The organism is Holtiella tumoricola, from assembly GCF_027857615.1.
Lineage (GTDB): Bacteria > Bacillota > Clostridia > Lachnospirales > Cellulosilyticaceae > Holtiella > Holtiella tumoricola.
This window is the reverse complement of sequence record NZ_JAQIFT010000068.1, coordinates 230,687-288,357: the sequence shown is the minus strand read 5'-3', so window position 1 is coordinate 288,357 and position 57,671 is coordinate 230,687. Positions and strand designations below refer to the sequence as shown.

The 57,671-nt window shown below is 34.5% G+C and carries 54 protein-coding genes and 1 riboswitch (2 of these 55 running past the window's edge); of the genes, 47 read left to right on the top strand and 7 right to left on the bottom strand.

The window, feature by feature from the left end; translation table 11 throughout:
• The 11 genes from PBV87_RS20700 to PBV87_RS20650 form a co-directional block, all read left to right on the top strand.
• A protein-coding gene (locus PBV87_RS20700; RefSeq protein WP_053985538.1) for a V-type ATP synthase subunit D crosses the window boundary here: on the top strand, positions 1 to 461 show its 3' portion. 145 nt of this gene lie to the left of the window's left edge; 461 of the gene's 606 nt are visible here — the last part of the coding sequence; its start codon lies off the left edge, out of view; the stop codon is at positions 459 to 461.
• Positions 462 to 887: 426 nt separating this feature from the next.
• Positions 888 to 1,274 (top strand): hypothetical protein, encoded by a 387-nt coding sequence (locus PBV87_RS20695; protein WP_271013573.1) that lies wholly within the window; start codon positions 888 to 890, stop codon positions 1,272 to 1,274.
• Positions 1,275 to 1,308: 34 nt separating this feature from the next.
• Positions 1,309 to 3,483 carry a protein translocase subunit SecD gene (gene secD, locus PBV87_RS20690; RefSeq protein ID WP_271013572.1) on the top strand — a complete coding sequence of 725 codons (2,175 nt, stop codon included), beginning with the start codon at positions 1,309 to 1,311 and terminating at the stop codon, positions 3,481 to 3,483.
• Positions 3,484 to 3,612: 129 nt separating this feature from the next.
• Positions 3,613 to 6,138, top strand: coding sequence for a SpoIID/LytB domain-containing protein (locus PBV87_RS20685; protein ID WP_271013571.1), 2,526 nt, complete (start codon positions 3,613 to 3,615; stop codon positions 6,136 to 6,138).
• A gap of 866 nt (positions 6,139 to 7,004) precedes the next feature.
• Positions 7,005 to 7,328 carry a hypothetical protein gene (locus tag PBV87_RS20680; RefSeq protein ID WP_271013570.1) on the top strand — a complete coding sequence of 108 codons (324 nt, stop codon included), beginning with the start codon at positions 7,005 to 7,007 and terminating at the stop codon, positions 7,326 to 7,328.
• A 74-nt stretch (positions 7,329 to 7,402) separates the two neighbouring features.
• Entirely contained in the window at positions 7,403 to 8,818 is a 1,416-nt protein-coding gene (locus PBV87_RS20675) for a vWA domain-containing protein (RefSeq protein ID WP_271013569.1), read from the top strand.
• A gap of 474 nt (positions 8,819 to 9,292) precedes the next feature.
• Positions 9,293 to 9,619, top strand: a complete 327-nt coding sequence (locus PBV87_RS20670) for a hypothetical protein (protein ID WP_271013568.1) — start codon at positions 9,293 to 9,295, stop codon at positions 9,617 to 9,619.
• Positions 9,620 to 9,751: 132 nt separating this feature from the next.
• Entirely contained in the window at positions 9,752 to 11,068 is a 1,317-nt protein-coding gene (locus PBV87_RS20665; RefSeq protein ID WP_271013567.1) for a sensor histidine kinase, read from the top strand.
• 83 nt (positions 11,069 to 11,151) lie between these two features.
• A complete protein-coding gene (locus tag PBV87_RS20660; protein WP_271013566.1) occupies positions 11,152 to 12,435 on the top strand; it encodes an urease accessory protein UreH domain-containing protein in 1,284 nt (427 codons plus the stop codon).
• Between the two features lie 12 nt (positions 12,436 to 12,447).
• Complete coding sequence (locus tag PBV87_RS20655) at positions 12,448 to 13,107, top strand: response regulator transcription factor (RefSeq protein WP_271013565.1); 660 nt, start codon at positions 12,448 to 12,450, stop codon at positions 13,105 to 13,107.
• A 128-nt stretch (positions 13,108 to 13,235) separates the two neighbouring features.
• Positions 13,236 to 13,433: a DUF4177 domain-containing protein gene (locus PBV87_RS20650; protein WP_053985530.1), complete on the top strand. Its 198-nt coding sequence runs from the start codon at positions 13,236 to 13,238 to the stop codon at positions 13,431 to 13,433.
• A gap of 80 nt (positions 13,434 to 13,513) precedes the next feature.
• Here the strand turns inward: PBV87_RS20650 and PBV87_RS20645 are convergent, their stop codons facing one another.
• Positions 13,514 to 13,960 (bottom strand): GNAT family N-acetyltransferase, encoded by a 447-nt coding sequence (locus tag PBV87_RS20645; RefSeq protein WP_271013564.1) that lies wholly within the window; start codon positions 13,958 to 13,960, stop codon positions 13,514 to 13,516.
• Between the two features lie 172 nt (positions 13,961 to 14,132).
• On the opposite strand from PBV87_RS20645, the gene PBV87_RS20640 reads away from it, so the two are divergent.
• Both PBV87_RS20640 and PBV87_RS20635 read left to right on the top strand, forming a co-directional pair.
• On the top strand, positions 14,133 to 15,032 hold the full coding sequence (locus PBV87_RS20640; RefSeq protein WP_271013563.1) for a PHP domain-containing protein: 900 nt from the start codon (positions 14,133 to 14,135) through the stop codon (positions 15,030 to 15,032).
• 70 nt (positions 15,033 to 15,102) lie between these two features.
• Positions 15,103 to 15,675: a hypothetical protein gene (locus PBV87_RS20635; RefSeq protein WP_271013562.1), complete on the top strand. Its 573-nt coding sequence runs from the start codon at positions 15,103 to 15,105 to the stop codon at positions 15,673 to 15,675.
• Positions 15,676 to 15,682: 7 nt separating this feature from the next.
• On the opposite strand, the gene PBV87_RS20630 is transcribed toward PBV87_RS20635, so the two are convergent.
• From PBV87_RS20630 to hflK, 3 genes are all read right to left on the bottom strand, one after another.
• Positions 15,683 to 16,861: a glycosyl hydrolase family 8 gene (locus PBV87_RS20630; RefSeq protein WP_271013561.1), complete on the bottom strand. Its 1,179-nt coding sequence runs from the start codon at positions 16,859 to 16,861 to the stop codon at positions 15,683 to 15,685.
• Between the two features lie 139 nt (positions 16,862 to 17,000).
• Complete coding sequence (locus PBV87_RS20625; RefSeq protein WP_271013560.1) at positions 17,001 to 17,936, bottom strand: SPFH domain-containing protein; 936 nt, start codon at positions 17,934 to 17,936, stop codon at positions 17,001 to 17,003.
• Complete coding sequence (gene hflK, locus PBV87_RS20620) at positions 17,933 to 18,946, bottom strand: FtsH protease activity modulator HflK (protein WP_271013559.1); 1,014 nt, start codon at positions 18,944 to 18,946, stop codon at positions 17,933 to 17,935. Before hflK ends, PBV87_RS20625 begins: the two co-directional genes overlap by 4 nt.
• A 175-nt stretch (positions 18,947 to 19,121) precedes the next feature.
• On the opposite strand from hflK, the gene PBV87_RS20615 reads away from it, so the two are divergent.
• The 13 genes from PBV87_RS20615 to PBV87_RS20560 all read left to right on the top strand — a co-directional run bounded on the left by PBV87_RS20615 (position 19,122) and on the right by PBV87_RS20560 (position 33,312).
• Complete coding sequence (locus PBV87_RS20615) at positions 19,122 to 19,781, top strand: transglycosylase domain-containing protein (protein ID WP_271013558.1); 660 nt, start codon at positions 19,122 to 19,124, stop codon at positions 19,779 to 19,781.
• Between the two features lie 15 nt (positions 19,782 to 19,796).
• Positions 19,797 to 20,108: a hypothetical protein gene (locus PBV87_RS20610; RefSeq protein WP_271013557.1), complete on the top strand. Its 312-nt coding sequence runs from the start codon at positions 19,797 to 19,799 to the stop codon at positions 20,106 to 20,108.
• A gap of 48 nt (positions 20,109 to 20,156) precedes the next feature.
• Complete coding sequence (locus PBV87_RS20605; RefSeq protein WP_053985522.1) at positions 20,157 to 20,363, top strand: hypothetical protein; 207 nt, start codon at positions 20,157 to 20,159, stop codon at positions 20,361 to 20,363.
• Positions 20,364 to 20,592: 229 nt separating this feature from the next.
• A complete protein-coding gene (locus PBV87_RS20600; RefSeq protein ID WP_271013556.1) occupies positions 20,593 to 21,267 on the top strand; it encodes a response regulator transcription factor in 675 nt (224 codons plus the stop codon).
• On the top strand, positions 21,257 to 22,729 hold the full coding sequence (locus PBV87_RS20595) for a sensor histidine kinase (protein WP_271013555.1): 1,473 nt from the start codon (positions 21,257 to 21,259) through the stop codon (positions 22,727 to 22,729). Before PBV87_RS20600 ends, PBV87_RS20595 begins: the two co-directional genes overlap by 11 nt.
• Positions 22,730 to 22,903: 174 nt before the next feature.
• Complete coding sequence (locus tag PBV87_RS20590; RefSeq protein ID WP_053985519.1) at positions 22,904 to 23,596, top strand: polyphosphate polymerase domain-containing protein; 693 nt, start codon at positions 22,904 to 22,906, stop codon at positions 23,594 to 23,596.
• 66 nt (positions 23,597 to 23,662) lie between these two features.
• Positions 23,663 to 23,959 carry a hypothetical protein gene (locus tag PBV87_RS22970; RefSeq protein WP_330680497.1) on the top strand — a complete coding sequence of 99 codons (297 nt, stop codon included), beginning with the start codon at positions 23,663 to 23,665 and terminating at the stop codon, positions 23,957 to 23,959.
• The gene (locus PBV87_RS22965; RefSeq protein ID WP_330680496.1) at positions 23,926 to 24,333 is read left to right on the top strand and encodes a hypothetical protein; all 408 of its coding nucleotides are present in this window, start codon (positions 23,926 to 23,928) and stop codon (positions 24,331 to 24,333) included. The genes PBV87_RS22970 and PBV87_RS22965 overlap by 34 nt, the downstream gene beginning before the upstream one ends.
• A 15-nt stretch (positions 24,334 to 24,348) precedes the next feature.
• Positions 24,349 to 26,226 (top strand): CotH kinase family protein, encoded by a 1,878-nt coding sequence (locus PBV87_RS20580; RefSeq protein ID WP_271013554.1) that lies wholly within the window; start codon positions 24,349 to 24,351, stop codon positions 26,224 to 26,226.
• Positions 26,227 to 26,431: 205 nt separating this feature from the next.
• Entirely contained in the window at positions 26,432 to 26,722 is a 291-nt protein-coding gene (locus tag PBV87_RS20575; RefSeq protein ID WP_053985516.1) for a hypothetical protein, read from the top strand.
• Between the two features lie 157 nt (positions 26,723 to 26,879).
• Positions 26,880 to 29,831 carry an acyl-CoA dehydratase activase-related protein gene (locus PBV87_RS20570; RefSeq protein WP_271013553.1) on the top strand — a complete coding sequence of 984 codons (2,952 nt, stop codon included), beginning with the start codon at positions 26,880 to 26,882 and terminating at the stop codon, positions 29,829 to 29,831.
• Entirely contained in the window at positions 29,824 to 31,065 is a 1,242-nt protein-coding gene (locus tag PBV87_RS20565; protein ID WP_271013552.1) for a 2-hydroxyacyl-CoA dehydratase, read from the top strand. Before PBV87_RS20570 ends, PBV87_RS20565 begins: the two co-directional genes overlap by 8 nt.
• A gap of 489 nt (positions 31,066 to 31,554) precedes the next feature.
• Positions 31,555 to 33,312 carry an ATP-dependent metallopeptidase FtsH/Yme1/Tma family protein gene (locus tag PBV87_RS20560; RefSeq protein WP_271013551.1) on the top strand — a complete coding sequence of 586 codons (1,758 nt, stop codon included), beginning with the start codon at positions 31,555 to 31,557 and terminating at the stop codon, positions 33,310 to 33,312.
• Positions 33,313 to 33,374: 62 nt separating this feature from the next.
• Here the strand turns inward: PBV87_RS20560 and PBV87_RS20555 are convergent, their stop codons facing one another.
• A complete protein-coding gene (locus tag PBV87_RS20555) occupies positions 33,375 to 33,587 on the bottom strand; it encodes a helix-turn-helix transcriptional regulator (RefSeq protein WP_053985512.1) in 213 nt (70 codons plus the stop codon).
• A gap of 208 nt (positions 33,588 to 33,795) precedes the next feature.
• Between PBV87_RS20555 and PBV87_RS20550 the strand changes: the two genes are divergently transcribed.
• Together PBV87_RS20550 and PBV87_RS20545 are read left to right on the top strand one after the other, a co-directional pair.
• Positions 33,796 to 34,482 (top strand): response regulator transcription factor, encoded by a 687-nt coding sequence (locus PBV87_RS20550; protein WP_053985511.1) that lies wholly within the window; start codon positions 33,796 to 33,798, stop codon positions 34,480 to 34,482.
• On the top strand, positions 34,479 to 35,912 hold the full coding sequence (locus tag PBV87_RS20545) for a sensor histidine kinase (protein WP_271013550.1): 1,434 nt from the start codon (positions 34,479 to 34,481) through the stop codon (positions 35,910 to 35,912). Before PBV87_RS20550 ends, PBV87_RS20545 begins: the two co-directional genes overlap by 4 nt.
• A 108-nt stretch (positions 35,913 to 36,020) precedes the next feature.
• Here the strand turns inward: PBV87_RS20545 and PBV87_RS20540 are convergent, their stop codons facing one another.
• Positions 36,021 to 36,539: a folate family ECF transporter S component gene (locus PBV87_RS20540; protein WP_053985509.1), complete on the bottom strand. Its 519-nt coding sequence runs from the start codon at positions 36,537 to 36,539 to the stop codon at positions 36,021 to 36,023.
• A 39-nt stretch (positions 36,540 to 36,578) separates the two neighbouring features.
• Positions 36,579 to 36,676, bottom strand: a riboswitch (THF riboswitch).
• 161 nt (positions 36,677 to 36,837) lie between these two features.
• Between PBV87_RS20540 and PBV87_RS20535 the strand changes: the two genes are divergently transcribed.
• From PBV87_RS20535 to PBV87_RS20500, 8 genes are all read left to right on the top strand, one after another.
• Positions 36,838 to 37,023: a DUF4250 domain-containing protein gene (locus PBV87_RS20535; protein WP_053985508.1), complete on the top strand. Its 186-nt coding sequence runs from the start codon at positions 36,838 to 36,840 to the stop codon at positions 37,021 to 37,023.
• Positions 37,024 to 37,041: 18 nt separating this feature from the next.
• Positions 37,042 to 38,277, top strand: a complete 1,236-nt coding sequence (locus PBV87_RS20530; RefSeq protein ID WP_271013549.1) for an aminopeptidase — start codon at positions 37,042 to 37,044, stop codon at positions 38,275 to 38,277.
• A 144-nt stretch (positions 38,278 to 38,421) separates the two neighbouring features.
• Entirely contained in the window at positions 38,422 to 39,546 is a 1,125-nt protein-coding gene (locus PBV87_RS20525; protein WP_053985506.1) for an SPFH domain-containing protein, read from the top strand.
• 18 nt (positions 39,547 to 39,564) lie between these two features.
• Entirely contained in the window at positions 39,565 to 40,491 is a 927-nt protein-coding gene (locus PBV87_RS20520; RefSeq protein WP_271013548.1) for a Tim44 domain-containing protein, read from the top strand.
• A gap of 1,008 nt (positions 40,492 to 41,499) precedes the next feature.
• Positions 41,500 to 42,453 carry a D-2-hydroxyacid dehydrogenase gene (locus PBV87_RS20515; protein WP_271013547.1) on the top strand — a complete coding sequence of 318 codons (954 nt, stop codon included), beginning with the start codon at positions 41,500 to 41,502 and terminating at the stop codon, positions 42,451 to 42,453.
• 81 nt (positions 42,454 to 42,534) lie between these two features.
• Positions 42,535 to 42,852, top strand: coding sequence for a hypothetical protein (locus PBV87_RS20510; RefSeq protein WP_271013546.1), 318 nt, complete (start codon positions 42,535 to 42,537; stop codon positions 42,850 to 42,852).
• A 67-nt stretch (positions 42,853 to 42,919) separates the two neighbouring features.
• Positions 42,920 to 43,837, top strand: a complete 918-nt coding sequence (locus tag PBV87_RS20505; RefSeq protein ID WP_271013545.1) for an ATP-grasp domain-containing protein — start codon at positions 42,920 to 42,922, stop codon at positions 43,835 to 43,837.
• 43 nt (positions 43,838 to 43,880) lie between these two features.
• Positions 43,881 to 44,678 (top strand): ATP-grasp domain-containing protein, encoded by a 798-nt coding sequence (locus PBV87_RS20500; protein ID WP_271013544.1) that lies wholly within the window; start codon positions 43,881 to 43,883, stop codon positions 44,676 to 44,678.
• Between the two features lie 27 nt (positions 44,679 to 44,705).
• On the opposite strand, the gene PBV87_RS20495 is transcribed toward PBV87_RS20500, so the two are convergent.
• A complete protein-coding gene (locus tag PBV87_RS20495; protein ID WP_271013543.1) occupies positions 44,706 to 45,062 on the bottom strand; it encodes an ArsR/SmtB family transcription factor in 357 nt (118 codons plus the stop codon).
• 267 nt (positions 45,063 to 45,329) lie between these two features.
• On the opposite strand from PBV87_RS20495, the gene PBV87_RS20490 reads away from it, so the two are divergent.
• From PBV87_RS20490 to purF, 11 genes are all read left to right on the top strand, one after another.
• Positions 45,330 to 46,616: a hypothetical protein gene (locus PBV87_RS20490; RefSeq protein ID WP_271013542.1), complete on the top strand. Its 1,287-nt coding sequence runs from the start codon at positions 45,330 to 45,332 to the stop codon at positions 46,614 to 46,616.
• 115 nt (positions 46,617 to 46,731) lie between these two features.
• On the top strand, positions 46,732 to 48,009 hold the full coding sequence (locus tag PBV87_RS20485; RefSeq protein WP_271013541.1) for a hypothetical protein: 1,278 nt from the start codon (positions 46,732 to 46,734) through the stop codon (positions 48,007 to 48,009).
• 248 nt (positions 48,010 to 48,257) lie between these two features.
• Positions 48,258 to 48,401 (top strand): hypothetical protein, encoded by a 144-nt coding sequence (locus PBV87_RS20480; protein WP_271013540.1) that lies wholly within the window; start codon positions 48,258 to 48,260, stop codon positions 48,399 to 48,401.
• Positions 48,402 to 48,404: 3 nt separating this feature from the next.
• Positions 48,405 to 49,799: a tetratricopeptide repeat protein gene (locus PBV87_RS20475; RefSeq protein WP_271013539.1), complete on the top strand. Its 1,395-nt coding sequence runs from the start codon at positions 48,405 to 48,407 to the stop codon at positions 49,797 to 49,799.
• 111 nt (positions 49,800 to 49,910) lie between these two features.
• A complete protein-coding gene (locus PBV87_RS20470; RefSeq protein ID WP_242847689.1) occupies positions 49,911 to 50,249 on the top strand; it encodes an STAS domain-containing protein in 339 nt (112 codons plus the stop codon).
• Positions 50,250 to 50,270: 21 nt separating this feature from the next.
• Complete coding sequence (gene spoIIAB / locus PBV87_RS20465; RefSeq protein WP_053985498.1) at positions 50,271 to 50,696, top strand: anti-sigma F factor; 426 nt, start codon at positions 50,271 to 50,273, stop codon at positions 50,694 to 50,696.
• 33 nt (positions 50,697 to 50,729) lie between these two features.
• Positions 50,730 to 51,452 carry an RNA polymerase sporulation sigma factor SigF gene (gene sigF, locus PBV87_RS20460; RefSeq protein ID WP_053985497.1) on the top strand — a complete coding sequence of 241 codons (723 nt, stop codon included), beginning with the start codon at positions 50,730 to 50,732 and terminating at the stop codon, positions 51,450 to 51,452.
• Positions 51,453 to 51,751: 299 nt separating this feature from the next.
• Positions 51,752 to 55,477: a phosphoribosylformylglycinamidine synthase gene (locus tag PBV87_RS20455; RefSeq protein WP_271013538.1), complete on the top strand. Its 3,726-nt coding sequence runs from the start codon at positions 51,752 to 51,754 to the stop codon at positions 55,475 to 55,477.
• A 14-nt stretch (positions 55,478 to 55,491) separates the two neighbouring features.
• Positions 55,492 to 55,980 (top strand): 5-(carboxyamino)imidazole ribonucleotide mutase, encoded by a 489-nt coding sequence (purE, locus tag PBV87_RS20450; protein WP_053985495.1) that lies wholly within the window; start codon positions 55,492 to 55,494, stop codon positions 55,978 to 55,980.
• A 13-nt stretch (positions 55,981 to 55,993) separates the two neighbouring features.
• Positions 55,994 to 56,698 (top strand): phosphoribosylaminoimidazolesuccinocarboxamide synthase, encoded by a 705-nt coding sequence (gene purC / locus PBV87_RS20445; protein ID WP_053985494.1) that lies wholly within the window; start codon positions 55,994 to 55,996, stop codon positions 56,696 to 56,698.
• A 23-nt stretch (positions 56,699 to 56,721) separates the two neighbouring features.
• On the top strand, positions 56,722 to 57,671 hold the 5' portion of the coding sequence (gene purF, locus PBV87_RS20440) for an amidophosphoribosyltransferase (RefSeq protein WP_271013537.1). 451 nt of this gene lie beyond the right edge of the window; the window shows 950 of its 1,401 coding nt (coding positions 1-950); its start codon is at positions 56,722 to 56,724; its stop codon lies beyond the right edge, outside the window.

Sequence of the window (57,671 nt, the reverse complement as noted above, 5' to 3'; positions counted from 1 at the left end):
ATATTCAAAATAAGATTTATGATATATTAGATGAAGCTTATGCAGCACTCCAAACAGTGAATATTACAATGGGGATTGCTCAAGTAGAAGATATCGCAAGAAGTATTCCAAAGGACGAAAACTTTGAGATCCTTTTAAAAAGCGTTATGGGTGTAGATATTCCTACTGTTAAATATGATAAAGCACCTATATTTCCTACTTATGGGTTTCATAACACTAATCCAGCATTAGATAGAGCATGTGAACAGTTTAGAGAAGTGAAATATTTAATGTATGAAGTAGCAGAAATTGAAAACTCCATTTTTAAGCTTGCTAAAGAAATTGAGAAAACTCAAAAACGTACCAATGCACTTCAACATATTCAGATTCCTAAATACAAAGAACAAGTGAAATATATTCAAGAAGTTCTTGAAGAAAAGGAACGTGAAGATTTCTTTAGACTTAAAAAAATTAAGAAATAATAAGAAAAATATTACTTTAATTTTTCCCTTGCAAAAGAGGAGAGAAGTGATATAATAAAGATAACTTAAATGACTCCTGTAATGTTCGAGACCCTGTTATTTTGAACCTACAATTTACGTTCGGGAGACGATATCGCGCTATGAAGCAAATGTTAGGCCGCAAGCTAATTCCCTTTGGGCAGCGGACAACAGGACTTCAATAGCTAGTTTCCCACCTAGCTAAGCTAGGGCGTCAAAATACCAGGAACGGCATTTTGGGACAAAGTTGAAAATCAAGCACTAACCAAACGGTTAGTGCTTTTTTGCGTACCTCGAATAAGTATTTAATTTTAGTGTTTATAATATACTAAAATATTTGAAATAAATATTGACGTAACCTCTTAAACTGACTATGATGAAACTAGATAAGAAGGGGGAGAAATAGCAGTGAATCACCAAAAGTATTATTTCAAAAAAACTATAAGTTTGTGCATGATTTTATGTATGCTATTCTCCTTAGGACTTGGCATAAAGCAGTTACAAAGCTTAAAAATAGAAAATCAAGATTTCAGGCATCAAGTCTCAAATGTAGTAGAGTGGGAGTCTATGAGTGTACCTGTTATAAGTAGTATGAGACTTACAATGATGAGACAAGAGGTGAAAATAGACCGTATTGAGATCTTACGGATACTATTACAAAGTATTCAAGTGCAACTGTGCTATTTATTATATATGAGAGTAATATTGATAGGATTTGTAATCAGTAGTTTTATTAGAATTATTTCTTACATACATCATAAGGATGGACCAAAAGGGTTTATTTCTCCAATTTAAATTAATATATTTTAAAAATTTGGAGGAATGAAACGTGGAGAGACATGTTAAAAAGAGTGCATTTTTTATTTTCTTAATAGGAATTATTCTATTAAGTTATGTAGCGTTTTTTGGAATAGGTAGTATAAAAGGTGCCAATCAAATGCGCTATGGTATAGATATTCGTGGGGGTGTAGAGGCAATTTATGAGCCTGTAGACTTAGAGCGTCAGCCAACTGTAGAGGAAATGAATGCAGCAAGGTCTATTATAGAAGCAAGGCTAGATGCAAAGAAAATTCTAGACCGAGAAGTGACGATAGATGCACAAAATGGCAGGGTACTTGTCAGATTTCCCTGGAAATCTGATGAAAAGGATTTTAACCCAGAGAAGGCTATAGCAGAACTTGGTCAAACAGCAAAACTTACCTTTAGAGATGCAAATAATAATATCTTAGTGGAAGGTAAACATGTTAAACAAAGCGCACCTCAAGCTGATCTAGAACATGGTCAATATGTTGTACAATTAAGCTTTGATACAGAAGGCACAAAGCTCTTTGGAGAGGTGACACAAAGGTTGATTGGTCAGCCTATTTATATTTTTATGGATGAGAATTTGATTTCAGCAGCAAATGTCCATGAAGCCATAACAGATGGCAATGCCATGATTTCAGGCAATTTTACGGATCAAGAAGCCAGTGCATTGGCAGATCAAATCAATGCAGGGGCATTACCTTTCTCAATGGCAACAAAAAATCATAGTACAATCAGTCCTACACTTGGCAATGGTGCACTGGATGTGATGGTTGTAGCAGGTGCTGTAGCATTTGTTCTTATTTGTCTCTTTATGATTATCAGATATAGACTTGTAGGGGTTATTAGTTCCATTGTATTAGCCATGCAGTTAGCAGCAGAACTCTTAGCCTTGTCTATTCCACAAATCACCTTAACTTTACCGGGGATAGCAGGGATTATTTTATCATTAGGTATGAGTGTAGATGCAAATGTTATTATTGGTGAGCGTATAGGAGAAGAGTTAAGGAAAGACATGCGTTTAGAAAAGGCTATTCGTAATGGATATCACAGAGCTTTTTCAGCAGTATTTGATGGGAATGTAACCAGTGCAATAGTAGCTGTGATTTTAATGATTTTCGGCTCAGGAACCATGCTTTCCTTTGGGTATACGTTACTAGTAGGGATGGTTCTAAACTTTGTAGCAGGAATTTTCTCTTCTAAAATTATGCTTTTATCTCTTGTTAGATTTAAAAAGATACAAGCACCTTGTCTTTTTAGTAGAGGAAAATCTTATAAGATGGTACCTTTCTATGAGAAAAGATGGATTGCGTTTGCATTATCTATTATCCTCTTAGCTGGAGGAATGATCACTTGCTTGACTAAAGGGGTGCAACTAGATATCCAATTTAAAGGTGGAGCAGTATTAAAGTATACCTACATAGGAGAAATTAATGCAGAAGAAGTAGAAAAGATACTGGCACCTGTTCTAGAGAGACCTGTAACAGTTCAGATAACAAGTGACTTAGGAAGTAAAGAGAAAAAATTAAATGTGACCTTAGCAGGTAATCAGGGGTTACTTCCAGAAGAACAAGAGCAGCTCGGCAATACCTTACAGACACATTTTAAAGAGGCAAATATTCAACTTGCAGAGTCTTATATGGTAGAACCATACATTGGTCAAAAGGCTATGATCAATTCAGCTATAGCCATTGCACTTTCATTTTTGATGATCGTTGTCTATGTATGGATAAGATTTAAACATATTGGAGGCCTATCAGCAGGGATGATGGCTATGGTTGCCTTAATACATGATGTGTGTATTGTCTTTTTTGCCTTTGTCGTACTAGGGAATCCTCTCAATGATACATTTGTGGCCATTACATTAACCATTATTGGTTATTCCATTAACGATACCATTGTTATCTATGACCGTATTAGAGAAGAGATTAAAGATAAAGCTAAATGGCCACTACAAGATGTAGTGAATTTAAGTATTACTCAGTCTCTTACAAGATCAATTAATACAAGTTTAACCACATTTATTAGTGTCCTTATTATGTATGTCTTTGCAATGTACTACGGCATTCATGCTATAGAAATTTTTGCATTACCTATGATGGTTGGTGTAATCAGTGGATGTTATTCAACTATATTTATTGCAGGTCAACTTTGGGTAAGTTGGGAAAATAGAAAAAGTAAGAAGAAAAGTCTTGAGTAATCTCAAGGCTTTTTTATTTTTAAATCAAATATTACTTACTTTTGGTATTTTTAGGAACAAGGGAGAATATATATAGTACAAGCTAAAGTAGTGCCATACAAAAGGTAAGAATAAATAAGGAGGAGGACTATGAGTAGATACGATAGAGGGTACAGGAGTAGTAGAGATTACAGAAGCAGCAGAAATACAAGACATAGTAGAAGAGGAAGATATGAAGAAAGTGGAGGTCAAGGTGTGACAATATTAGTTCTCCTCTTTGTAATTGCTATTGGAATGTACTTGGTAAGTGGACAATCAGGGAAAGAATTTCTAGAAAAAGGCAAGGGGTATTTAGGAGAGTGGATGAATAAAGCACAGCAAGCTATTAGTAAGGGTGTTGTGCCAAGTGAAGAAGAAACAACATTACCTTCAAATATGACACCTTGTACCAAAGCAAATATTGCTAAAATTGTTGCTTATACCTTAATGGATGATGCAGATTTAAAACAAGGAGCTAATGGTGAGGTGTGGTACAGTAAATACTACACACGTTTAAAGGAAGATGCTAAATTTAGTTTTTTTAATGAAGAAGAAGCCATGGAAGTTATGACTTATCAAGAAGCAAGTCAGTTCTTTGCAGATATATTAGGTGATGGATATTCAGTGAATGTTAATGGTACACAAGATGTATCAGAGAAAGACTTGACCCTTAAACAGTTTTTAAAAGGCTTTGAACAAGCCTTAGAACATGCAGGGAAAAAGGAAATTTTACAATACGAAGAGTTAAGTATTTTGGCAACTTCCCTTACAGATAGTAAGCTTGGTGCATGGCAAGTACTTACTGATAAAGGGGTTTATGGATTTGAAGGTTTAATCTTAGACCCATGCGTAGGCTATACGTTGCAAGCCATTGTAAAAAACAATGAAATACTAGGTATTGTAGATACAATGAGTGCAACAAGTAGTATTAATGAATGCTATGTTGTATCTGTAGAAGATGGAAAGGCAACGCTTCGTGTAGGAGAATATGAACTTACCTATAACAATCAAATCATCCCAGCAGAAGAAGTAGGTAAGATTTGTTCTGTAAATATACAAAATAATACGATTACTAATTATCAACAAGTTAAAGAAGATGTAGGCGATACGGTGGTGAGAATGACAGATGAATATGTTGAGCTTGCAAAAGCGGGGAGGCTACCTTTTCAAAAGTTAACCATTTATGATGGCACAGGTAATGAGGTCTATAAGCAACCAGGTCAACTTTTTTCAGGTATTAAGGTAACCTATACAATGGAAAATGATTGCATACAAACCCTTAAGGTTATTGATGACACCTTGTCACAAGATGTACGTATCTTGCTATCAACAGATGGTACATCGGGTTATAATCAAGAAAATGTACAGATAAGCTGTGAAACAGGTTTTACAGTGACCTATGGGGATAAGCAGACTCATTTTGAAGCAGACAAGACTTGGGATGCTAAGGAGATGACTTGGGAAATTGGAAAAAATAAAGTAACTTTAACACCCAAAGGAGAGGGGATTTTGAAGGTTGTATCTATGAAGAGAAAAGATACTAATCCCTCTTATAAAGGTGCTTTAGAAGTCTATAAGGAAGAAGAAGGCTATACACTTGTTAATGAAGTCAACATAGAAGACTATATTGCAGGGGTAATTCCAAGTGAAATGCCAACAAGCTATGATAAAGAAGCACTAAAGGCACAAGCTATTGCCGCAAGAAGCTTTACAAGATCACAACAAAAAAGTAATAAATACCTAAAATATGGTGCCCAATTAGATGACACAGTAGCAAGTCAAGTGTATAACCAAGTGCCAGCAGATGAAGCTGCTTATAACGCAGTGAATGAAACTAAAGGTGAGGTCATGATGTATAACGACCGCATTGTAAATGGTAACTTCTTCTCAACGTCAGCAGGATATACTGCAAACTACGGTGAGACGTGGGCTATTGGTGAGATCTTCCCTAGTAATACACCAAGCTACCTTGTAGCAAGACAACAATATATAGGTGAAAGAGCTGTTGAAGACTTATCCAGTGAAAAGAATGCTTATAGCTTCTTTACTAAATCAGCTAAAGAATTAGATGCCTTTGACCAAGATGCACCTTGGTTTAGATGGCAAGTACATATGGATGCCAAGCAGTTAGAACATATAGTTAATAGCAATATTTATAACCTTTCCACCAATTATCCAAACATGGTCAAGGTGAAAAAAGGCAATGATTGGGTCGTTGGCGAGCTTAATAATATTGGTGCAATCAAGCAAATTCAAGTAACAAAACGCGGAGAAGGCGGCAATATTATGGAGATGGTTATAGAAGGTGAAGAAGCAACCATACGTGTAGGAACCGAATATCTTGTACGCTCACTCTTTGCACCGGCACAAAAGGATGCGACTAAAGAAGCTATTGTGGTTACCCGTGCAGATGGCAGCGAAATCAAAAATATGTCTTTATTACCAAGTGCTTTCTTCAGCATGGATATCCACTATGATGACTCAGAGTTGATTAGTGAAATAGATCTATATGGTGGTGGATATGGACATGGTGTCGGTATGAGTCAAAACGGTGCACAAGGTATGGCAGAGAGAGGTTATACTTATAAGGAAATTTTAAGACATTATTATAGTGGGATTAGCATAGAAAAAATATAAAAATAGGGTATAGAATAATGGGTTTATTATTCTATACCCTATTTTTATAAAAGTATACAAATTCTAGTACGAATAAAGAGAGGTTATTTTACAAACCCTTAGAAAAGATAAAAATAGAAAAATAATATTTTGTTAATTCTGTCAATTGAAAGAAAAGTTTCAAAGGAGTATACTAAATATATCAAAAGACATGCAGTACCAAGTATAAAGTAACACTTAATATAAAAGTATAGGCGATTGATATTCTAGATACTCAGGATCCTATACCACTAAGAAAGAAGGACGTTAACTTTTGCCTCCCCTCCCAAAAGAACACTTTTTTCTTAGGCATTCCTACTTTAGCGGTGACACTAGGGTGGAGGATGAAAGCATAAATGAGGATTCAAACTTTATAATAGAGTCAATAATACATACTGTGTAAAACGTTAAGTGTAACCGGATAGTACCTCTTATGTGTTACAAGTGGCCAGACGATTAATGGTGTAAAGTCACTGCGACCTCTTTCACCGGCAGGGTTACCAGGCGCTTTGGTAAGGACGAGAATCGGCTAGGAAGGGACCTAACAACGACTTACACAAAACCCTATTGATGAAATTAGACTAAGAATCCGAATAAATATGTCACCTATAAAGCCAGCTTAAGTCTGCCCGTGATTTTGGAGGGGAGGGCAACTTAGGCTGGCTTTTGTTGCGTTCAGGAAAGAAAGTATCTAAAGTTATTATATCGTAAAGATATAATAGAAGCATCTTTATTGAAATAGTACATCTAGAATATGAATTAATAATTATGTCGAAAGATGAACGTTTTAAAAAGTCCAAGCATAAATTATAGAGAAAGGAGTCCAAGATAAGTAGGGGGGAGCCAATGTGGAATGTATTGTAGACATAGACTTTAAAGCATGTGAAGACACTAAATATATTAATATAGCTACTCAAGCTTCTGATGAGGGTCACTTACTAACAGTTCCTGTTTATCTCTATAATGTATGTCCTTGTAGAAAAATTGTAGTAGGTGTACAAATTTTTGTAAATGGTAGGTTATATGCTTTAAAAACATGCAAAGTTTTTACTGGATATTCCCCATGCTGCAGAAAAATTTGTAAGTTTTATGTAGATGAATTTGACTTCTTGTTTACTGATGAATGTAAGGAAGATATTAAGGTGGAAGTAATGGCTCATTATATTTATTAATCTATACAGCTATTGGATATTTAAACATAACTGTCATAAGAGGCACAATAAAAAATATAAAGGAGTGATTTTAAATGGGAATTTCAGTAGCTACTAAAACAATTACACCTACAAGTATTACATGTAAGGAAAAGGCTCAGATAACTTTAGCACTTAATGCTGCACCAGATATTACAACAAATCCAGTAGATATTATGCTTGTGCTTGACCGATCAGGTAGTATGGGAGGAACTCCAATTGCTCAACTTAAGCTTGCTGCACATCAATTTGTAACAATTATTCAAGAAGCAACAAATCCAGGAGATCCTAGTCAAATAGGAGCACCTAGTAGAATAGGGATTGTTTCTTTCGCAGATAATGCAACATTGGATACTGCATTTACAAGAAATGTGAATACGTTAAATACCGCAATTGAAGCTCTTGTAGCTGGTGGTAATACGAATCACAAGGAGGCATTTGAACTTGCAACTGCTCAGTATACACCTCCTCTTACTCCTCCAAATAAAAAGATTATGATTATGTTTACAGATGGAGAAACCACTACAGGTGGTAATGCGGATCCAGCTGCAGCTGCAGCACGTGCACAAGGTATTGAGATATATGCTATAGGTTTAGGCAGTGTTAACCCTACAAATCTAAATAATTGGGCAAGCGATCCAGATAGTACACATGTACTCATTGCACCTACACCAGCGGATTTAAAACAAGCATTTGAAGATTTAGCAGCCAATATTACGAAGCCAGGCGCAACAAATATCACTGTAGTAGATACAGTAGAAGATGAATTTGAAATTCTTCCTCCAATCACTCATATAGAACCAAGTACAACTACAGCTAGTTATACTATATCTGGTAAATCTATTACTTGGAAATTAGATGTATTAGGTAAATCCACAACAGAGGCTGCAACTTTAAGTTTCTATGTAGGCTATTTAGGTTCTACCAGTGCCACGTTACCAGTAAACAGAACGGTAACCTATACAGATACTGAAGGGAATCAAGTTAATTTCACACCTAATGTGACAGAAATTACAATTACTTGTAATCCTACTTGCTGCGAAGGCTGTGATGTAGATACTTTTGAATCTATTTATTTGGATCCTTGTGAAGAAGAAGTGCATACACCACCTGTTGAAGCTGTAGTTAAACCAAATGGTAGGAGACTTTTTGTACACCTCCATGCTACTGCTTGTCAGGAAAAGGATCTTAATGTAGCTGTTTTATTAAGTGAGGTAACAAGGGATGCATCAGGTAATCTTATCGCAGAAACACCTTATGCAACTAAAGTAGTAAGAATTCCAGCAACAGGAACAACCACAGATAATATGTGTCATGATAGAGAATGTAATTGTGTAGAATTTGCAATTAATGATGATAGCACGACACAATGTGGTCAAAGAGAGTTTAGAGTAAGGACAAAAGCACATCATGTATATGCACAAACACCAACAACACCATGTCCTTGTACGTGTCCTATAACTACACCATAAGTTTAGAACTAAAATGAACGATTAGTAATTTAAACAGATTTTTATTTGTTATTAGAGATGAAGTCTTGATTTAGTGTACTTATGAAAAATTTATTTAATAACAATAAAAGCCGGCTTAAGTTGCCTTCTACTTCAAAATCATACGCAAACTTAAGCTGGCTTTTTATTGGTGACATGCTTTGATTAGATACAATTGGCAAGGCCTATAAAAAATTCTTATACTTTGTACAATAAAAAGGTTGTATTTTTAGAAGTCTTCTTCGAAATCAAGAAAGTAAATTTCTAGATTTGACATAAAAATAGAATACGTATAAAAATTCCACAAAGATGTTACTTAAACTTATGTAACATGTCAGTTTTGAGATAAAAAGCAAAACACATAATTTTTCCGTAATTATTCCATCATTCTCAGATAGTCCTCTTATATAATCCCATTATGCACTAGCAAATTCAGTGAATAGATGGAGGAACAATATGAAAGCAAAATATTTAGGTGTATTAGTTGTTGGGATAATGGCAGTAGGAAGTTTTTCATTATTTGCAAAAGGGCCAACCCCTATGAATAACACAGGTACAGTACCGGTAGAACTTACAGCTACAGTAAATAATCAAGCAGTAACGCTATCAGCAGGTGAGGATACTTATAGCAACATCTATGATGAAATGAGAGATATGATGGAGCAACAAATTGAGTTAGGTAACCTTACAGAAGAACAAGCAAAAGAGATGTTCAACTACTGTATAGAGCGTATGAGTAACAAGGGTTCTAATAGAGGTAGAAATGGCTTCGGTTGCCATTAAAAAGTAAGTAGAATCAGTTAATGTCATCTAGAGGCATTAACTGATTTTTTGTATGTGTTAAAAGGTGTTATAATAGCCATGATTGGCATACTAAGTCATATCCAAAATAATAAGTAAAAGGAAGCTAAATGAATGAAGAAGATCACAAGGTTAAACTATCAGTTGTTTTTGACGGTTTGTGTAATCATTATAGGAAGTATTGTTGTCTTTTGTACCATCTTGCCAAGCACAATGCGATACTTTTTTGATAATAGAATATTTAATCATATAGTAGAAGTCCAAAGTCAACTAGGTCAAGAAGGACTTGAAAAGTATAATGGATATGATGGCATCTACCATATCTTATATAGTCAATTAGAGACAAATATTGATGAAGATATAACAGAAGATTTATTGCATCAAAGATTAATGTATAAAGAATTCTTTTTGCAGATGGATGACAAAGCAGTTGCCGAGCAGAAACCACTTGGAATGTATAAGTATGTACAAGGGCATGAAGTGATTTATTATGTGATTAATACCCAATATGAAGGAGATATCCTTATTTCATATAAAATAGAGACCAATTATTCCATGCTATCTAATCAGCTCTTTATGAATGTACTTATGATTATTGGTATCACTATAGGTATTATCTTGATTATCTTTTACAAATGGAATGCTAGACTGATTAATAATCTTAAAGATATTCAATTTAAGCTAGATGAAATAGGTGAGGGAAATTTAAATAATCCTATAAAAACAGATCATTATACTGCTGAGTTTCAAGAAGTGATGACCTCACTAGAAACGATGCGTCAAAAACTTTATGAGAATGACCAAGTAAAGCAAGATATGATTCACAATATATCTCATGATTTAAAGACGCCATTATCGGTGATCAAAAACTATGCAGAAGGGATTATTGATGCAGTTTATCCTTATGGTACAGTAGAAGAAACAGCTCATGTTATCTATGATCAAGCAGACCGCTTGCAAAGAAGAGTACAAAGTCTTCTCTATTTAAATCGCTTAGAATATATTAAAAGTCAAAAGGAGATTCCTGATACTTTTAAAATGAAAGACTTGGTCCTTGAAGTTGTAGGGTATATGCAAGACCGAGAGGAGCCTTTATATATTGAAAGTGATTTAGATGAGTCCTATTTCCTTGGAGATACAGAAAAGTGGCGCATTGTCATAGAAAATTTGTTAGATAATGCCAAACGCTATGCGAAGAGCCAAATTAGGATTATAGTTAAAGATGGTGTCTTTTCTATGTACAATGATGGTCCACCTATTGAAGCGAGTATGAATGGAAGTTTATTTAATCCCTTTGAGGTAGGCAAAGGTGGCGTAACAGGTCTTGGGCTTTCCATTGTGAAAAAGACTGTAGAACTCTATCAATATGAGATTACCTTTGTCAATGAACGAGGTGGGGTAACATTTAAGATTACTAAGCAAATCACATAATTATTCCATATTTACTTAGTAATTACACCAAACTATTTTGTTAGAATAGCTCTATTCAATCCAATAATAGTTGAGGTGAAACAATGAATAAGGTATATAAAGTATGTGGCATAACGTGTAGCCAGTGCAAAGAAAAGATAGAAAAAAATTTAAGTAATAAAAAAGGGATTCAAAAGGCACAAGTGCAGTTGAAAACTAAAAGTTTAGAGATAGATTATGATCCGCGTCAAATTAGGTTACAAGAAATCAAAAAGATTTTAGAAGTACTTGGCTATGAACTTATGGAAGAGCTGGAAAGTCAGGAGGAAAAGCCTAAAAAGGTATGGATGTTAGCGGGAATAGCAATACTCCTGTTCTTAATCATAAGTAGCATTGTTCCTGATTTTTCTACACTTTTAACAGGAGGTAATAGCCTAAGTCTGATCATGTTATTTATTATAGGTATGACAACCTCTTTCCACTGTATATCCATGTGTGGGGGGATTGCATTATCTCAAGTAACAAGCGAAAAGGACAACTTTAAAAGAAATATCTTATATAATATAGGAAGAATTATTTCTTATACACTTCTAGGAGGTATAGTAGGAGCCGTTGGGGCAGGGATAACTTTAGGGAATACTTTTTTTGCAGTCGTACCCATTGTACTTGGTTGCCTTATGGTTATAATAGGGTTAAATAATGCAGGCGTTGTAGCGTTAACAAATCTTAAGTTCATGCAACACTTGAACTTAAAATTGTCAAAGATAAGGTATCAGCTCAGTCATGATAGAGGGCCATTTATATTAGGGCTTGTAAACGGACTTATGCCTTGTGGGCCTCTTCAGATGATGCAGATTTATGCCCTTGGTACAGGAAGTTTTATACAAGGTGCATTAGCAATGTTAGCTTTTAGTTTAGGTACAGTGCCACTTATGTTAGGATTGGGTGTATTTATTAACAAGCTATCTGTTGGATCAAAAACATTGGTCTTTAAAATGGGAGGCTACTTAGTTATAGTCTTAGGTATAAGTATGATGTTAAATGGATTAACAACAGCAGGTATTAATACAGCACTAGCTAGTGGAAATAGTTTAGATAATCGTAATGTTATCATGGAAGATGGTTATCAGGTTGTAAATATTGATGTAGGTCCTAGAAGGTATGAGGATATTGTGGTACAAAAGGATATCCCTGTAAGACTTAAAATGAATGTAAAACCTGGAAATTTAACGGGCTGTAACTATGCAGTTAATATTCCAGAGTACGAAATATTTGCTTCACTTCAAGAAGGAGAAAATGTATTTGAGTTTATGCCAACAGAAGAAGGGAACTTTATGTATTCATGTTGGATGGGAATGATCAGAAATACCATTACAGTTGTGGAGTAGGAGGAAGTTCTGATGGAAATTCGTATTGGATTAGTGGAAGATGAAAAAAATCTAAATGATATTATCAAGAGTTATTTAGAAAAAGAAAATTATAAAGTTTTTGCTTTTAATAGCGCAGAATCAGTTAGTGAAGTAATAGAAGAGGACATGCATATATGGATCTTAGATATTATGTTACCAGGTAAAAGTGGTTTTGAATTGATGGATGAACTCAAGCAAATAGATCCTAAATTACCCATTATACTGATTTCAGCGAGAGACCAAGATTTTGACAAAATACTAGGGTTAGAAAAAGGTGCAGAAGACTATATTGCCAAACCTTTTTCGCCTAAAGAGCTTGTACTACGTGTCAAAAAAATTATCGATCGATGCTATAAGTCAGAAGATACAGGAATTATTGCCGGATACAAAATAGACTTTAATACCCATAAAGTATATGACCAAGAGGCACTCTTAGATTTATCTAGTAGAGAGTATAAGTTACTCGTGTTGATGTACAATAATATAGGAAGACCTTTTACGCGCGACGAAATTTTGAATAACATTTGGGAAAGAGACTACTTTGGAAGTGACCGCGTAGTTGATGATTTGATGAGAAGGTTAAGAAAGAAAATGCCAAGGCTTCAGGTAGAGACAATCTATAGATATGGCTATAGAATGGAAGATAAATAAATTAAAGTTGTATACAATATATAAGATAGATTAAGGTATAAATAGATTCTAGATTGCTGACACTAAAATATGAAGTATGAGAGATTAAGTAGTATAGTGTCCCTAAATAAAAGGAAGGAGCAATCAAAATGGAATGGGAATACAAAACAATAGCCTTTGATCAATTTGTGAACGAGAAGAATGAGTTAAGTATTGAAGAGCATTTAAATGCATACGGAAAAGAAGAATGGGAACTTGTCAATATGCATGAACCTAAAATGCAAGCTTATGGGCAACCTAACAAATTGGATGAAAGTTTTATGGTATTTAAAAGACCTAGAAAGTAACAAATACTTATAAATAGATTAAAAGGTATGAATAAGACTGAAGCAGCTAAGGAGAGCTGCGACAGTCTTATTTTTTGTATTTAGAGGTTTAAAACATAAATACAGTAGTCTTCAATATTTTCACGGTAGAAAAAGCAGTCAGTAGGGATTTTAGAGATTTCTTTAAAGGTTGCTTGAGTCATTTCTATAATTTTTCTAGAGGCTTTATTAGAAACCTTACAAGTAATATTAAGTGTATGCATATGATGTGCTCGAGCAACAGTAAGAACAAGTAGAATGGCATAATATGAATAGTGATGGCCTCGGTAGGCTTTGTCAATTTCATAACCAATGTGCCCGTTATAATAGGCATGGTAGTTATTACCGATGCGTATACTTATTTTACCTATCAAATCTCCAGTAGAATTTTCATAGATATCATAATAATAAAAAGGTAAGAATACATCATTACCTTGGACTTTTTCGGTGATTTTTAGAGTTACTTGTGCATTTGAAAGTGTATCGAACTGATTGAAAAAAGTAAACATTTATATCTCCCCCTAAATGTAAAAAATTAAATAATATATAACGGCTATATAATGTACAACTGTTATAGTCTATAAATATTTATATTTATTTGAATAAACCTAGGTTATTATTATAGCATGAAGTAGATAAGATAGAGTATGATGTGCAAACGAAAAGTAAGGAGGTTGGAAGATGAATAAATTTATTGATTTACATATGCATAGCCTTTATAGTGATGATGGTGAATTTTCACCCAGTGAATTAGTGAGAAAATGTAAGGATAAGGGCATACGTATTATGGCTATTGCAGACCATAATAGCGTAAGGGGTGTACATGAGGCAAAAGAGGTGGCAAAGACTCATGGGATTCAATATATTACAGGAATAGAGATAGATTGTACTTACAAAGCAATCAATCTACATATTTTAGGATATGGTATAGGTACAACTGGTGAGGACTTTACTAAAATAGAAGAAAATATAATGCAGCAAGAATTAAAAAGTTCTAGGAAGAAGCTTGAATTAACCAATCAGTTAGGGTTTAATATTTATCAAGAAGACTTAGATAAGTTAAGTAGCAACGGTATTTATACAGGAGAAATGTTTGCAGAAGTTTTACTCAATGATGTGAGATATAGAGAAAATGAGTTATTAAAGCCTTATCGTAGAGAAGGTATAAGAAGCGATAACCCTTATGTGAATTTTTACTGGGATTATTATGCTAAAGACAAACCTTGCTATACAGAAATTATTTATCCTACATTAGAAGAAACTTTGGGACTTATTAAAAAGAATGGTGGTGTTGCTGTACTTGCTCATCCTGGACAAAACTTAAAAGGACACTATGAAGTGTTTGATGAGCTAGTTACAAAGGGGATACAAGGCGTAGAAGTATTTAGTAACTATCATGATGAAGAGACTATTAGATTTTTCTTAGATAAAGGGAAATCATCTCATTTGTTGATAACATGTGGCAGTGATTATCATGGTAAGACAAAGCCAGCTATTGAGTTAGGTGAAACACGTTGCACAATCAATGAATATGAAATAGAGCAACAATTGAAGCAAATAGGATTGATAGAGAAATGCTAAAAGTAACAGCATATTAAGTAATTTTGTGGTACTTAGTATGATAAGATACATGAAAGTTAGGAGAGAGCATATGAGATTTTACCATGGGTCTAAGGTTCCAGACATTGAGGTACTCAAACCAAGTATTTCAAATCATGGCAAGCCATGGGTGTACTTGACTAGTAGAAGAGCCAATACACTTGTCTATTTGAGCAATGCAGTTGAAAAGTTCCATAGAGAGCAGAAAATAGAGCATAAAGGGAAATTTTATACATGGGCAAGTTATGGATTTAATAAAGAAGGTATTTTAGTTATAGAAGAATACTACCCACAGGCTACTGAAGAAACCTATAAAGGTGAAGGAGGATTTATTTATTGCGTAGATTCAGTTCAAAATTATAGTAAACAAGAAGATATTCCTTTTGCCTTTATAAGTGAGCAGCCGGTAGCTGTTACAAGTTTTGAATACATATCTGATGTCTATGAAGAAATGCTAAGGCTAGAACAATTGGGTGAGATAATCATCAAAAGGTATGAAGCCCATTCTAAAGAAAAGTTAGAGTGGATAGAAAAGGTGATACAGGAGGATTTTATGCAGCATCAAGATAGACAAGACTACATCACCTTTTTAAAAGGAAAATTTAAGTTTTTGAATAAGGGATAAAAGATATTTATATAGGAGATAACCAATTCCCTGTTGCAATAATCATGGCAATAAGTTTAAGGGTATTTTCATAAAAAGTACATTCATCTATAGGTTTAGCTAGAAGCGTATTCCAGAGAGACAAAATCCACGCATCATTACCTTTTTCAGCGATAGCACTGACTAAAAAAGGTGCAATAAAGGCAAGGTTATTTGGTTCACCAAAGCCGTCACCTGGTATACCATTTGCAATGTAATAACCTGATACAATTTGTGAAGGCATGCCTTTTGTTTTCTTTTTTATCCATTGATTAAGTAGATGAACTTCGTAAGAGGTAGGCGAGTGGAAGAGGATAGAGTTCATAGCATACCGCCAAGGCGTACGACAACTATTATAGAAGTAATCCCCGTCATGAAGAGATTCGAGGACTTGTGATGTAGGAGCCATATAACTTTTTCCTTCCTTTTTAAAGAAGTCAGGCATAAGACCATTTGTTTTACTTTGTCTTGTAAGTTGACCGTCGATAATATGGTTTATGCGAGAAAGGACCTGTAGCCAGCGACGTTTATTTTTGAGGTCTACTTGAGCAAAAATTTTAATAAGGTAACCCATAAAGTCAGAACTTCTTGTAACATATTTAAAGTCATTTTCTTGGAGACCAGAGACCCAATCACCAAGGTAGAGAATAGAATCCTTTGGACTGACACAACTTGTCATCAAGGCCTGGATATGAAGACGTGCTTCCTGGAGGTAATCTATGTCCTTATCTTGTTCCCAGAGTCTATGTGCTAAGAGGAGTCCGTAACTGATATCCATATCTCCATCAGTGGCGGATGAAGTATCTGAAGTTGCATTGATAATATGGCCATCAGGTGTCATAATCTGTTGCCAGGCCATAAGATGAGGATTGTAGAAGCTAGGATAGTGTTGAATATAACGATATAGGGCATGAAAATGATGTTTTGCATTAGGATCAAAGATACTCATCATAGGGAAAATGAACATGCCATATCCCATAGCTTCTGAACAAGTGACAGCAGGTAGAAGATTAGGTTGATCCAAGGTGTAAAAGAGATATTGTTGAGTTGGATAAGTATTAGACACTGTACGAAGGTAACGTTCTTTCCACTCAGAATAAAAAGAGATAAGAGAGGCATTTAGCCCCTCAGGAGAGTATGTTTGTAATAGAATGTTGTTATAAAGCATATGTAAACTCCTTTAAATCAATATATTTAAATATATGCAAGCTGTTCACTAAGATAACTTTAAAGAAGATATACTATATAAAAAGAATGCTCCAATGAGTACATGAGACTCATTGGAGCATTCTTTTTATATTTAACATTTAGCGATAGCCGTTGATATAATCTAAGAATTCATTCTCTTGACCAATGAAGATTGTTTGATTTTTTAAATCTTTATATGCATTCATACGTTGGATAAAGCGATAGAAGTCTAGATCTTTTGTTAAAGAAGCTTGGTAGATTTCAAGGGCTTGCTTTTCAGCTTCAGCACGGATAACCGCACTTTCTTCTACAGCTTTTGCAATGATTTCTTTTTCAATACGATTGGTTTCAGAAGTGGATTTAGTATAGTAGGCATCCCCTTCAGCACGTAGGCGTTCGCTTTCTTTTTGAATTTCTTTACTCATTTTGTCTTCTATACTTGCAATATTGGATTGAGGGAAGTTTTTGCGGTAGATTCCGATATCAGCAACTTCTATACCATATTGAACAACGAGTGTTTTATTTAATTCCTGACGGCGTTCTTCCATCATCTTAGACATAATCTCGTCATCAAAGAATTGGTCAAAAGTGAGTTTATTAGCAGATTGAATAACAACAGGATAGACATTATCGTCCATAAGCTGATTAAGCTTATTCAAAGAGCCAACTTTCATTTTGTATACAGCAGGGTTTTCAATACGGTATTGAGCATACATTTGAATGTCTAATTTTCTACTATCGCTTGTATTGATGGTTTCAGGCGTAGAAGTATAAGTGAGGTATTTGGCAATATATTTTTCTACTTCATCAATAAAAGGTAATTTGAAAAGTAGGCCACGTTCGGTAATCATTTTTACATCTTTTAAGGATTCATAGGTATTAAGTCCTTTTGAAACAACATCTTGCTTTTCTGTACGAATAACAGTTGCTTTAAGGGCGCCAAAGCGTTCAATAGTTGCAACTTCATCAGGTTCTATGATATAGATGCTATTAGCGAGTCCAATGAGTAAAACAGCGCCAATTATACCAAGTGTTACTTTGAATTTAGTTTTCATTGTCCCTCACCTCCCTCTGTTGGGATATTGTAGAATTTGAGTAGATTATTATCTTGTGTTTGGTCAATAACAAGTTTATTATTTTTTAGAATTTCTTGCATGGCATCCAGATAGTATTTTTCTTTAACGACCTCTGGATTTTTTACATATTGGCTATAAAGGGCTTCAAATTCTGCTACATCTGCATTGGCATTAGCAATCACTTCAGCACTATACCCTTTAGCATCTTCATATAATTTAGTAGCTTCGGCTTTGGCTGTCGGAAGGACTGTGTTTGCATATTTTTGCGCCTCTTCTTCACGACCTTGTTTGTACTGATTAGATTCTTCGACTTTTTGACGTGTTTCTTCTACAGCCGGAAGAAGAGAAACGTTTTGAGTGGTTACTTGAACAATCTTGATCCCAGTGTTGTATTTATCCAATTTCCTTTGGAATTTAGGTAGAATGGCTTCATCAATCAATTCTTTGTTTTGAAGTGCTTCATTAATAGAGAAGCTTGGAAGGGTATTACGAATGACATCCTCTAAAGCAAGACGCATGGTTCCTTCAATATCATCTACTTCGTAGAGATAGTTGATGGGATCATTTACTTGGTAACGTACAATCAGATTAAGTAAAATAATAGAAGCATTGTTGCTTTTAGCTTCTATAATAACTTGTTCCTCAGCGTTTTCATCTGCATAAGTAGGATCTTGCAGGGGTGTGCCAGGTTGAGCTGTACGATAGCCATATTCCATTTTATGTATGCTCTGTACATCGACTTTTTGGACTTTATCAATGAAAGGTACCTTAAAGTGAATACCAGCTTGTTCATTTACACCAGTAATGGCACCAAAGCGTGTAATAACGGCTACTGTACCTGTTGAAAGTCGATAAACAGAACCAAGAATAAGAATAGCACCTATAAATACAGTGGCTAAAATCATTGCAATGTGAGTAATAGGCTTCATAAAATCTTTAGGCGGTTTAGGATTTGGAATATCAATGATGATATTATCTTCCTCTTGCATAGAATCATCTCCTTTAATTGTTTAATAATATAAATTATAGGGTAAGATTATAAAGTATTTATTAATTTCAGTAAACTAATCTTAAGAAAATGTAAGGTTTTTGTTAGATAAATAAGGCTGATTTTTAAGAATTAATTGATATAATGAATTTATCCTAAAAATGAGGAGGGGTTACGTGAGAAAAATAATAGGACGTTTATTTAAAATGAGCATGATTTTAGGACTTAGTCTTATCTTTTTATTAATGAGTGCAGGCTATGTAGGCTATACAGATAAAATAGAAGAAATACCCTTAGAAGAAAAAGTTAAAACGATCCAACAAGACCCAGACTATGTAACACTTGACCAGATAGATGAGCAATTTTTGAATGCCATAGTGGCAACTGAAGATAGACGTTTTTATAACCATGGTGCAATGGATGTCATTTCACTGACGCGTGCAGTACTGACCAATTTAGTAGAAGGTAAATTTGTACAAGGTGGCAGTACGATTACGCAACAACTTGCAAAGAATATGTATTTTTCAAGTGATAAGACAGTGATGCGTAAAATAGAAGAACTTTTTATGGCTTTTAATTTAGAAAGAGACTATAGTAAAAAAGAAATACTTGAAATGTATGTCAATATTATTTACTATGGGGATGGTTATACAGGTATCAAAGAAGCTTGTGAAGGGTATTTTCAGAAAATGCCAAAAGAGTTAAGCTTTGATGAAGCTACTTTACTTGCAGGGCTTCCACAAGCACCTAGCCGTTATGCTTTAAGTACCAATTATACAGAAGCTAAAAAGAGACAAAGTCAAGTAATTGCGTGTTTAAGCGATTATGGATTATAAAGGAGAATAAAATAGATGAAAGTATTTGAAACGAATCTAGAAGCAAGACCGATTAAAAGAGGTGAGGATACAGATTATTTTATAGAAACCTTTTCTTATCCATTAAATCTTGAAATGGATCATGCACTCACTTCTAGAATTCAGTTTCCCATGTCACGTGCTGTCTTGGTACGTACATCACCTTATAGTAGTAAAGTAACGGTGCATATTATGAGAGACGTAGATTTGCGTTCAAGCTTTGCAAATTTTGAGTTAGAATTAAAAGACCATCAATTATCTTTGCAAAAAGAAGAAGGTTATATTCAAATGAGTATAAAAAAGCGATAGAATGTGTATAATAGTGTCATCTAAAACTCTACTCAAAGGATGATTGCTATGACATTTGATGATATGAAAAAAACCGCAAAAAAAGGCTTAAAAGATGCTGTAGATGCAACTAAACTTACAGCTGAAAACTTAAGCTATGAAGTAAAACATGAGCTTAACAAAGAACGTATTCAAAATAAAATGGATAATGTTCAAGAAGCTTATCATGAACTTAAAGAAGAAGTGAAACAAGAATTTAAAGACCGTTTTCAATAATATATAGCAAAGGGACGTTACCTTCTGGTAGCGTCCCTTTGCTATATATTAAGAAGATAGAAAATGATGTGTTGTATAGATGCTTTTATAGAATGCTTAGCTTGATAAGTGGGTTGGAGAAATAAGCAAACTTCTAGAAGCGTTCGACAAAGCTTCACACAATCATCACATAAACTTTTTTTCTTATTGTATAATAAAGAAAAGAGATTTGAAGAAAGAGGAAAGTGTGATGTATAAGTTATTAGTAGTAGATGATGAGATGAAAATTCGTGAGATTATAAAAAAATATGCTATTTTTGAAGGTTATGATGTTATAGAAGCAAGTGATGGGATGGAAGCTGTTGAAAAATGTAAGCAAGAAACCTTTGATCTTATTGTTATGGATATTATGATGCCTGAATTAGATGGTTTTTCTGCATGTAAGGCGATTCGTAAGTTTTCAAATACACCAGTTCTGATGCTTTCTGCACGTGGCGAAGAATATGATAAAATTCATGGTTTCGAAATAGGGATAGATGACTATGTAGTGAAACCTTTTTCCCCAAAAGAATTAATGATGCGTGTGCAAGCCATTATTAAACGTAGTCAGGCTGCACAAGTAGATACACAAAAAGAAATCATTAAGTTTGAAGGTTTAACCGTAGACTTTACTGGGCGTCTAGTCTATATAGATGGAGAGAAAATAGAAATGTCTCCTAAAGAGTATGAGTTATTTTTTTACTTAGTAAGAAATAGAGGAATTGCCTTAAAAAGAGAGCAACTCATCAATCAAGTATGGGGGTATGACTTCTATGGAGATGATAGAACATTAGATACACATATTAAACTTTTGCGCAAAAGCTTGGGTACATATAGTCATTATATAGTAACCCTTAGAGGAGTGGGATATCGTTTTGAAGCATAAACAACACAGTATTAAATGGGAACTTTATGGCTATTTAGTAGGATTTGTAGCTGTTATGATTGGCATCTTATGGATGTTCCAAGTGGTTTCTCTAGAACGCTTTTATAAAATGATAAAAATACAAAGCATTAAGAAATCAGCAGACACTATCTCAAAAAATATTGAACATGAAGATTTAGAAACCTTAATTAGGCAATTAGCAAGGCAAAATGATATAGTCATCAAAATTGTTGATAAAAGTGGTAATGTACTCTACGGAGCAGATGGAAGCCCAGATTCTATACTGACTCATATGTCAAGAGCGGAGTTATATGAGTATTACCAAGCGCTCGAAAATGATGGGGGAAGTAATCTTAAATATTTTACAAAAGAAGACTTTATGAAAAATCATGGGATATTTATAGATGAAAAGAAAGGAACTATACAAAATTTTCCTCCTCCTAAAAAGCAGCAAATGTTTGAGAGCATCTTATATTCACAATTGATTACAAGAAAGGATGGAAGCCAAGTTGTCGCCTTGCTTAATACCAATATTACACCTATCGATGCAACAGTAGATACATTACGCATTCAACTTATTTATATTACGATAATCTTACTCTTTATAGCTGTTGGGTTAGCACTATGGATTTCAAAGAAAATTTCTAAACCTATTATACAGATTAATGAATCAGCTCATGATTTAGCAGCAGGGAAATATGAAACCCGTTTTGAAGGTAACGGCTATTTAGAGATACAAGAGCTTAGCAATACGCTAAACTATGCAGCGACGGAGTTATCAAAAGTAGAAGGATTAAGAAGAGAACTCATTGCCAATGTATCTCATGACTTGAAGACACCTCTTACAATGATTATAGGTTATGGTGAAATGATGCGTGACTTACCAGGAGAAAATACACCTGAGAATGTACAAATTATTATTGATGAAGCAACTAGACTAAACATTTTAGTCAATGATATTTTGGATCTTTCTAAGTTACAAGCTGGAACCATGCAATTGACAATGGAACCATTTAATTTAACAGAAAGCATCAAACATATTATGAAAAGATATGAAAAGTTAACAGAACAAGAAGGATACGATATTCAGTTTGGTTATGATGGAGCTATTGATATAGAAGGGGATGAAATCAAACTGACCCAGGTTATTTATAATCTGATTAACAATGCCATTACTTATACAGGAAAAGATAAAAAGATTCAAGTTAGACAAATAAGTAGTGAGGAGAGGGTGAGAATAGAAGTTATTGATACAGGAGAAGGAATAGAAGAAAGTCAATTGCCTTATATATGGGAACGCTATTACAAGGTAGATAAAACACACAAACGTGCGGCTATTGGTACAGGACTAGGCTTATCTATTGTTAAAAATATCTTAGAAGCCCATGATGCAAGGTATGGTGTCATAAGTCATGTTGGAGAAGGCAGTACATTTTGGTTTGAACTCAATCGAATAAGATAGGGAGCTGTTGTGATCAATGCAACAGCTCCTTTTATATGATTTGAAAGCGTCTTTTACTTTTTATATAAAGATAGAAGATTTTCTATATATAACACAAGTAATTTTCAGCATATGTTCAGCCAACCATCACATAAGGAGGTTAGAATATTTCTAGCAAGGAAAGGTGGTGAGAGTATGCAACAAGACAAGCTAAAATTTAGACATGAATTAAAATTTACAATTAATAGAGTAGACTATTATACCCTTATAAGTAGACTAAGAGCTGTGACGAAACCAGATGCCAATGTAGATGTGAATGGTAGCTATAAGATTCGAAGCCTCTATTTTGATAATATTCATGACAAAGCCTTAAGAGAAAAAATTGATGGCGTGAATAATAGAGAGAAGTTTCGTATCCGTTATTATAATGACGATTTTTCCTATATTAAACTAGAAAAAAAGAGTAAGTTAAATGGACTTTGTAATAAGCAAGCTACATCTATTACCAAGATACAGTGTGAATATTTGTTAGATGGAGAGATCGAATGGATGAAGTATACACAAAATCCACTTATGTTAGAGCTTTATACCAAAATGCATTATCAACAGCTTAAACCTAAAACATTAGTAGATTATAAAAGAGAGCCTTTTATATATAAGCCAGGCAACGTACGTATTACTATTGATCAAGATATTCGTACAGGCCTTTATGCAAATGATCTATTCAATTTAGAAACACCTATGATTCATACTGATACACAAGATACGATTATTCTAGAAGTCAAATATGATGATTTTATTCCAGAAATCATCACAGATATTGTACAACTAGAAAGTAGAAGAAGTGGCGCTTTTTCAAAATATGCAGTCTGTAGAATGTATGGATGATTAAACAAAAAAGAGTTAAGTAAAGAGCTAGAGAATAAACGAGATAGGATGTAGGAGGGAAATAGAATGACATTTAACGATGTTTTTAAATCAAGCTTTTTAGACAAGGTATCATCTTTTTCCATGATGGATATGGTGCTAGCACTAAGTCTTGCTTTTGTACTAGGATTATTTATTTTTATGGTTTATAAGAAGAGTTTTAATGGTGTAATGTATTCAGCAAGCTTTGGGGTATCACTGATGGCGATGACTATGATTACCACATTAATTATTCTAGCGGTTACATCAAATGTTGTACTGTCATTAGGAATGGTAGGGCGCTTTCTATTGTGCGTTTTAGAACAGCGATCAAAGAGCCTTTAGATATAGCATTTTTATTTTGGTCAATTACTGTAGGAATTGTATTAGGTGCAGGGCTTATTCCACTTGCAGTATTTGGGTCGATTTTTATCGGTATCATTATGATTTTATTTGTGAATAAAAAGACTTCTGATAACCCCTATATTTTAGTTGTAAATTGTAATGATGAACAAGTAGAAGAATATGTACAAAAAGCAATTACCGAGAGTGTTAAAAAACATATGGTTAAATCAAAAACAGTTACCGCACATCAAATCGAGCTTACAATTGAAGTACGCTTAAAAGATGCTACGACACAATTTGTGAATAGAATTTCAGAAATCGCAGGTGTAAAAAGCGCAGTTCTTGTAAGTTATAACGGCGACTACATGGGATGATAGGTGGGGATAAGTGTGATAACCAACCGAAACTTAAATAGATGGATTGGAATAGGGCTAAGCATTGTATGCTTTTGCCTATTGTTAGCTATATTGTATCAACCAAGTATAGAGGTAAGTACAAGTTTAGAAGTACCTCTATATGAAACTAAACTATTTAACCAAAATCAAGTGAGTATAATCGATGTCCAAATTGAACAATCTGAATGGGATGAGATGATAGAAAGTGCACTTGAGGAGAACTATGTAAAATGTAATTTAGTTATAAATGGTGAGACATACTATAATGTAGGGATTCGAGCAAAAGGAAATAGCAGTTTATCTCAAGTAGCGAGTGATCCAGATACAGATCGAGTAAGTTTCAAGATTAAGTTTGATAAATATGTCAAAGGACAAAACTATTATGGACTTGATAAATTTGTTTTAAATAACAACTTTATGGATGCCACAAGTATGAAAGAGTATTTATCCTATGAGATTATGGATTACATAGGTGTTGTTAATCCATTACATGCATATACACAAATTACAGTAAATGGTGAACCTTGGGGGCTTTATTTAGCAGTTGAGGCACTAGAACAATCTTTTGCAGATCGTAATTTTGGTAGTGATTACGGGCAGCTTTATAAGCCAGAAACAGTAGGAATGGGCGGTGGAGGCAAAGAGGGTGGGGATAAAATGGAACGCCCTGATGGGCAGGAACCAATACCTGGTGTTCAGGAGATGCCAGAAGGCAGTCAAGGCCAAATGGGCAACGGACCAACGATGCCAGAAGGCAGTCAAGGCCAAATGGGCAACGGACCAACGATGTCAGAAGGCAGTCAAGGCCAAATGGGCAATGGACCAACGATACCAGCAGGTGGTGAAGGCCAAATGATACCACCTGACTTTGAGGGAATGCCACAAGGGAATGGCGGTTTTGGTGGAAATGGTGGTGGAAGTGACTTAGTCTATAGCGATGACCAAGTTGAAAGCTATAGCAGTATCTTTGAAAGTGCAGTATTTAAAACTACATCAGAAGATGAAGAGCGCGTGATTACAGCTCTTAGAAATCTTAATGATGGAACAGATTTAGAACAATATGTAAATGTAGAAAGTGTTTTAAAGTATTTTGCAGCAAATACTTTTGTTGTCAATTTAGATAGTTATGTAAGCAGTATGAAACATAATTATTATCTTTATGAAGACAATGGGCAGTTAAGTATGTTACCTTGGGATTATAATTTGGCTTTTGGCGGTTTCCAAGCAGGTACAGCATCTTTAGCCGTTAACTTCCCTATAGATACACCCATTTCAGGTGTAGATTTATCAGAACGCCCTATTATAGGAAAGCTATTAGAGGTAGAAGTTTATAAAGAACTGTACCATACCTATTTGCAACAGATTGTAGAAGAATATATAGGCAGTGGATTATATGCTCAAACGATTAAGCAGGTTCAAAATCTTATAAGTCCGTATATAAAGGAAGATCCTACAGCATTTTATACTTATGATGAATATGTGAAAGCAGTTGCTACACTAAAACAATTTGGCATTTTAAGAGCAGAAAGCGTTAAAGGACAACTAAACGGAACCATTCCATCGACTACAGAAACACAAAAAGAAAAGAACCATTTACTTGTAGATGCAAGTTTAATTAACCTAGAGGTGATGGGAACACAAGGTGGTGGAATGGATAAAGATGGTGGTGGACGCTTAATGGGAATGCCTACAGATGGTAGTATAAGTAACAAAACCAATCAAAGGCCAGTAGATCAACAAAAGGGTGGACCTATGCCAAATCAAATACCTGCTAAATCTGATACGAGTAGTTTAATGATAAATGTTGTAGCTATGACAGCTTTATTAGGTGCATTAGTGTATGTTTGGGCATTTAAAAAGCGAAAAAGATAGATAAAAGATTAAAGTGTCAGTAGTCAACGTACCAAAAAGCAGTTGATTACTGGCATTTATTTATTTTTTAAATAAGGCTATAAAAAAAATAAAAAATTGATATACCATCTTGAAATTATCTAAAAATCATTCTATAATAATCTAAGGAATACAGTATACTGTATATTGTATACACGATTAGCTTATAAAAGGTAGGTAATAGAAAATGAGATCTGTACAGCAAGTTACAAGTAGAAGCGATTTTGCAACATTTTTGACAGATAGCAGAGACAGCATTGCATACAATGAACAAATCTTTTCAAAAGAGAAAAGAGGTAAATTAATTAAGATTAAAGCAGATGATGAATTAGTTTATGAAGTACATCCAGAGAAAAAAGTACTTGTTGTACTTAAAGCACTTTATATGACATTTCATAGAGATGCTTACTGGGATGTAGCTAAGATGGCAGAATTAGATGAAATTTTAGCAGATAGTCACACACTTATTCGCATATAATAATTTTACATACATATAAAAAGAACTACTTTCTTAGAATGAAAGTAGTTCTTTTTATATACATTGATATATTATATTAAATAATTTAATTAATATAGAAAAAAATATAAGGTTGTAATAAAATAAGAAGAGATATTACAAGATTGGAGAGGACATTATGGCTTTTAAAATGGGGATCGATGCAGGTTCTACAACTTTAAAGGTAGTTGTTATAGATAATCAGGAAAGTGTTATTTATTCAAGTTATGAAAGACATTATTCCAAAATTTTAGAGAAACTGCTCGAAGAAATTGACAAGATAAAACCTCTTATTCAAAATGAAGAAATCCATATTGCTATTACAGGTTCAGCGGGCTATGGCCTAGCAAAAAAGACAGGGATACAGTTTGTACAAGAGGTTTTTGCTACAGCTTATCTTGTTAAGGAAGAAGCACTAAATATAGATGTAGTCATTGAACTTGGAGGAGAAGATGCTAAAATTATTTTTTTAACAGGTGGACTCGAAGAACGTATGAATTCTACTTGTGCAGGAGGAACAGGCGCATTTATTGATCAAATGGCATCTTTAATGAATATTGATACTTTAACATTGGATAAACTCAGCTTGAAGCATGAATCTATTTACCCAATAGCTTCTAGATGTGGTGTATTTGCAAAGTCAGATATTCAACCTCTCTTAAATCAAGGGGCTTCAAAAGAAGATATAAGTGCAAGTATTTTTCAAGCTGTTGTTGATCAGACCATTATAGGTTTAGCACAAGGACGAAAAATACAAGGAAAGGTTATGTTTTTAGGAGGTCCTCTATATTTTTATGAAGGACTTAAAAAATGTTTCCAAGAGACGATAGGACTTAAGGATGAAGATGCTATCTTCCCAGCAAATGGCCAACTTTTTGTTGCAACAGGATGTGCTAAGTTTAGTCAAACAACTAAAATGTGTTATACACTAGAAGCACTAAGCCAAATACTTCTAGAAAGTGAAGCAACTCATGAAGTCGTTAACCGTCTTGAACCACTCTTTAAGACAGAAGATGAGTATGAATGTTTTAGAAAGAGACATGCCACTCATGAACTTAAGAAGATAGATATGAGTACATATATAGGAGAGGCTTACTTAGGAATTGATGCAGGCAGTACAACGACTAAAATCGTATTGATTGGTAAGAATCAAGAGATACTGTTTGAGTATTACGCTTCTAATCAAGGGAATCCTGTAAAAATTGTGAAAGAACAGCTTATAAAGGTATACGAAGCCTGTGGTGACAGAATACATATACAAGCAAGTGGGGTAACAGGATATGGGGAAGAGCTTATTAAAAATGCTTTCAAACTAGATTATGGTATTGTTGAGACAGTTGCTCATTTTACAGCTGCTCACTATTTTGATCCAGAAGTCAGTTTTATTTTAGATATAGGGGGGCAGGATATTAAATGCTTTAAAGTAGCTAGCGGGCGTATACAAAGTATTATGCTTAATGAAGCCTGTTCGTCTGGATGCGGTTCTTTTATTGAAACCTTTGCTTTGCAAATGGGATATGATGTTAAAGCATTTGCTAAAATGGCTCTTTTTGCAAAAAGTCCAGTAGACTTAGGGTCTAGGTGTACAGTCTTTATGAATTCTTCCGTAAAGGAAGCACAAAAAGAAGGGGCTACCATGGAAGATGTTTCAGCAGGACTTGCAATAAGTGTTGTAAAAAATGCTTTATATAAAGTGATACGTACTAATAACGTTGAGGAACTTGGAGAACACATTGTTGTACAGGGGGGAACCTTATTAAATGATGCTATATTAAGGAGTCTTGAAATAGAATTACAAAAAGAAACGGTTAGACCGAATATAGCAGGTTTAATGGGTGCCTTTGGTGTAGCACTCTATGCTAAACAAAATAAGAAAGCAGAATCTCAGCTCATTACTAGGGAACAACTCACCAATTTTAGGCATATGTCTAAAATGACACGATGTAATTTATGTACGAATCATTGTAATTTGATTGTGAATTATTTTAATGATAAAGAAAAATACATATCAGGTAATCGTTGCGAACGTCCTATAGGTAAATTAAAAGAAAAGCTTCCTAATTTATATGCATTTAAATATGATAGATTGCGTCAAATGGATGTAAAAAATGGAACCAGAAACGAAACGATTGGCTTACCTATGATTTTAAACTTATATGAACTTTTACCTTTTTGGAGTAAGTTCTTTGAGTATTTAGGTTTTAATGTAGTACTTTCTGACCCATCTAACAAAAAGTTATACCGTATGGGAGAATACTCGATTCCATCAGATACAGTATGTTATCCTGCAAAGTTGGCACATGGTCATATTGAAAGCTTATTATTACGTCATGTAGATGCAATATTCTATCCTTGTATGAGTTATAACATCAATGAAGGTATATCTGATAACTGCTTTAATTGCCCAATAGTAGCTTACTATCCAGAAGTGTTAAAAGCGAATGTGGAAGGTCTTAAAACAACGTCGTTTATAAGTCCGTACGTAGATCTAAACTATGAGAAAAAACTTACTAAAACACTCTATGAAGCACTTAAAGAACGCTTTGATGGCATAAATAAAAAGGAAGTCAAAAAGGCAGTAGAAGCAGGGTATAGTGCATTAGAAAGCTATAAAGGGGGTATTAGAGAAGAAGGAAAGAGGGCAATAGATTATGCAAGAGCACATGGGAAACGCATTGTTGCTTTGCTGGGAAGACCTTATCATATTGATCCAGAGATTAATCACGGTATAGATAGTTTATTGGGGCATTTAGACGCAGTAGTAATAAGTGAAGATGCACTCTATAGTACATCTTACAAACCGGAGGTAGAAGTACTTAATCAATGGACTTACCAAGCAAGACTTTATAGTGCAACTTATGAAGCAATCAAAGAAAGGGATATAGATATTATACAACTCGTTTCCTTTGGATGTGGAACAGATGCTATTACTTCTGATGAAGTGAGTCAAATTCTTGCAAAAGCAGGTAAACTTTATACCCAGCTAAAAATAGATGAAACAAGCAATTTAGGTGCTGCAAAGATTAGAATACGTAGTATGTTTGCTAAGTCTATTGCAGAGTCTAGCAAGGAGGAGAATGTCAATGCCTAAACTATTCACCGAGGAAATGAAAAAAGATTATACCATTATTGCACCAACCATGTTGCCAATCCATTTTGGTATGATAAAGAAGGTATTAGCTCAGTATGGCTACCATCTAGAGTTTTATGAAGGTGATACAAAAGAAATGATAACAGAAGGATTAAAGAATGTTCATAATGATTTGTGTTATCCTGCCATTATCGTTATAGGGCAATTGATGGCGGCATTAAAAAGTGGCAAATATGATCCTAATAAAACAGCTTTAATGATTACACAAACAGGTGGCGGATGTCGAGCGTCTAACTATATTCACCTTTTGAGAAAAGCGCTTAAAAATAGTGGCTATGATCAAGTACCTGTTATCTCTGTGAACATGAGTGGACTAGAAAAACATCCAGGATTTAAATTAACACCTGGCTTAATTGGAAAATGTGTTCTAGCAATGTGGTATGGTGACCTCATTATGTGGGTGAGCAATCAGTGCAGACCCTATGAGAAGATTAAGGGAACGACACAAGCTGTTATTGATCATTGGGTAGATTATTTGGCTGAAGTATCTAGTACACCTAAGTTCCTTGGTATGACGAAAATGGCTAAGCAAATTTTACAAGAATTTGATGCAATACCTAAGAAAGTAGTCGAGCGTGTAAAAGTGGGTATTGTTGGAGAAATTTATGTGAAATATGCACCGATGGGTAACAATCATTTAGAAGATTTTCTTATTCAAGAAGGTGCAGAAGTGGTGATGGCAGGGTTAAGTGATTTTATGATGTACTGTTTTTCTAATAAAAAGATTGATCATGATCTTTATGGACATAACGGTTGGGGACTAATTGGTAGCCAAGTGGGCTATAAGTATATACATTACATGCAAAAGAAAATGATTAAGTGTATTAAGAACTATAGCAGTTTTCGTGTACCAACTGATTTTGAAAAAGTAAAAGCATTGGTACAAAAGTTTATGGGTGTTGGAGTGAAAATGGGAGAAGGGTGGCTCCTTACAGCAGAAATGCTAGAACTTGTAGAGAGCGGTGTAGAAAACGTAATTTGTGCACAACCTTTTGGGTGTTTACCTAATCATATAGTAGGAAAAGGGATGATGCGGAAAATAAAGGAAGTTTATCCAAATTCTAATATTGTAGCTATTGATTATGATCCATCGAGCGCAAAAGTCAATCAAGAAAATCGTATTAAGCTTATGTTGGCTAATGGATTAGAAAGCATTCACTTAAAAAATGCATAGAGAGAGAGTAAATATAAAGTAAAAACTGATAATAATGACGAAGTTTAAATTTTAGTTTAATAAAATACATAAGAAGATAAGCAGTTTTTATAAGTATAAGGTAGGAGGAACAAGAAGTCTTTTGACACTTTGACGATTAAATAAGACGGAAATAGCAAAATCACCAAAAAAGCTTTAAGAATAAATAAATGTTAGGGCACACTTTTTCATAAGGTGTTGCTATAATAATCTTGTAACTTCCCCCAGATGTTACAGCAAATAAGAATATTATTTGCTACCCCTAGAATAAAATACCTTCTCTCAAAGGAAAAGACCCGTTGTCTTTTCCTTTTTTCATATCTAAAAAAGTCTGATTTATTTGAAAATAAAGAAGGGGGATGAGGTTTACCTTCCTTTTTGAGGTTATATATTTTCCAAAGACATACTAATGTTCTTAGGGGCAGATTACTTTATAATAGTGATAGTAAACCTAACACAAGGAGGGGACACATGAAACAACAAATCAAAGAGAAAAAATGGATTGTACCGAGTATAGTTATAGGTATTTTAATTGTGTTGGTATTAGGGATTTCTTATAATAAGAATCATTTAGCTCAATATATGAATTATAATGTTTTTATGGAAGCAGTAAATAATAAACAAGTTAAAGAGGTCACAATAGGCCAAGGGGATACAGTAACATTTACACTTTTAGGCGATCAGACACTTTATGAGACTGCCAATCCTAGAAAAGATAATTTTAAAGAACAACTTTTAACGAATAATATCAAAGTGACTGAAGGTGGACCAGATACTACCTTATATTTATTACAAACACTAGTAGGTGGAAGTGTATTTTTAGGTGTATTCTTTATTGTATTTAGAAATATAAAAGGAACGAATAGTACAGGTGCAATGGCATTAGGTGTAAAACCTATTGAGGCAGAACAGCTAAAAGTAGGATTTAGCCAAATTGCTGGGAATGTAGAAGCCAAAGAACAAGTTGCAGATATTGTGAACTTTATTAAAGATCCTGAGCAGTTTGTGAAGTTAGGGGCAAGAATGCCAAAAGGGATTATTTTCTATGGACCTCCAGGAACAGGGAAAACACTTATGGCAAAGGCTATAGCTAAAGAAGCTGGTGTACCCTTTTTCTCAATGAGTGGGTCAGACTTTGTCCAAATGTATGTAGGTGTAGGGGCAAGTCGTATTAGAGAGTTATTTAAAGCAGCAAGAACACATGAAAAGGCTGTTATTTTTATAGATGAGATTGATGCTATAGGCAAGAAACGTAGTAATAATACAAATGGAAGCAATGAAGAAAAAGATCAAACACTTAATGCGTTACTTACAGAAATGTCAGGATTTAAAGACAGTGAAAGCATTGTCGTTATTGCAGCAACAAATAGATTGGAATTATTAGATGATGCCTTACTTCGTCCAGGACGTTTTGATAGACATGTAGAAATAGGCTATCCAGATCAAAATGCGAGAGAAATGATGATACGCTTACACCTTCAATCTAAACCATTATCTGATGATGTAGATATGAAAGAACTTGCCAGACAAACCGTTCGCTTTACAGGGGCAATGCTTGAAAACTTAATGAATGAAGCCGCTATTATTGCGGCTAAAGAGGGCGGGAATCAAATTACAAAAGCGCATTTAAGCCAAGCCTTTACAACAGTTATTGCAGGAGCAAAGAAAAAAGATACAAGCTATATTAGTGATGAAGAACGTAAAATTACAGCTTATCATGAAGCTGGTCACGCACTCATTACACGTTTAGTAGCACCAGAACAACGTATTATGAAAGTTACGATTGCACCTACAACAAAAGGGGCAGGTGGCTTTAACCTAAGTATTCCAAAAGATAAAATGTATATGTCTAAACAAGATTTTATTAGCCAAATCCAAATTCTCTTAGCAGGTAGAGCTGCGGAAGAAATATTATTAGGGAAAGAAAATATTACGACAGGTGCAAGTAATGATATTGAGAAAGCAACTGCTTACCTAAGAGACTATATGACACGTTATGGAATGGATGAGCAGTATGGACTTATTAACTTAAATGTACTGTTTGGAGAAGTGGGTGGTGCAAATCCTGAATTACTCAAAGCATGCAAAGAAAAAATGAATGTGTTCTATTTAGAAACTTTAAGATTAGTTGAAGAGCAATGGGCAAGTCTTGAATGTTTAGCTCATTCTTTACTTGAAAGAGAAACATTAGAAAATAGTGATGTTGAAGAAATTTTAAGAAGTGCATAGATTACAACTTAAATAAAACGGATATAATAAAAAAGGTTGCTAGTCTATACTAGCAACCTTTTTTAACATTTTGATTTATGTAAGGCAGAGATATCATCTCTCCAATATAAGCGTACCCTATTAATTGTTTTTACGGGAGTGATTTTGCCCTTGCTAACTAATTCATCAAGATATTGTCTGGAGCAATTTAGCAACGTTGTTGCTTCGGCGGTGGTAATGATTTCGGACTGAATAAAAGTAATTAAATGTTCTTTGCTATTAAAATTAAATTCCATATTTGCACCCCTCTCTCTGTAGAAAGACAAATCCACGAAGAAATAAACTCTTTAAGACTATTTTAAATGATATTATTCAATTTGGCAATTGTTTATAAAAGATATAAAAATAATGTAATATAATTGTAATTAAGCTTTTCAATCTTTCTTCACATAGATTGGTTATAATTCAAGAAAAATAAGGAAACAGACGTGGAGGTTACAAGCTATGAATATTTTAATTATCGAGGATGAAGTACGCGTAGCAGATATTATGACAAAATATCTAGAAAAAGAGAATTATAGGGTGTTTTGTGCCTATACAGGAAAAGATGGCTTAGATCTATTTTATAAAGAAAAGATAGATGTTGTATTATTAGATTTAATGCTTCCAGATATTCAAGGAGAAGATATCTGTAAAGAAATGCGTGGTGTATCTAATGCTTACATCTTTATGATTACAGCTAAAGGTACTTTAGATAACAAAGTTGAAGGATTCCAAATAGGAGCAGATGAATACTTAGTGAAGCCGGTAAGCCCAAGAGAATTAGTTGCACGTGTGAAAGCATTAGAAGTACGTAAAGAAAGAGAAGAAAATAAAGATACCTTAGTATTTGATAAAGGGCATCTTAAAATTTATCTACAAGAACGTATGGTAAAAGTAAATAATGAAATTGTAGGTCTTACACCAAATGAGTTTGACTTACTTTATGAACTTGCATCATCTCCTAGCCGTGTCTTTACACGTGAACAATTAATTGAGGCAGTTATGGGAATAGATTTTGATGGTTTTGACCGTACGATTGATGTGCATATTAAAAACTTACGTAAGAAAATAGAAGAAGATACTAAAAATCCAAAATATATCAAGACTGTAACAGGAATTGGTTATAAGTTTGAAGGGATGCTTGTATGATTTCTATGCGTAAACAGCTCTTTGCACTGTTACTAAGTGTAGGGACTTTTACAATTTTACTAACAGCTTGTTTTGTTAATATTACTATTGATAAAGAATTTAAAGCCTATATTAAGGATAATATTGAAAGAACTACTACTATTATTGTACAACAATTAGAGGATACCTATGAGCAAGAAGGTAGTTGGAGTAATACGTTTCAAGAGGAATTCCTTATTACAACCCATAGTGGGAAATTTTCATTAGCACTTTTAGATACAAATAAAAATCTTATATGGGGAAAGACCAAAGAACAACTTGAAGAAGAAGTAGAAGGGATGGAATATCCTTTTTATTTATCTAAGTTACTTCCAAACAAAGAAAAGGTTTATACAGTTCAAGATATTCCTATTGAAGCGGATGGGCATGGGCTAGTAGGATATGCTAGGATCGGATATTTTCCATCAAGTATTTTATCTACATCAGATTTAGTTTTTCAAAGATGTATTAGTAGAAGTATTATTTGGAGCGGCTTAATTGCACTATTTTGTTTTGCATCCATTGGGGCATATATTACCCGCTTATTTACCAAACCTATTTATGCTATTGCAAGAACCTCAGTAGACTTAGCGGAAGGTAAATATCAAACCAGATATACCAAAAAAAGTGAGATTAAAGAACTTGAGAATTTGCGTCATAGTATGAACTATTTAGCACAAAAGTTAGATGAGCAAGATACATTAAGAAAAAAACTTGTCTCAGATTTATCTCATGAGATTCGTACACCCCTTCATATTTTGCAAAGTAATTTAGAAGCTATGATTGATGGTATTTATCCTATAGATGAGGATCAAATGCAAGTACTTTATCAAGAGGTCGTACGTTTTGGAAGTATGCTTAATAATTTAGATAAACTTAAAAATGTAGAAGACTGTACAACAGAACTCCATAAGCAAGAACTTTATATTAATAGTTGTATTAAAGAAGTTTATAATGTATTTAAAATTGTAGCGAAAGAAAAACAAATTCATTTTAGTATTAACTTAAAAGATACAGATGGTGTAACTGTCTTGGCAGATTACAATGCTATTAAACAAATATTAATGAATCTCTTTTCAAATGCTTTTAAATTTACAGAGTCTGGAAGTATTGCAGTAGCTACTAGAATAGAAGATAAGATGGTCTGTATGACCATAGAAGATACAGGGATCGGCGTTGCAAAAGAAGATATTCCTTATATATTTGAACGGATGTATCGAGGTGATAAAAGTCGTGAAAAATATGAAGGTAGTGGTATAGGTCTTACAATGGTGAAGAAGCTTGTAACAGAACATGGTGGCAAGATTGAAGTAGAAAGTGAAGAAAATAAAGGGGCTAAGTTTACAATTAAATTACCGCTTATGCATTATACAAAATCTAAAACACTTAAATCTATTTCACTTAAATTTTAATGGATTAAAACTATAAAAAAGGGGGCTGTTTGTTTGAACAGTCCCCTTTCATTCACTATAAACAATTGACTAAGCATATGTTTATGATATCAAGATAATATATATGTGTTAATGTTCAGCGTATTTAACGAACACTGGCGAAATGTACTTATAAGTAAGGAAAATCATAAAACTTTCTATAGGTAACATAGCAAGTGATTTGATGATTTTTGTGCTAATAAGTACAAAAAATGCTTTATCATAAAGCATTGTAAGCCATAAGGAGTTCATTAGAAGCTGAACAATCATAATAACAAGCAGATTGCTTATAACAATTCTTTTGATAGACAGCTTATGACCATAAAGTATCTTCCCATAGATAAATCCTGTTACCATAGCACTAAGGGTAAATCCAGGGAAAAATGCACCGCCTGTTGGGAAAAGGATCACACCGATAAAGTCGGCAATACCTGCTCCTACGGCAGCAGAAATTGGTCCAAATAAAATTCCCATCATAACAATTGGAATAAAACCAAAGGTTACACGAAGTGATGGACCAAGATAGATTGCACCAAATCGAACTAAGACGATATTGAGTGCAATAAGTAGTGCAAGAAGCACCATTTTAGTCGTTTTATTATTATTCATTTTTAAAGCACCTCCAATAAATTTAGAAAGCGCTGACTTGGCAGCGGAATGCGACGTAAGTACCGCAAGCATAGGCTTTTCGTCTAGTGGCAACTTCCCGTCCAACTAGCACTTAACGCACTTACATCTACTCTGCCAACTGTCTATAGTGATAAATAGTATTATATCAGATAATTACGAAGATACAATACAAGACATGCTATAAAGGACATGTTTGGTTGACACTCTAAAAAGGAGGGGATATAATGACTTTAATTATTAGAAAATGTCCTAAATTGACAGAAGAAAGGAAATAATGATGGAAAGTTTAAACAGAAAAGACCCTTATATGATGCTTAGTATTGTGAATATGAAATTACGTGATGAATGTGGTTCGTTAGAGGACCTTTGTCAAACCTATGATATGGATATGGAAGAACTTTTAGGTAGAATGGATGCGATTGGGTATACTTATAAGGCATCTATTAATCAATTCATTTCTTAAGAAGAAAGGAAGTTTTATATGAGAACAAAAGAAAATAATATTGAACAATACGCAAGACTAATCGTTGAGGTAGGTGTAAATATCCAAAAAGACCAATACTTAATGATTACCGCTCCAATCCAAACAGCTTATTTTGCAAGAGCACTTACAAAATGTGCTTATGAAGTAGGAGCAAAAAAAGTATATGTAGATTATGTAGATGAAGAACTGAATAAAGTTCAGTATATGCATGCACCAGATGAAGCTTTCTTAGAGTATCCAGAATGGGTAGCAGAAGGAAAGAAGAAGTTAGCTGAGAAGAATTGTGCATTTATTAGTATTTCTGCTTCTAATCCAGATTTGCTTAAAGATGTAGATCCAAAGCGTATTGCAACCATGCAAAAAACAGCGGGGATGGCACTTGAAGCTTTTAGAAGATATACACAAAATGGTGATGTAGCATGGTGTGTTGCATCTATTCCAACGGTAGAATGGGCACATAAAGTATTCCCAGAGGCAACAGATGATAAGGATGCAGTAGATAAATTATGGGACAAAATTTTTATTGCTACACGTATTTATGAGGAAGATCCAGTAGCAAGCTGGAAAGCACATACAGAAAATCTTAAAGAAAAAACAGATTTCTTAACAGCTAAGAAATTTACTAAGCTTCACTATATTGCACCTGGTACAGATCTTTATGTAGAATTACCAAAAGGTCATATATGGCAAGGTGGTGGAAGTTATAATAAAGCAGGTACTTACTATGTTGCCAATATGCCAACAGAAGAAATCTTTACAATGCCTTCTAAATATGGTGTAGATGGTAAACTATCTTCTACAAAACCTTTAAGTTATGGTGGAAATTTAATTGATCGTTTTGTACTTCATTTTGAAAAAGGACGTATTGTTGATTTCAGTGCTGAAGAAGGTTATGAAACACTTAAAGGGCTCGTGGAAACAGATGAAGGTTCTCATTATTTAGGAGAAGTAGCGATTGTACCAGATAATTCACCAGTTTCTAATACAAATACTATTTTCTTCAATACCTTATTTGATGAAAATGCATCTTGTCACTTTGCTATTGGAAGTGCTTATCCAGATACCATTGAAGGAGGCACTAAGATGACAAAAGAGGAATTAGAAGCAGCAGGTGCCAACACATCATTAACACATGTAGACTTTATGGTAGGGGGTAAAAACCTAACGATAGAAGGTGTAACAGAAGATGGTGAAGCATTAACTATTCTTAAAGATGGTAATTGGGCAATTTAATAAAAGGTGTATGTAAATAAAATATGGAGTTCAGGTAGAGTTTTACTCTATCTGAACTTTATTTATTAGATAAAAAATAGAACATAGAAAAATTAATCTGCTTATGGTAGGATAGAATTATTATGAAGCGAGGGAGTGAAAAAGATGGGCTTTTTTAAAAAACAACTTTTGGACATTATTCAGTGGCTTGACAATAGCCATGATACATTAGTTTATATGTACCCAATGGAAGACCAAGAAATTCAATATGGTGCACAGCTTATCGTTAGACCAGGGCAAATGGCTGTATTTGTAGATAAAGGACAAATAGCAGATATATTTGGGCCAGGAACATACAAGTTAGAAACAGATAACTTACCGTTTTTAGGAGACTTAAAAGGATGGGCTTACGGCTTCAAATCTCCATTTAAGTCAGATATATTCTTTGTAAGTACAAAAGAAATGATGAATAATAAGTGGGGAACACCAGGACCAATTTGGATTCCAGATCCTCAGTTTGGTCAAGTACAAGTACGTGCATTTGGTACTTATACTTTTAGTATTTGTGATCCTAAGCAATTTATTGAAATGGTTTCAAGTACAAATAACAAGTATACAAAAGAGTCTATTAATGCCCAGTTAAAAGATTATATTATTAATCATTTTAGCGATGCAATTGGCAGTCTAAATGTTACAGTAGCACAGATTGCTTCTCAATATAATGAAATTAGCAAACAAATGATTCAAGATGTAGGTGAAGCGTTTAAAATGTTTGGTCTACAACTTAATACATTTACAGTTAATAATATTTCACTCCCAGAAGAACTTCAAAAGTCACTTCAAGAACTTACAGATATGAATATTCGTGGAAGTGTAGATACAGATCGTCTTGCACGCATTCAATCTATTAGACAAATGGATATTATGGAGAAGTCTACAGAGAATAAAGGCCTTAATGGTATGATGCAAAGTGGTATGGGGCTGACTATGGGTATGCAAATGGGGCAAGCTTTTAACCAAAACATGCAAAATATGAATACCCTTAATCAACAAGCATCAAGTGGGGCAACAGCACCTACTAGCCAACAACAGCCAACACAACCACAAAATATAGATGGGGGTAGACGTTGTACTAACTGCGGTCAGATACTTGGTGAGCAGGCTAAGTTTTGTACAGAATGTGGCACAAAAGTAGAAGTAGCTACTCCAAAGAAAAGATTCTGCCCTGAATGTGGGACATTAGCTGAGGATGGCGCTAAATTCTGTAATGAGTGTGGTACAAAATTATAATTTATTGGGGGACTTAGCATGAAGGAATGGATCCTCAGGCATGAACAAACGTTGAGGAATGTCATGAAAATAGGTATGCTTATAGGATGTGTATTATTAGTTACGCAACCTATTTTGGCAGATGTAGGAAATAATGTAGATTATAGTTCAGGTGGCGGCGGAAGTAGCAGTGGTGGAAGTAGTTCTTATAGTTATAGTGTAGATCCTTATACGATGATGCTATTATTTAGATGGATCGCACGTGAACCATGGTTACTCATTCCTATAGTCATTGTAATATTCTTTGTTGTACGTTCTAATCGTGGTACAAGAGGTGGAGAGTATCAACAAGCACCACGTCCAGATTATAGAAGTTATGATGCCATGCCACAAGCACAAAAAGGTAGTCTTAACCATTTATTTGAGATAGATCCGAACTTCTCAGAACAGATGCTAGTGAGCAAAGTGAACAATATGTTTATGCGTTTACAGTTAGCATGGATGAATAAAAAATGGGAAGAAGCAAGACCATTTGAAACAGACGCACTTTTTGCTACTCATAAAATGCAACTTGATCAATATATAGCTAATAAACGTACCAATCGTATCGAGGATATTGCGATTTTAAATACCGATATTTTAAAGTACTATACAAGAGGAGACTTTGAATATCTAGATGTAGCTATTAAAGCACGTTTTGTAGATTATGTCGTAGAAGATGATAAAGGTCAACTTGTAAAAGGAGATCGTTTCCACCCTGTTCATATGCAGTACATATGGAAGCTTGTAAGAAAACAAGGTGTACCTACAAATGATGCCCATGTAGAAGCAACAGCTTGCCCAAATTGTGGTGCTAATTTATCCATTAATCAAGCAGGACGTTGTGAATACTGTGATAGTATTGTTACTAAAGGAGACTTTGACTGGGTATTATCAGAAATAGAAGTGATTTCTCAACATAAATAGATTTTGAAGATGCTAAGCATCAAATAAATAGAACGTAAGGGGCTGTTGTAGGTAACAGCCCCTTTAATTATTGATTGGGTTAAATACATTAAAGATATTTGATGGGAAATATGATATGCTTAAGGCAACAAATAAATATTTTATGGAGTGAAAACTTTTAGTATGTGAAGTCGTCCGGTTGGCACTACGTGCGTGCTCTCCCTTTCGCTTTTGCTCAAATGGACTAAGAATGTGTAAACTCCTATTCAGTCAGAACGTGCGAAAACTCGTTAGCGCTCAAACACTCGCACAAAACCCTTCCTTCATATTCGTTAACACATTCTAAGTCCATCCTCGAAAAAAGCTCCAGTGAGGTCACCCACGCATCACCGCCCTTTTCTACTCAGTTAGGTAAGTTTTCACTTCCAGTAGTATACCGTGGTGAAGAGATAGAAGTAAATGTTTCTTCTTTGGAAGACAAAACCTTCAAGCGTGTGATAAGACTCCTTCGTAGTTTGTTCCTGATCTCAGCCTATCTTAAAAGGTGAGCATTAGCAAAGCTACAACGAAGCCTTGCAGGTCTTAATATCTTTTGCTACTGAATTAAGTAAGATACGCTTTGTAGAATTGATAGTGCTTTTGATCTGAATTCGAAAATGATTAGGCACTTTCACCGAAAGATGTTTAGAAAATGGATCATGTAGTTTAACTGTCTCTCTACCGGAAGGGCTATGATGTGATGGGCTGTAAGGTGAGCTATTGTATGGAAACTTTCACCGCAGACTTTTTAGAGAGGCTTAGTGAATGGAATCAAACTGGTTTTTGGGAAATGTTTGAAGAAAAGTGAACTTCTTTTCTGAGTTTTGACCGTTAGTTTGATGGAATGAACTTAGCCTGTTTTAAAAGGCGAGGGCTAGAAGTTGGAATACAATAAGCTTACCTACATGCCCTTACACCTAACCAAATATTTATTCTTTAGACCATCCAACAGTATTTAATAATGATATGAAAATAAAGGGAGGATACAAAATGAAAATTGCTATTTTAGATGCTAAGACGTTAGGGGCTGATATTGATTTAAGTCCAATTGAAGCGTTAGGAGAAGTGGCTATTTATGACCTTACAGCACCAGAAGAGGTCTATGATCGTATAGAAGATGTAGATGTAGTTATTGTAAATAAAGTGGTTTTAAATCAATCTAATTTAGAAGGTGCAAAGAACCTTAAACTTATTGCATTATTTGCTACAGGGTTTAATAATATTGATTTAGAATATGCCAAGAAAAGAGAAATTGGAGTAGCTAATGTTGCAGGTTATTCAAGTAAGAGTGTAGCTCAACATACTTTCGCCATGTTATTCCACTTATTGGAACAATTAAGTTTTTATGATTCCTATGTAAAGTCGAAAGCGTATACGCAGAGTGATACATTTGCGTATATCGCTAAGCCATTTTATGAGCTTACAGATAAAACATGGGGAATTATTGGCATGGGGGCTATTGGAAAAGAGGTGGCTCGCCTTGCAGAAGCATTTGGTACAAAAGTAATCTATTATTCAACATCAGGACATAATCAAAATACAGGTTATGAATGTGTAGATTTAGAGACTTTACTGACTAGCAGTGATGTTATTTCTATTCATGCACCTTTAAATAATAAGACAGAAAATCTAATAGGGTATGAAGCGTTATGTAAGATGAAAGCATCATCTATTTTGATTAATGTAGGGCGCGGTAAGATTATTGATGAAGTAGATTTAGCAAAAGCCTTAAAAGAGGATAGGATTCGTGGTGTGGCCCTTGATGTATTAGCTGAGGAACCTATTCATGCAACACATCCATTATATGAGATTGATGAATCTAAATGGTTTGTAACACCTCATATTGCATGGGCAAGTGTAGAGGCTAGGCAAACATTAGTGCGTGAAGTAGTAGGCAATATAGAAGGGTTTACAAGAGGAGAGATGCGTAATCGCCTTGTTTAAATTATGGGCTTGTCAATAGGTATGTTTAGAATGAAATTATCATATCTTGATAATAAGTAAGCTTCTTCGAGGGGGGCTGTTATGAGTCCTATAGTTCTTATTGTTTTGCTGGCAATTTGCATTATTATTATTTTTATTCTTTCAGAACAGCAATCACATACGTTCCCACCTATACTACCTGATGATGAGGACGAATTTATGTATGAAGAGGATTATGAAGAACAAGATGACGAAGATGAACTAGAAGATAATGTTGAAGACAATGAAGATAACGAAGAACTAGAAGAGGATATATTTATTCAAGATCCAGAGTACGTGGAACTCAATATTCCATTAGCAGACTTCATAGAAGAAGATGAGGTAGATAAAGAAATTCAAGAAGTTGAAGAAAAGAAATAGAAGAAGAGGCTGTTGCAAGAACGGCCTCTTTTTGTGTACAATAGGCACTATGAAGGAGTGATTTGACATGATAAAAGGTGCAATTGTAGTAAATGGATATATGCGTACCGCAAAATTTGAAGAGATAACTGGGCTTTATGAAGAGGCTGCAAAAACACAAGGGATAGAGTTAGAGGTATGGTATACTGACCAGCTTTGTTATGGCTTTGAAGGAGACCATACACCTTTTATCAATGAGGAAATAAAGGATAAACAATTTGTCCTATTTTTAGATAAAGATGTAATGCTTGCAAGGCAACTAGAAAGACTTGGATTAAGAGTGTTTAATTCAGCAAGAGCTATTGAAATATGTGATCATAAAGGGATGACAATAGAAAATTTAGCTTATAGTGGCATTAAATGTCCACAAACCATATTGGCGCCGCTGGTTTTTCGTGGGATGTATGATGAAACGAAAAAAGATAGTTATATGGTCCATTTAGAAGAGAGACTAGGATATCCAATGGTAGTTAAGGAATGCTATGGATCTTTTGGGATGCAAGTTCATTTAGTACATAACCGAAAAGAATTAAGAGAGATAAGAGGCGAAATTGGCGATATACCACATCTGTATCAATCTTTTGTACGTACAAGTATAGGACGTGATGTGCGCATTCATGTTGTAGGCGGAGAAGTTGTTGCAAGTATGTTACGTTGCAACCAAGGTGACTTTAGAGCGAATATTACAAATGGAGGCACAATGCATCACTATGAGCCAAATGAAGCTTTTAAAGAGATGGCAGTTCAAGTTTGCGATAAGTTAGGTCTGGATTTTGCAGGTGTAGATTTGATGTTTGGAGAAGGAGATGAACCTGTTTTATGTGAGGTGAACTCTAATGCCCACATTAAAAATATTTTAGATTTAACAGGTATTAACATAGCAGAAAAGATTATGGCTTATATCGGGAAGGAAGTAACAAAGGATGAAGGGATTATTGATTTATAAAAGAGAAGATTATCTCAAGAACACAAATTATGCCAATATGTTAATGAATTATGGAAAACAGGAAGGTTTAGAAATAGAGTGTATTTGTTATGAAGATATTCAAATAGGTGTAAATCAAGATGGATTATGGATAAATGCCAATATGCAAAAGGTGCATAATATAGATTTTGTAATCAATCGTACGAGAGAAAGTATCTTAGGCAAACAGTTTGAGCAGATGGGAATCAGAGTATTTAACTCAAGTGAAGTGACCTATATTGCCAATCATAAAGGACGTACCCATCAATTTGTAAGTGGACTCGGGCTTCCAGCTTTAAAAACCATGTTCTTTTATCCTAAGTTTATGAGCATTTCCAATATACCGTTTGTGTATCCTTTTGTACTTAAAAGTCCAGATGGACATGGAGGAGAGGAAGTTTTTAAAGTAGAGGGTGAAGATGAATTAAAAAAGTTGTTGGAAACGTACCCTAAAGAAGAATGGCTCTTACAAGAAATGTGTAAGCATGTAGGTGAAGACGTTCGAGTTTTTGTTATTGGCAACCAAATCATAGGTGCTATAAGACGTTATTCAAATGTTGATTTTAGAGCAAACTATTGCTTAGGTGGGCAAATTGAAAGTTATACTTTAAATGAAGAGCAAAAAGGGTTAGTAAATCATATATTAATGGATTTACAATGTGATTATGTGGGAATAGATTTTATTGTGGATGAAGAGGGAAAATTTATTTTTAATGAATTAGAAGATGCAGTAGGAAGCAGAAGTCTTTATAATCTTAACAAAATTGATACAGCTAAGTTATATATTTTATATATTGCAAAAGAAATGAAAAAGCTTGCTTAAACCATAGGGATTAAGCAAGCTTTTATTTTAGTCTTCACATATATGTTCATAGCCTTGGTGGAAGATTTGTTGAATATGAGTATCTGCTAATGAGTAATAGACAACTTTGCCTTCTTTACGTGATTTAACTAACTTAGCAGCTTTAAAGGTACGTAATTGATGTGAAATAGCTGAGTGGGTCATATTCAGTGAGGCAGCTAAATCACATACGCACATTTCAGAGATAAAAAGTGCACTTAAAATCTTAATGCGTGTAGGATCTGAAAAAACTTTAAAAAAACTTGCTAAATCAGAGGCTTTATCATCATTTAAGATGGAAGGTATAACTTTTTGAACGATGTCATCATGTATAATAGAGCAAGTACAGGTTTCAATTTCTTTCATGTTGGATAAACCTCCTTTAGTAAACCGTAATTCCTTAATTATAGGTTAGTCATATTGAGAAGAAAAGTCAAGTTTACTCCCTATTTTTATTAAATATAAAAAAATCCTAAGAAAAATAATCGTAAGATGTTGCTAAATGAAGTAACAGATAAAAAGGGAGGACATATATTGTAAGTGTAGACAAGTAACTAATTGCATAAAATCACGGCATAATAACTTACTTATCTACATAGAGTTTGTCATTAAAGTTAAGGGAGGTATTTTTATATGCTAACTTCAAAGTATGATGGCACAGAGAGTATGCCGATGATGGTCATGCAAGCTACTCCATGTACGGGGAGTGAGAATGTTTTATTGATTCAAGACAATGTACCATGGTATGCAGGTACAGGTCAAGATCCGCTAGGTGCAAATGCAACAGAGTTATCAGCTCAAGGTAAAAAATATTGTATAATCACATCAAGTGATCTTGCTACTGCAGATTTATCACAATATGATGAAATTGTTATTTCTTCAGCTCAGAATCAAGGATTTTATGATACGTTATTCCCATCAGGGACTGTTCATTCAAAACTTGATGATTTTGTAAAACATGGTGGGGTTTTATCTGCCAATTTAGCAGATCATGCATCTGGTCAAGGAAATAATGGTACATGGGACACCTATACCTTTATAGGTGGTATTCAGCATGTAGAAGGATATTCTGAGGATAACAAGATTGTAGACCCAACACATCCTATTGTTGCAGCTACTGTTCCATGTACTAGTGGAAATTGTGGCGTGATTGTTGATACAGCATCTTATAACGATCTAGATGACTGGGGTTATTCATCCCATGGCTATTTTACACATCTTCCAGCTGGTGCAAAAGTTATTTTAACAGATGAGAAGAATCAACCAGTAATGATTGAGTATGTTTATGGGAAAGGCGTTGTTATAGCTAACCTTACAACAATAGAGTGGCGATATACAGGAGGCAGTGGTACATTAGCTCAAAATAAAAAGTTACTAGCTAATGAGTTTGCTTATCAAGATTATCTTGTAGAAAAAAGAAAACCCTATATACCTACAGAGGGTGATGTAGACCTTGCTACTGAAACTGTACAGTGTCCTTGGAATTTAGAACAAGAAATAGAAGTTCAAGCTGAAATAAAAGTCTTTGTAGAAAAATATAAACATTCTGAGGGAGATTGCCAAGGTATGAAACCTGGTAACGGTGATGATATTGCATTCACTATAGTTTTTGGTAACTATGGAGAATTTGCATATGTAGCACCAACAGCTAAACCAACTGTTACTGATACATTAAAGGTTAAGGCACCAGTTAATTTGAAATTAATGACCTTGCATCTTGCTGCAGACTATAAACTATATTATGGAAATACAAGTAAGGAAGTGCAAGTTGGCGATGTATTATATGGAGCAGTAGGAAGCTACAAGCTTCAATTAAGAAAATATGATGCTACAGCTAATGATTATGTAGCAGACTTTGATTTGCCACCTCATTATATAAGCTGTGTGTCTATGCTATATCAAATCGAGTTTAGTAATTAGTTAAAATAAGTAAATAGAGCTAAGAGCATACGAAGCTAACCTAAGATTGAGCCTTATATTTTATTCTGGGCAAACTTAAGTTAGCTTTTTAGTTTGTGAAAAGGAGGGATGACTTATGAGGGAGAAGAAATATAATGCAGAGAATCTAAGATCAATACCTATGCTGCCTACAATGAGAAATAGAGGGAGTGAAACGGTTTTATTGATTCAAGACAATGTACCATGGCGAGCAAGCGCAGACAATCCACTAGGTGCTGATGTGGCAGAGTTAACAGCACAAGGAAAAAAGTACTGTATAATTGGTTCAAGTAAGCTTGAAACTACCGATCTATCACAATATAGTGCGATTGTTATCCCATCTGCTCAAACACAAGGGTTTTATGATAGAATATTTCCAGCTGGAACAGTTCATTCAAAGCTTGATGAGTTTGTAAAGCATGGTGGAGTTTTATCCGCTAATTTAGCAGATGGTGGATCCGGTGAAGGATATGGAGGGAAGTGGGCCGACTATACTTTTATTGCTGGTGTTCAACATGTAGAAGAATATTCTAGTGATAACAAGATTGCAGATTCAACACATCCTATTATTGCAGCAATAGCACCATGTGTAGGTGGAAATTGTGGTTTAATTGTTGATTTCGGAAATTATAATGATCTAGATGGTTGGAAACATGCATCCCATGGTTATTTTACAAATCTTCCTGTTGGCACAAAGGTTATTTTAACAGATGCGAATAACCAACCTGTAATGATAGAGTATATGTATGGCAAAGGTGTTGTTATTGCGACCCTTACAACGGTAGAATGGAGATATGTAGGAGGTACTGGTAGATTACCTCAGAATAAAAAGTTATTAGCTAATGAATTTGCTTATCAGGATTATCTTGTAGAAAAAAGAAAACCCTATATACCCACAGAGGGTGATGTAGATCTTGCTATTGAAACTATACAATGTCCTTGGAACCTAGAACAAGAAATAGAAGTTCAAGGTGAAGTAAAAGTTTTTGTAGAAAAATATAAACATTCTGAGGGAGATTGCCAGGGTATGAAACCTGGTAAAGGTGATGATATTGCATTTACTTTAGTATTTGGTAACTATGGAGAATTTGCATATGTAGCACCAGCATCGAAGCCAACGCTTAATGATACATTAAAGGTTAAGGCACCAGTTAATTTAAAATTAATGACCCTGCATCTTGCTGCAGACTATAAACTATATTATGGAAATACAAGTAAAGAAGTACGAGTTGGTGATGTATTATATGGAGCAATAGGAAGCTACAAACTTCAATTAAGAAAATATGATACTACAGCTAATGATTATGTAGCAGACTTTGATTTGCCACCTCATTATATAGGCTGTATATCTATGTTATACCAAATTGAATTTTAATAAGTAGCTCAAATCAGTAAATAGAACTAGGATATAAGAAGCTAACTTAAGGTTGAACATTATTTTTTATTCAAGATGAATCTAAGTTAGCTTCTTTAGATTATATAATTAATTGTAAAAGTTAGAGAAATTTAATAAAAAATATTGTTGTATAAAAATTGTATTAAGATAATTGTTGATTATGACAAAAGTTAGTTGTACTATGAAAATAGGAGAAAACTATCATATATTTAGAAGAGGGGTACAGCATGATTCAATTTGAAAAGGAACTAGAAAAATTCAAACCTATTTTAGAGGTAGCAAATATAGAGGAAAACATTGAAAATGAGGAGATTAAGGATATTATTGATTTAATTAAGATGACGAAACAAGTAAGTGGACAGGGGAATTAAAGTATGCAGGTAAAATGTCCGTATTGTAATCATTCGGTAAATAGTGCTATTATATGTGAGACCTGTGGAGAAAATATAAGATGGGTAGAAAAAATCTATGAAAAAAGTGAGCTTTACTATATAAAAGCCTATGAATGTGCTGAGAGTCGTTATTTATCAGAGGCAGTAGAATATCTAGAAAAAGCCATATATTTTAATAAATATAATATCCAAGCAAAAAATTTATTAGGACTTATTTATCTTGAGATGGGGGAAGTGGCATCTGCATTAAAGTTATGGATTTTAAGTGATGCCTTATGTAAAGAAGACAATGTTGCAGTAGAATATATGGAGAAGCTACAAAAGGAACCTAAACAGTTAGAAGCTTATAAAGATAGTTTAATGCTCTATAATAGAGCATTGCGTTATGTACATAAAAAGGATGACGATGTAGCCGTTATAAGATTAAAAAAAGCAATTAATCTGAATCCTAGTTTTCTAGAAGCACGTAATTTACTTGCTTTTTGTTATTTGTTACAAAAGCAAGAGAATAAGGCATTAGCACAAGTACTATATGTTCTTAAAAAAGATAGAAGTAACAAAAAAGCATTAAGTTATTTAAGAGAAATAGAAAGTAAAAATGTAGTTATAGAAGATGAAGAAAGCAAAAAAACTATTTCAGCACCTCATATTAATGATATAGATATTTCAACAGATGTGATGCCACAAAAGTTTATTAATAGAGGTGGGCTGTTTTCACGATATGCAATGTACTTTGTATTTGGAGCAGTATGTATGTTTGGAATAGGCATAGGGCTTATTGTACCAAGTAAAACCGCTTCATTAGAAAAAAAGGTTTATGATATGACCTCAGAAAATACCAGCTTAAAAGTAGAATTTGATACCTTTGTAGAAGAAGCAACACAAAAGGCACTTGCTTTAGAAAGTAATAATCAAAAGTTAGCAGAAGAAAATGAGCTGTTGAAGCAGCAGCATAATAAGGTGAGTCAAGAAAATAAACTTGCAAAAGCAAAGGCTTATAAAGAAGAAGGTAAATGGATAGAGTCAGCTGAAATACTTAATAATATTGCTGCTCAAGATTTGTCAGAAGAAAATCAAAAAGTGTATCAGTCTTTGAAAGAAACGGTATATCCAAAGGCTGGTGATAGATTGTATGATTTAGGTAACAATTTGTTCAAACAAGGTAACAATGTAGAGGCTATGTTGAACTTCGAGAAGGTACTTATCTTTGCACCAGGGATAAGAACCGCAGCACAAGCCCTTTATAATATGGGGCAAATTGAAGAAAAAAATAATAATAAAACCAAAGCATTACAGTTTTATAATATTATTTTAGAAGATTATAAGGATACAAATGCCTATTATAAAGCAAAAGATCGTGCAGAAAAGCTAAAGTAAGCAAGATAATTCACAAGGAACGTAACAAATGTAAAAAATTAGAAATTCATTGACAATATTTGTAAAATATACTATTCTATAGGAGTACAGGATATAGAAAAGAGGTGCCTTGTGAATATAGAGTTTTGTATGCAAGATACAACATTAATTGTTACTTTAGCGGGGGAAATCGACCATCATACTTCTGTAGAAATACGAGAGTCTGTAGATAGAGAATATCATAAAAGACGTGCAAGAAATATTTTGTTCGATTTTGAAAGAGTAGTTTTTATGGATAGTTCAGGAATTGGGTTACTTATGGGACGTTATAGAACAGTATCCATATGTGGGGGATATGTAGGACTTTATAATGTTTCATCAAAGGTTGACCGAATACTAAGTATATCCGGAATTTATAAGTTAACGAGGCTTTATGAAAGCAGAGAACAAGCTTTTAAATGTTTGGCATAAAGTGTAATAGGGGGAAAGAAAATGCAAAATTCCAATGAAATGAAGGTTGAGTTTGCAAGCAATTCATTAAATGAAGCATTTGCACGTGTTGCAGTATCAGCTTTCTTATCACAACTTGACCCAACTGTGGACGAGCTCTATGATGTAAAGATGGCTGTTTCAGAAGCTGTAACAAATAGTATTATTCATGGTTATAATGCAGACCCTAATCAACTCATTTGGATTAAATGTACCTACGAAGGTCGTATGGTCACGATTCAAGTTATCGACAAGGGGAAAGGCATTAAAGATGTTGATGAAGCGATGAAAGCACTTTATACCACTTCAGAAGATGACGAGAGAGCAGGACTTGGTTTTACTGTGATGCAGTCTATGATGGATCAAGTTCAAGTAGATTCTGAAGAGGGAAAAGGCACATGTGTTACTATGACAAAGACTTTCTATTGATGGCCCACACATTTGGTAGAAAGGTGGGAGTATATGGATCATACAATCAAACTCATTATGAAGGCTCAGCAAGGTGATGAAGCAGCTAGAGAAGTTTTAGTTGAAGAAAATATTGGACTTGTTTGGAGCTTAGTTAAAAGATTTGCTGGACGAGGTTATGAACTAGAAGATTTATTTCAGATTGGAAGTATAGGACTTCTAAAGAGTATAGAAAAATTTGACTTAAATTACAATGTTAAGTTCTCCACATATGCAGTGCCTATGATTGTAGGGGAAATTAAGCGATTTTTAAGAGATGATGGTATGATCAAAGTAAGTAGATCTCTTAAAGAAATTGCTTATAAGGCAAGACTTACGAAAGATGAACTTTGTAGATCACTTGATCGTGAACCTACAATGAATGAGATTGCAGCAGCACTAGATATACCAGTAGATGATATATTAGTCGCTTTAGAAGCAAACCTTGAAATTGAATCGTTAAGTGCCGTTATTCATCAAGGTGATGGCAAACCTATTACACTTGAAGATAAGATTGACCAAGCACCGCAAGAGCAAAATAATATGATAGACCATATTGTAGTCAATCAAGTAATTGAAGAGTTAGAACCTCTAGAAAAAGAAATCATTGTCTATCGATATTACGAAGATCGTACGCAAACAGAAATTGCAGAACTTTTAAATATTTCTCAAGTTCAAGTTTCGCGTATTGAAAAACGTATTTTGAAAAAAATGAGGGGATTACTCAATACAACTTGAAAAGGAGTTGCGCTAAAACATTAGTGCAACTCCTTTTTTATATGTAATAAAGTTCGAATGAAAATAATGAGGAATATAGAAAGCACAATATAATGTTCGGGTTTTTGGGGGTTAATCTACTATAAATTAGGAGATTTTTTGGGATTAGAATATAAAAAGCAAAAATGTCGAACTATAAAAAAATAAAAATAAAAATTGTTCGAAAAAGTTATTGACGAAGTCTATGGCTGTATGATAACCTTAACTTAACAAATATAGACTATAATAAAAAATACAGACTTTAAATGAGGGGGAACCTTATGGAAAACTTTATTGTTTACGTAGAAAAACGACCTGGTTTTGATGTAGAAGCTAAACGTGTTCAAGGAGAACTTGTAAACTTCTTAGGTCTTAAAAATATAGAAAATGTTCGTATTTTAAATCGTTATGATGCAAGCGGTATGAGTCAAGAAGTTTATAAAAAAGCACTTAAAACTGTTTTTAGCGAGCCTCAATGTGATAGGGTATACGAAGAAGTACTACCACAAGCTCAAGGTTTTATCTTTATGACAAGCTTTTTAAGAGGTCAATATGATCAAAGAGCTGATTCATGTGTACAATGTATCAAAACAATCGATTCACATGCAATACCAGTTGTTAAAGCTTCAAAGGTTTATATGATTGAAGGACAATTAGAAGAAAAAGATAAAGAGCGTATTAAAAATCATCTCATTAATCCAATCGAAAGTGAAGAAGTTGCGCTAGATGCTACACACTTATTAGATGCAACTTATCCTATTCCAGAAGATGTTAAAGTTCTTGAAGGATTTAATAACTACACCAAAGAAGAACTTGAAACTTTTAGAAAAGCAAATGGTCTTGCAATGAGCTTAGAAGATCTTGCTTATTTCCAATCTTATTTCCAATCAGAAAAACGCAATCCAAGTTTTACAGAATTAAAAGTAGTTGATACATATTGGTCAGATCATTGTAGACATACAACATTTATGACAGAGCTTACAGATATTACAATTGAAGAGGGCGCACTTAGCAAACCCGTTCAAGAAGCCTATACTCTTTATCAAAATATGAGAGATAAGCTTTATACTCAAAAATCTAAAAAAGTAAGTTTAATGGATATGGCAACAATTATCGTTAAGGACCTTAAAGCAGAAGGTGGCCTTAAAGAGATGGTAGAGTCAGATGAAATTAATGCATGTACTCTAGAAAAGGCTATTGAAGTAGATGGTAATATGGAAGATTACTTAGTTCTTTTCAAAAATGAAACACATAACCATCCAACAGAAATTGAACCTTTTGGAGGCGCTGCAACTTGTCTTGGTGGTGCCATTCGTGATCCGCTTTCAGGACGTAGTTATGTTTATCAAGCAATGCGTGTAACAGGCGCTGGTGATGTTACAGCACCTATGGATGAAACCATTCCAGGTAAACTTCCTCAAAGAAAAATTTCTCAAACAGCAACAAATGGTTATAGCTCATATGGTAACCAAATTGGGCTTGCAACAGGTGAAGTTAAAGAGTACTACCATCCAGGATATGTGGCAAAGCGTCTTGAAGTTGGTGCAGTAGTAGGTGCAGTGAAGTCAGATGCAGTAAGACGTGAAGAGCCAGTAGCAGGTGATGTAATTATTCTTTTAGGTGGTGCAACAGGCCGTGATGGTTGTGGTGGTGCAACAGGTTCATCTAAAGAACATACAGAAGATTCTCTCATGCAATGTGGAAGTGAAGTTCAAAAAGGTAATCCAGTTGAAGAACGTAAACTTCAAAGAATCTTTAGAAATCCAGAGTTCTCAAAAACAATCAAACGTTGTAATGACTTTGGTGCAGGTGGTGTATGTGTAGCTATTGGTGAGATTGCAGAAGGTCTTATTATAGATCTAGATCAAGTACCTGTTAAATATATGGGTCTTGATGGAACAGAACTTGCTATTTCAGAATCACAAGAACGTATGGCGATTGCAATAGAAGCTTGTGACGTAGAAAAAGTAATTGCCCTTTGTGAAGCAGAAAACTTAAATGCTGTTCAAGTAGGAACAGTAACCGAAGAAAAACGCCTCATTATGAAATGGAGAGGTAAAGAAATTGTTAATATTAACCGTGTATTCTTAGATAGCGCAGGTGTTACACAGCAAAGAGAAGCACATGTTACAGCACCAAACTGGTGTGAAGATAAAAGAAGTCTTACAAAAGAAAATGTAATGAATACCCTTTCTGACCTTAATGTAGCAAGTCAAAAAGGTTTAGGCTTACAATTCGACTCTACAATTGGAGCAAGAAGCGTACTTATGCCTTATGGTGGTAAAAATCAACTTACAAAAGAAGTAGGGATGGTTGCTAAGATTCCTGTAATTTCTGGGGAAACAACAGCAGCAACTTATATGACACATGGATTTGATCCATATCTTGCAGAACAATCTCCATTCCATGGAAGCTTATATGCAGTCGTTGAAAGTATAGCAAAACTTGTAGCACTTGGTGCCAATTATAAAGATACATACCTTTCTTTCCAAGAATACTTTGAAAGATTAGGAGAAGATAAAACAAAATGGGGTAAACCAGTAGCAGCCCTTCTTGGAACACTTGTAGCACAACGTGCACTGGGTGTAGCCGCAATTGGTGGAAAAGACAGTATGTCAGGTACATTTGAAAACTTAAACGTACCACCAACACTCATCTCATTCACATGTAATATTGGGGATGCAAGAAACTGTGTAAGCGGTAGCTTTAAAGCAGCTGGCAACAAAGTGGTTTATATTCATATCCCAGTAGGGGAAGATAAAGTGCCAAACTTTGATGTAATGAAAGAGGTATATGACAGTGTTCATAGCCTTGCTACAGCAAAACAGATCGCAAGTAGCTATGCCATTGGCAAAGGTGGTCTTGTAGCAGCACTTAGCCAAATGGCAATTGGTAATGATTTAGGTGCTAAAGTAAGTTTAGAAAGCTTACAAGTAGGTGCTTTTGAAGCAGCTTATGGGGATTTAGTACTAGAAGTAACACCTGAAGTAGCAGCAACATTACCTGAAAACTTTGTAGTAATAGGTGAAACAACAAAAGAATCAAATTTAACAATAGATGATGTGACAGTAGCACTTAATGAAGTTAAAGCAACCTTAGAAGCACCACTTGCAGATGTTTTCAAAACAGAAGTAGAAAATGAAGTAGATGGAAAAGATGCAACTTATGGCGAAGCACCAAGAATTTATACAGCTAAAAATAAGATTGCAGTACCTAAAGTTGTTATTCCAGTATTCCCAGGAACAAACTGTGAAGATGACACCAAACGAGCTTTCATGGCAGCAGGGGCTGAGGTTGAACAAGTACTCTTCTTAAATAGAACACCAGAAGCTATTGAAGATTCATTAAATCGTATGGTAAATGCTATTGATAAGGCACAAATTTTAGCATTCCCAGGTGGATTCTCTGCAGGGGATGAGCCAGATGGTAGTGCAAAATTCATTGCAGCAGCCTTTAGAAATGAACGCTTACAAGAAGCTGTTATGAAGCATCTTTATGAACAAGATGGTCTTGCACTTGGTATTTGTAATGGATTCCAAGTTCTTGTAAAACTCGGATTACTTCCATACGGAGAAATCTGTGAAATGGATGAAAACAAACCAACATTAACTTATAACACAATCGGTAAACATATTTCACTTATGGCAAAAACAAAGATTACAAGTGTACAGTCTCCATGGCTTAGTCATGTGAATGTAGGCGAGCAATATGAAATTCCACTTTCACACGGAGAAGGACGTTTTGTAGCACCACAAGTAGTACTTGATGAACTTGTTAAAAATGGTCAAATCTTTAGCCAATACGTAGACGCAAGTGGTTTCCCATCAAAAGCTGGTTCAGTTAATGTAAATGGTAGCTTATATAACATTGAAGGTATTGTATCAAAAGATGGTCGTATCATCGGTAAGATGGGACATAGCGAACGTGTAGGTGAATGTGTACACATTAATATTCCAGGAAATAAAGATCAGCAATTATTTAAATCAGGCGTAGAGTACTTTAAATAGAAGAGAGGCTTTGTATGAAAATAGCATTCGTTATGGGAAGTGATTCAGATCTTCCAGTTGTAGAAAAGGGCGTTGAAGTTGTTAAAAGTTTTGGAGTACCAGTAGAAGTACGTATTATTTCTGCTCATCGTACACCAGCGGAAGCTGAAGAATTTGCTAGAAATGCTGAAGCAAATGGGATTGGTGTTATTGTAGCAGCAGCAGGTAAAGCGGCACACTTAGGTGGTGTGCTTGCTGCTTACACAACGTTACCAGTTGTTGCATTACCTATTAAATCAAGTACACTAGATGGGCTTGATTCATTACTTTCAATGGTTCAAATGCCACCAGGTATTCCTGTTGCAACAGTAGGCATTGATGGTGCTTTAAATGCAGGGTTACTTGCACTTCAAATTTTAGGCGTAAGTGATCCAGTCATTAAAGAAAAATTAAAAGCTTACAAAGAGGATATGGCAGAAGCAGTAAGACAAAAAGATGAAAAAATTCGTAATCAATATATGTAGGGGGTCATTAAAAATGGAAAAATTAAATTTATTATATGAAGGTAAAGCAAAGAGAGTTTATACAACAGCAGATCCAAAACATTACATCGTATCTTACAAAGATGATGCAACAGCATTCAATGGTGAGAAAAAAGGTACAATTTTAGGCAAAGGTGTTGTAAACAACCGCATGAGCAACATTATGTGCCGAATGCTTGCAGAAAACGGAATTGAAACACATTTAGTAGAAGAACTTAATGATCGTGAAACAGTTGTTAAAGCTGTAGAAATCGTACCCCTTGAAGTGATCATTCGTAACACAGCAGCTGGCTCATTCTCAAAACGTTTTGGTGTTGAAGAAGGTACAGAACTTAAAAACCCAACAATCGAATTCTGTCTTAAAGATGATGCACTTGGTGATCCAATGATCAATGACCACCACATCTTAGCATTAGGAATTGCAACAAAAGAAGAACTTGAAACAATGACAGCTATGACATTCAAAATCAACGAACTCCTTCGTGCACATTTTGATAAAATTGGTGTAAAGTTAATTGACTTTAAAATTGAGCTTGGTCGTGTAGATGGACGTATCATCTTAGCTGACGAAATTTCACCAGATACATGTAGATTCTGGGATAAAGAAACAAACAAAAAACTTGATAAAGATCGCTTCAGACGTGACCTTGGTGGTGTAGAAGAAGTTTATCAAGAAATGCTTAAACGTGTGACAGAATAAGAAGTTATATAAAGAGGTGAGCTATGAACTACTTTGACGGGGATACATTACATGAAGAATGTGGCGTAATGGGCGTCTATTTAAATAATGAACAAGAAGCAGCAAACTATGTATACTATGGTCTTTTTGCCCTCCAACACAGGGGGCAAGAAAGTGCTGGGATTACAGTAAACAATGAAGGTAGATTAGAAAGTGCAAAAGGCATGGGCCTTGTAAGTGATGTATTTGAGGAAAGAAATCTTCAAAACCTTGTTGGAAATATTGCAATTGGGCATGTACGTTATTCTACAACAGGTGATAAAGACATTAGTAACTGTCAGCCACTTGTAGCCAAATACAAACATGGTTCTATTGCACTTGCTCATAATGGTAATTTAACCAATAGTGATGGTGTAAGAGAAATGTTAGAAGATGAAGGGGTTATCTTCCAAAGTACAACAGACTCAGAAGCTATCTTAAATCTTATAGCAAGACATTATAATAGAGGTATAGAAGCAGCTATTCGCAATACCATGCAACTTATAAAAGGGGCTTATGCTATTGTTATTACTACTCAAGACCAAATGATAGGGATTCGTGATCCACATGGACTTCGTCCACTTTGCATTGGTAAGCTTAAAGATGGTTATGTGCTGGCTTCTGAAAGCTGTGCACTAGATGTAGTGGATGCAGAATTCGTTAGAGACGTGATGCCAGGTGAAATCGTTATAATCAATCCTGATGGGTTAACAAGTATTAAACCATCAGGCTGGTGCCAAAAGAAACTTTGTGTATTTGAGCTCATCTACTTAGCACGTCCAGATAGCATTATTGATGGAAATAGTGTTTACCAATTTAGAGAAAAAGCAGGAGAAATCTTGTTCCGTGAAGCGGGTATAGAAGCAGACGTTGTTATTGCTGTTCCAGATTCAGGTATTCCATCAGCTATTGGTTACTCAAAAGCATCAGGTCTTCCTTACCGTGAAGGACTTAC

Coding starts and splice junctions, on each gene's coding strand:
- PBV87_RS20560 (WP_271013551.1), top strand. CDS start 31,555: ATGAAACAACAAATCAAAGAGAAAAAATGGATTGTACCGAGTATAGTT.
- PBV87_RS20535 (WP_053985508.1), top strand. CDS start 36,838: ATGGAAAGTTTAAACAGAAAAGACCCTTATATGATGCTTAGTATTGTG.
- PBV87_RS20605 (WP_053985522.1), top strand. CDS start 20,157: ATGACATTTGATGATATGAAAAAAACCGCAAAAAAAGGCTTAAAAGAT.
- PBV87_RS20530 (WP_271013549.1), top strand. CDS start 37,042: ATGAGAACAAAAGAAAATAATATTGAACAATACGCAAGACTAATCGTT.
- PBV87_RS20575 (WP_053985516.1), top strand. CDS start 26,432: ATGAGATCTGTACAGCAAGTTACAAGTAGAAGCGATTTTGCAACATTT.
- PBV87_RS20545 (WP_271013550.1), top strand. CDS start 34,479: ATGATTTCTATGCGTAAACAGCTCTTTGCACTGTTACTAAGTGTAGGG.
- PBV87_RS20640 (WP_271013563.1), top strand. CDS start 14,133: ATGAATAAATTTATTGATTTACATATGCATAGCCTTTATAGTGATGAT.
- PBV87_RS20630 (WP_271013561.1), bottom strand. CDS start 16,861: ATGCTTTATAACAACATTCTATTACAAACATACTCTCCTGAGGGGCTA.
- PBV87_RS20665 (WP_271013567.1), top strand. CDS start 9,752: ATGAAGAAGATCACAAGGTTAAACTATCAGTTGTTTTTGACGGTTTGT.
- PBV87_RS20490 (WP_271013542.1), top strand. CDS start 45,330: ATGCTAACTTCAAAGTATGATGGCACAGAGAGTATGCCGATGATGGTC.
- PBV87_RS20645 (WP_271013564.1), bottom strand. CDS start 13,960: ATGTTTACTTTTTTCAATCAGTTCGATACACTTTCAAATGCACAAGTA.
- PBV87_RS20550 (WP_053985511.1), top strand. CDS start 33,796: ATGAATATTTTAATTATCGAGGATGAAGTACGCGTAGCAGATATTATG.
- PBV87_RS20525 (WP_053985506.1), top strand. CDS start 38,422: ATGGGCTTTTTTAAAAAACAACTTTTGGACATTATTCAGTGGCTTGAC.
- purC (WP_053985494.1), top strand. CDS start 55,994: ATGGAAAAATTAAATTTATTATATGAAGGTAAAGCAAAGAGAGTTTAT.
- PBV87_RS20610 (WP_271013557.1), top strand. CDS start 19,797: ATGAAAGTATTTGAAACGAATCTAGAAGCAAGACCGATTAAAAGAGGT.
- PBV87_RS20635 (WP_271013562.1), top strand. CDS start 15,103: ATGAGATTTTACCATGGGTCTAAGGTTCCAGACATTGAGGTACTCAAA.
- PBV87_RS20565 (WP_271013552.1), top strand. CDS start 29,824: ATGCCTAAACTATTCACCGAGGAAATGAAAAAAGATTATACCATTATT.
- PBV87_RS20495 (WP_271013543.1), bottom strand. CDS start 45,062: ATGAAAGAAATTGAAACCTGTACTTGCTCTATTATACATGATGACATC.
- PBV87_RS20625 (WP_271013560.1), bottom strand. CDS start 17,936: ATGAAAACTAAATTCAAAGTAACACTTGGTATAATTGGCGCTGTTTTA.
- PBV87_RS20515 (WP_271013547.1), top strand. CDS start 41,500: ATGAAAATTGCTATTTTAGATGCTAAGACGTTAGGGGCTGATATTGAT.
- hflK (WP_271013559.1), bottom strand. CDS start 18,946: ATGCAAGAGGAAGATAATATCATCATTGATATTCCAAATCCTAAACCG.
- PBV87_RS20685 (WP_271013571.1), top strand. CDS start 3,613: ATGAGTAGATACGATAGAGGGTACAGGAGTAGTAGAGATTACAGAAGC.
- PBV87_RS20570 (WP_271013553.1), top strand. CDS start 26,880: ATGGCTTTTAAAATGGGGATCGATGCAGGTTCTACAACTTTAAAGGTA.
- PBV87_RS20505 (WP_271013545.1), top strand. CDS start 42,920: ATGATAAAAGGTGCAATTGTAGTAAATGGATATATGCGTACCGCAAAA.
- PBV87_RS20660 (WP_271013566.1), top strand. CDS start 11,152: ATGAATAAGGTATATAAAGTATGTGGCATAACGTGTAGCCAGTGCAAA.
- PBV87_RS20500 (WP_271013544.1), top strand. CDS start 43,881: ATGAATTATGGAAAACAGGAAGGTTTAGAAATAGAGTGTATTTGTTAT.
- PBV87_RS20510 (WP_271013546.1), top strand. CDS start 42,535: ATGAGTCCTATAGTTCTTATTGTTTTGCTGGCAATTTGCATTATTATT.
- PBV87_RS22970 (WP_330680497.1), top strand. CDS start 23,663: ATGACATTTAACGATGTTTTTAAATCAAGCTTTTTAGACAAGGTATCA.
- purE (WP_053985495.1), top strand. CDS start 55,492: ATGAAAATAGCATTCGTTATGGGAAGTGATTCAGATCTTCCAGTTGTA.
- spoIIAB (WP_053985498.1), top strand. CDS start 50,271: ATGCAAAATTCCAATGAAATGAAGGTTGAGTTTGCAAGCAATTCATTA.
- PBV87_RS20480 (WP_271013540.1), top strand. CDS start 48,258: ATGATTCAATTTGAAAAGGAACTAGAAAAATTCAAACCTATTTTAGAG.
- sigF (WP_053985497.1), top strand. CDS start 50,730: ATGGATCATACAATCAAACTCATTATGAAGGCTCAGCAAGGTGATGAA.
- PBV87_RS20590 (WP_053985519.1), top strand. CDS start 22,904: ATGCAACAAGACAAGCTAAAATTTAGACATGAATTAAAATTTACAATT.
- PBV87_RS20655 (WP_271013565.1), top strand. CDS start 12,448: ATGGAAATTCGTATTGGATTAGTGGAAGATGAAAAAAATCTAAATGAT.
- PBV87_RS20555 (WP_053985512.1), bottom strand. CDS start 33,587: ATGGAATTTAATTTTAATAGCAAAGAACATTTAATTACTTTTATTCAG.
- PBV87_RS20455 (WP_271013538.1), top strand. CDS start 51,752: ATGGAAAACTTTATTGTTTACGTAGAAAAACGACCTGGTTTTGATGTA.
- PBV87_RS20485 (WP_271013541.1), top strand. CDS start 46,732: ATGAGGGAGAAGAAATATAATGCAGAGAATCTAAGATCAATACCTATG.
- PBV87_RS20675 (WP_271013569.1), top strand. CDS start 7,403: ATGGGAATTTCAGTAGCTACTAAAACAATTACACCTACAAGTATTACA.
- PBV87_RS20670 (WP_271013568.1), top strand. CDS start 9,293: ATGAAAGCAAAATATTTAGGTGTATTAGTTGTTGGGATAATGGCAGTA.
- PBV87_RS20600 (WP_271013556.1), top strand. CDS start 20,593: ATGTATAAGTTATTAGTAGTAGATGATGAGATGAAAATTCGTGAGATT.
- PBV87_RS20540 (WP_053985509.1), bottom strand. CDS start 36,539: ATGAATAATAATAAAACGACTAAAATGGTGCTTCTTGCACTACTTATT.
- PBV87_RS20520 (WP_271013548.1), top strand. CDS start 39,565: ATGAAGGAATGGATCCTCAGGCATGAACAAACGTTGAGGAATGTCATG.
- PBV87_RS20475 (WP_271013539.1), top strand. CDS start 48,405: ATGCAGGTAAAATGTCCGTATTGTAATCATTCGGTAAATAGTGCTATT.
- PBV87_RS20650 (WP_053985530.1), top strand. CDS start 13,236: ATGGAATGGGAATACAAAACAATAGCCTTTGATCAATTTGTGAACGAG.